The sequence below is a fragment of the Nocardia sp. NPDC102475 genome (assembly GCF_055584605.1).
The window spans coordinates 1-57671 of the sequence record NZ_JBVJLS010000007.1; the positions used below are offsets into that span (position 1 = coordinate 1).

At 67.8% G+C, this 57671-nt stretch carries 46 protein-coding genes, 1 tRNA gene and 1 pseudogene (1 of these 48 running past the window's edge); 24 read left to right on the forward strand and 24 right to left on the reverse strand.

The genetic code is table 11. The annotated features are described in order from the left end of the window. On the reverse strand, positions 1–365 hold a 365-nt coding region (locus tag ACZ60G_RS14540), incomplete at its 3' end, for an SDR family NAD(P)-dependent oxidoreductase (protein ID WP_465810579.1). Between the two features lie 502 nt (positions 366–867). On the opposite strand from ACZ60G_RS14540, the gene ACZ60G_RS14545 reads away from it, so the two are divergent. Next, positions 868–1635: a pirin family protein gene (locus ACZ60G_RS14545; protein ID WP_465810581.1), complete on the forward strand. Its 768-nt coding sequence runs from the start codon at positions 868–870 to the stop codon at positions 1633–1635. Between the two features lie 85 nt (positions 1636–1720). Here ACZ60G_RS14545 and ppgK read toward each other — a convergent pair whose 3' ends face one another. After that, positions 1721–2557 (reverse strand): polyphosphate--glucose phosphotransferase, encoded by an 837-nt coding sequence (ppgK, locus tag ACZ60G_RS14550; RefSeq protein WP_465810583.1) that lies wholly within the window; start codon positions 2555–2557, stop codon positions 1721–1723. A 381-nt stretch (positions 2558–2938) separates the two neighbouring features. Between ppgK and ACZ60G_RS14555 the strand changes: the two genes are divergently transcribed. Genes ACZ60G_RS14555 through ACZ60G_RS14570 form a run of 4 tightly spaced genes read left to right on the forward strand, consistent with a single transcriptional unit; the run spans position 2939 to position 5011 of the window. Beyond that, on the forward strand, positions 2939–3124 hold the full coding sequence (locus tag ACZ60G_RS14555) for a sigma factor (protein ID WP_465810585.1): 186 nt from the start codon (positions 2939–2941) through the stop codon (positions 3122–3124). Further along, positions 3121–3717, forward strand: coding sequence for an FAD-dependent oxidoreductase (locus ACZ60G_RS14560; protein WP_465810587.1), 597 nt, complete (start codon positions 3121–3123; stop codon positions 3715–3717). Before ACZ60G_RS14555 ends, ACZ60G_RS14560 begins: the two co-directional genes overlap by 4 nt. Beyond that, positions 3714–4568, forward strand: coding sequence for an FAD-dependent monooxygenase (locus tag ACZ60G_RS14565; protein WP_465810589.1), 855 nt, complete (start codon positions 3714–3716; stop codon positions 4566–4568). The genes ACZ60G_RS14560 and ACZ60G_RS14565 overlap by 4 nt, the downstream gene beginning before the upstream one ends. Positions 4569–4597: 29 nt before the next feature. Beyond that, the gene (locus ACZ60G_RS14570) at positions 4598–5011 is read left to right on the forward strand and encodes a hypothetical protein (RefSeq protein WP_465810591.1); all 414 of its coding nucleotides are present in this window, start codon (positions 4598–4600) and stop codon (positions 5009–5011) included. A gap of 106 nt (positions 5012–5117) precedes the next feature. Here the strand turns inward: ACZ60G_RS14570 and ACZ60G_RS14575 are convergent, their stop codons facing one another. Further along, positions 5118–5396, reverse strand: a complete 279-nt coding sequence (locus tag ACZ60G_RS14575) for a recombinase family protein (protein ID WP_465810908.1) — start codon at positions 5394–5396, stop codon at positions 5118–5120. A gap of 291 nt (positions 5397–5687) precedes the next feature. On the opposite strand from ACZ60G_RS14575, the gene ACZ60G_RS14580 reads away from it, so the two are divergent. The 8 genes from ACZ60G_RS14580 to ACZ60G_RS14615 all read left to right on the forward strand — a co-directional run bounded on the left by ACZ60G_RS14580 (position 5688) and on the right by ACZ60G_RS14615 (position 15970). After that, entirely contained in the window at positions 5688–8618 is a 2931-nt protein-coding gene (locus tag ACZ60G_RS14580; RefSeq protein ID WP_465810593.1) for a helix-turn-helix transcriptional regulator, read from the forward strand. Between the two features lies 1 nt (position 8619). Continuing rightward, positions 8620–11556, forward strand: a complete 2937-nt coding sequence (locus tag ACZ60G_RS14585; RefSeq protein WP_465810595.1) for a helix-turn-helix transcriptional regulator — start codon at positions 8620–8622, stop codon at positions 11554–11556. 228 nt (positions 11557–11784) lie between these two features. Next, on the forward strand, positions 11785–12075 hold the full coding sequence (locus ACZ60G_RS14590) for a hypothetical protein (protein WP_465810597.1): 291 nt from the start codon (positions 11785–11787) through the stop codon (positions 12073–12075). 17 nt (positions 12076–12092) lie between these two features. Beyond that, positions 12093–12791 (forward strand): maleate cis-trans isomerase family protein, encoded by a 699-nt coding sequence (locus ACZ60G_RS14595; RefSeq protein ID WP_465810598.1) that lies wholly within the window; start codon positions 12093–12095, stop codon positions 12789–12791. Next, entirely contained in the window at positions 12788–13936 is a 1149-nt protein-coding gene (locus tag ACZ60G_RS14600) for an FAD-dependent oxidoreductase (RefSeq protein WP_465810600.1), read from the forward strand. Before ACZ60G_RS14595 ends, ACZ60G_RS14600 begins: the two co-directional genes overlap by 4 nt. A gap of 1 nt (position 13937) precedes the next feature. Further along, positions 13938–14729 carry an aspartate/glutamate racemase family protein gene (locus tag ACZ60G_RS14605; protein ID WP_465810602.1) on the forward strand — a complete coding sequence of 264 codons (792 nt, stop codon included), beginning with the start codon at positions 13938–13940 and terminating at the stop codon, positions 14727–14729. Continuing rightward, the gene (hemB, locus tag ACZ60G_RS14610; RefSeq protein WP_465810604.1) at positions 14726–15703 is read left to right on the forward strand and encodes a porphobilinogen synthase; all 978 of its coding nucleotides are present in this window, start codon (positions 14726–14728) and stop codon (positions 15701–15703) included. The genes ACZ60G_RS14605 and hemB overlap by 4 nt, the downstream gene beginning before the upstream one ends. A 78-nt stretch (positions 15704–15781) precedes the next feature. Further along, positions 15782–15970: a hypothetical protein gene (locus tag ACZ60G_RS14615; protein ID WP_465810606.1), complete on the forward strand. Its 189-nt coding sequence runs from the start codon at positions 15782–15784 to the stop codon at positions 15968–15970. A 260-nt stretch (positions 15971–16230) separates the two neighbouring features. Here the strand turns inward: ACZ60G_RS14615 and ACZ60G_RS14620 are convergent, their stop codons facing one another. Then, positions 16231–16605, reverse strand: a complete 375-nt coding sequence (locus ACZ60G_RS14620; RefSeq protein ID WP_465810608.1) for a cupin domain-containing protein — start codon at positions 16603–16605, stop codon at positions 16231–16233. Positions 16606–16684: 79 nt separating this feature from the next. On the opposite strand from ACZ60G_RS14620, the gene ACZ60G_RS14625 reads away from it, so the two are divergent. From ACZ60G_RS14625 to ACZ60G_RS14635, 3 genes are all read left to right on the forward strand, one after another. Further along, positions 16685–17155, forward strand: a complete 471-nt coding sequence (locus ACZ60G_RS14625; protein WP_465810609.1) for a MarR family winged helix-turn-helix transcriptional regulator — start codon at positions 16685–16687, stop codon at positions 17153–17155. 538 nt (positions 17156–17693) lie between these two features. Continuing rightward, a complete protein-coding gene (locus ACZ60G_RS14630; RefSeq protein ID WP_465810611.1) occupies positions 17694–18326 on the forward strand; it encodes a transglycosylase SLT domain-containing protein in 633 nt (210 codons plus the stop codon). Between the two features lie 95 nt (positions 18327–18421). After that, positions 18422–18733 (forward strand): hypothetical protein, encoded by a 312-nt coding sequence (locus ACZ60G_RS14635; protein WP_465810612.1) that lies wholly within the window; start codon positions 18422–18424, stop codon positions 18731–18733. 1 nt (position 18734) lies between these two features. Here the strand turns inward: ACZ60G_RS14635 and ACZ60G_RS14640 are convergent, their stop codons facing one another. Continuing rightward, the gene (locus tag ACZ60G_RS14640) at positions 18735–19199 is read right to left on the reverse strand and encodes a MarR family winged helix-turn-helix transcriptional regulator (protein WP_465810613.1); all 465 of its coding nucleotides are present in this window, start codon (positions 19197–19199) and stop codon (positions 18735–18737) included. A 58-nt stretch (positions 19200–19257) separates the two neighbouring features. Between ACZ60G_RS14640 and ACZ60G_RS14645 the strand changes: the two genes are divergently transcribed. Then, positions 19258–20235, forward strand: a complete 978-nt coding sequence (locus ACZ60G_RS14645) for a pirin family protein (RefSeq protein ID WP_465810615.1) — start codon at positions 19258–19260, stop codon at positions 20233–20235. A gap of 135 nt (positions 20236–20370) precedes the next feature. Continuing rightward, entirely contained in the window at positions 20371–20667 is a 297-nt protein-coding gene (locus ACZ60G_RS14650) for an excalibur calcium-binding domain-containing protein (protein ID WP_062993065.1), read from the forward strand. A gap of 60 nt (positions 20668–20727) precedes the next feature. Here the strand turns inward: ACZ60G_RS14650 and ACZ60G_RS14655 are convergent, their stop codons facing one another. Further along, the gene (locus tag ACZ60G_RS14655; RefSeq protein ID WP_433756712.1) at positions 20728–20949 is read right to left on the reverse strand and encodes a DUF3618 domain-containing protein; all 222 of its coding nucleotides are present in this window, start codon (positions 20947–20949) and stop codon (positions 20728–20730) included. A 110-nt stretch (positions 20950–21059) separates the two neighbouring features. Between ACZ60G_RS14655 and bcp the strand changes: the two genes are divergently transcribed. Beyond that, entirely contained in the window at positions 21060–21533 is a 474-nt protein-coding gene (gene bcp, locus ACZ60G_RS14660; RefSeq protein WP_063047786.1) for a thioredoxin-dependent thiol peroxidase, read from the forward strand. Between the two features lie 107 nt (positions 21534–21640). On the opposite strand, the gene ACZ60G_RS14665 is transcribed toward bcp, so the two are convergent. Further along, positions 21641–22912, reverse strand: a complete 1272-nt coding sequence (locus tag ACZ60G_RS14665; RefSeq protein ID WP_465810617.1) for a DUF7159 family protein — start codon at positions 22910–22912, stop codon at positions 21641–21643. 299 nt (positions 22913–23211) lie between these two features. Here ACZ60G_RS14665 and ACZ60G_RS14670 point away from each other — a divergent pair, with 299 nt between their 5' ends. Beyond that, a complete protein-coding gene (locus ACZ60G_RS14670; RefSeq protein ID WP_245721387.1) occupies positions 23212–23832 on the forward strand; it encodes a TetR/AcrR family transcriptional regulator in 621 nt (206 codons plus the stop codon). Between the two features lie 66 nt (positions 23833–23898). Here the strand turns inward: ACZ60G_RS14670 and acpS are convergent, their stop codons facing one another. Further along, positions 23899–24333 carry a holo-ACP synthase AcpS gene (gene acpS, locus ACZ60G_RS14675; protein ID WP_040687506.1) on the reverse strand — a complete coding sequence of 145 codons (435 nt, stop codon included), beginning with the start codon at positions 24331–24333 and terminating at the stop codon, positions 23899–23901. Between the two features lie 91 nt (positions 24334–24424). Then, complete coding sequence (locus ACZ60G_RS14680) at positions 24425–33769, reverse strand: fatty acid synthase subunit beta domain-containing protein (protein ID WP_465810619.1); 9345 nt, start codon at positions 33767–33769, stop codon at positions 24425–24427. Between the two features lie 385 nt (positions 33770–34154). Between ACZ60G_RS14680 and ACZ60G_RS14685 the strand changes: the two genes are divergently transcribed. Continuing rightward, positions 34155–34236 (forward strand) — tRNA-Leu (locus tag ACZ60G_RS14685). A 653-nt stretch (positions 34237–34889) separates the two neighbouring features. On the opposite strand, the gene ACZ60G_RS14690 is transcribed toward ACZ60G_RS14685, so the two are convergent. Next, the gene (locus ACZ60G_RS14690) at positions 34890–35030 is read right to left on the reverse strand and encodes a hypothetical protein (protein WP_465810621.1); all 141 of its coding nucleotides are present in this window, start codon (positions 35028–35030) and stop codon (positions 34890–34892) included. Here ACZ60G_RS14690 and ACZ60G_RS14695 point away from each other — a divergent pair. Continuing rightward, entirely contained in the window at positions 35017–35409 is a 393-nt protein-coding gene (locus tag ACZ60G_RS14695) for a hypothetical protein (RefSeq protein WP_465810623.1), read from the forward strand. The two genes, ACZ60G_RS14690 and ACZ60G_RS14695, sit on opposite strands and share 14 nt — an antisense overlap. A gap of 108 nt (positions 35410–35517) precedes the next feature. Here ACZ60G_RS14695 and ACZ60G_RS14700 read toward each other — a convergent pair whose 3' ends face one another. Both ACZ60G_RS14700 and ACZ60G_RS14705 read right to left on the reverse strand, forming a co-directional pair. Then, the gene (locus ACZ60G_RS14700; protein ID WP_465810625.1) at positions 35518–35646 is read right to left on the reverse strand and encodes an FAD-dependent monooxygenase; all 129 of its coding nucleotides are present in this window, start codon (positions 35644–35646) and stop codon (positions 35518–35520) included. 92 nt (positions 35647–35738) lie between these two features. Next, positions 35739–36695 (reverse strand): LysR family transcriptional regulator, encoded by a 957-nt coding sequence (locus tag ACZ60G_RS14705; protein WP_465810909.1) that lies wholly within the window; start codon positions 36693–36695, stop codon positions 35739–35741. A gap of 99 nt (positions 36696–36794) precedes the next feature. Here ACZ60G_RS14705 and ACZ60G_RS14710 point away from each other — a divergent pair, with 99 nt between their 5' ends. Continuing rightward, positions 36795–38297 carry a CoA transferase gene (locus ACZ60G_RS14710; RefSeq protein ID WP_465810627.1) on the forward strand — a complete coding sequence of 501 codons (1503 nt, stop codon included), beginning with the start codon at positions 36795–36797 and terminating at the stop codon, positions 38295–38297. Here ACZ60G_RS14710 and ACZ60G_RS14715 read toward each other — a convergent pair. Together ACZ60G_RS14715 and ACZ60G_RS14720 are read right to left on the reverse strand one after the other, a co-directional pair. Further along, the gene (locus tag ACZ60G_RS14715) at positions 38284–39495 is read right to left on the reverse strand and encodes a cytochrome P450 (protein WP_465810628.1); all 1212 of its coding nucleotides are present in this window, start codon (positions 39493–39495) and stop codon (positions 38284–38286) included. The genes ACZ60G_RS14710 and ACZ60G_RS14715 overlap by 14 nt on opposite strands. A 411-nt stretch (positions 39496–39906) precedes the next feature. After that, a complete protein-coding gene (locus ACZ60G_RS14720) occupies positions 39907–40719 on the reverse strand; it encodes a TetR/AcrR family transcriptional regulator (protein WP_465810630.1) in 813 nt (270 codons plus the stop codon). Positions 40720–40856: 137 nt separating this feature from the next. On the opposite strand from ACZ60G_RS14720, the gene ACZ60G_RS14725 reads away from it, so the two are divergent. Continuing rightward, positions 40857–42320, forward strand: a complete 1464-nt coding sequence (locus ACZ60G_RS14725; protein WP_465810632.1) for an MFS transporter — start codon at positions 40857–40859, stop codon at positions 42318–42320. Positions 42321–42380: 60 nt separating this feature from the next. On the opposite strand, the gene ACZ60G_RS14730 is transcribed toward ACZ60G_RS14725, so the two are convergent. The 10 genes and pseudogenes from ACZ60G_RS14730 to ACZ60G_RS14775 all read right to left on the reverse strand — a co-directional run. Continuing rightward, a complete protein-coding gene (locus tag ACZ60G_RS14730) occupies positions 42381–45368 on the reverse strand; it encodes a helix-turn-helix transcriptional regulator (protein ID WP_465810634.1) in 2988 nt (995 codons plus the stop codon). 217 nt (positions 45369–45585) lie between these two features. Then, positions 45586–45966, reverse strand: a complete 381-nt coding sequence (locus tag ACZ60G_RS14735) for a VOC family protein (RefSeq protein ID WP_465810636.1) — start codon at positions 45964–45966, stop codon at positions 45586–45588. Beyond that, the gene (locus ACZ60G_RS14740; RefSeq protein ID WP_465810638.1) at positions 45963–47897 is read right to left on the reverse strand and encodes an FAD/NAD(P)-binding protein; all 1935 of its coding nucleotides are present in this window, start codon (positions 47895–47897) and stop codon (positions 45963–45965) included. Before ACZ60G_RS14740 ends, ACZ60G_RS14735 begins: the two co-directional genes overlap by 4 nt. Positions 47898–47914: 17 nt before the next feature. Next, positions 47915–50053 (reverse strand): dipeptide ABC transporter ATP-binding protein, encoded by a 2139-nt coding sequence (locus ACZ60G_RS14745; protein WP_465810640.1) that lies wholly within the window; start codon positions 50051–50053, stop codon positions 47915–47917. Continuing rightward, entirely contained in the window at positions 50050–50910 is an 861-nt protein-coding gene (locus tag ACZ60G_RS14750) for an ABC transporter permease (protein ID WP_465810642.1), read from the reverse strand. Before ACZ60G_RS14750 ends, ACZ60G_RS14745 begins: the two co-directional genes overlap by 4 nt. Positions 50911–50912: 2 nt before the next feature. Continuing rightward, a complete protein-coding gene (locus tag ACZ60G_RS14755; protein ID WP_465810644.1) occupies positions 50913–51893 on the reverse strand; it encodes an ABC transporter permease in 981 nt (326 codons plus the stop codon). Positions 51894–51895: 2 nt separating this feature from the next. Continuing rightward, on the reverse strand, positions 51896–53365 hold the full coding sequence (locus tag ACZ60G_RS14760) for an ABC transporter substrate-binding protein (RefSeq protein WP_465810646.1): 1470 nt from the start codon (positions 53363–53365) through the stop codon (positions 51896–51898). 236 nt (positions 53366–53601) lie between these two features. Continuing rightward, entirely contained in the window at positions 53602–54489 is an 888-nt protein-coding gene (locus tag ACZ60G_RS14765; protein WP_465810648.1) for an SDR family NAD(P)-dependent oxidoreductase, read from the reverse strand. 152 nt (positions 54490–54641) lie between these two features. Continuing rightward, positions 54642–55583: a hypothetical protein gene (locus ACZ60G_RS14770; RefSeq protein ID WP_465810650.1), complete on the reverse strand. Its 942-nt coding sequence runs from the start codon at positions 55581–55583 to the stop codon at positions 54642–54644. Continuing rightward, positions 55583–57671 (reverse strand): annotated as a pseudogene (locus ACZ60G_RS14775) (type I polyketide synthase) (its annotated part continues 1928 nt past the right edge of the window); the annotation flags it as partial. The gene ACZ60G_RS14770 and the pseudogene ACZ60G_RS14775, both read right to left, overlap by 1 nt.

Below are 57671 nucleotides of genomic sequence, written 5' to 3' on the forward strand. Positions count from 1 at the left end.
GCCCGGGTCGGCCGCACCGTCCCCATCACATTGAGATCCCAGGATGCCTGCCACTGGTCGTCGGTAACGCGCGCGATTCCACCCGGTTGCACGGTAACCGCGCCGACGTTGTTCACCAGTACATCGATGCCACCGCGGTCTGCCGCAGCCGCGATCAGGTCATCCGCACCGCCGGGTTGCGACAAATCGGCGGATACAAAGGTCACTTTCCCGACCTCCTCCAGCGTCCCGAGACCGGGCCCTCGGCTGCGTGATCCGGCCACGACGTGGGCGCCGGCGTCCACCAGCGCCTGGGTGATCGCGAGCCCGATACCTTTGCTGGCGCCGGTAACCACGGCGGTCTTGCCCGACAGATGTAGATCCATGCTGTTACTCCCGTCGCTAGCTCGGTTTGTGACCCCGAACACGCTACGCCCGGCTCAGCGCTGTGCCGTTGAAGATGGTGTGCCGAGCATCCTCACGAGGCCGCACCTCACGAGCATTATGAGAACAGTTCCGAGTGTTCGGCTATGTACCCGCCCAACCGTGGATGGCGGCTGTCCCGTGATCTTCTCGACGTCGTCGGTGGCTCGGTCGTAGCGTCCGGCGCGGTGCAGCAGCGCCATGGTGGCCCGCCCTCACCCACAAGTACATCGACGACCTGCACCTGCTGAAGCTCTGCTGACCCGAGCCAGAGCAGGTTCTCGGTTCCGGCCTGGAATTCGATCGGGAGGGGCTGCAGGGCTGGTCCTCTCGTAGCCGATCCAGTCCTGTTCTCGCCCACATGATCGATGGCGGAATGGTTTCGCTCCGACGCGCGTTAGTTTCCATGGAAACCAAATTGCCGGTCGGCGATCAGGCCGCACCGATCTTGGAGGAGGGCACCTCATGAACACCATCGACTTGACTCCCACCGTCGACATCCGCCGCGCCGAGGACCGGTTCAAGTCCGACTTCGGCTGGCTGGATTCCAAGCACTCGTTCTCCTTCGGCCACCATTTCGACCAGGCCAACACTCATCATGGGCTGCTGCTGGTCAACAACGACGACATCGTCGATCCCGGTACGGGGTTCGACACACATCCACACCGTGACATGGAGATCGTCACGTGGGTACTGGAGGGCTCGCTGGTCCACCAGGACTCCACCGGCCACAACGGCGTGATCTACCCCGGCCTGGCCCAGCGCATGAGCGCCGGCACCGGCATCCTGCACTCGGAGAAGAACGACTCTTGGCGGCTCAGCGGCGACGTCCACCAGGACCCGGTGCACTTCGTGCAGATGTGGGTGGCGCCCGACGAGGCTGGTATCACCCCCGGTTACGAGCAGCTGGAGATCGAGGCGGAACTGCTGTCCGGTGGTCTGCTGCCGGTTGCCTCGGGTATGCGCAAACATGATGGCCACGCCGCGATCCGGATCCGGAACTCGCACGCGGCCCTGTACGCCGCGCGGCTCGCCCCAGGACAGTCGGTGCACCTGCCCGACGCGCCGTTCCTGCACATGTTCGTGGCCCGCGGCGCGGTGACGCTGGAGGGTACTGGCCCGCTGCATACCGGCGACGCGGTGCGCTTGACCGCCACCGGCGGCCAGCAGGTCACCGCGAGCGAGCCCGCCGAGATCCTGGTCTGGGAAATGCACGCCACCGTCCAGTTCTGACCTTCGGTACCCATCCACCGTCAGGGGCAAGGATGTGACTTTCTCGGGTTCAACATCCGCCGCCACCACGGCCGGGCCCCGCTGATCAGCGAAGACGACCGCTGCCGCCGAGCGGGCTGGTTGCGCACGTTGGATCGGCACACGCAGCCACTGCTGCCCCTACGATCCCCGCAGTGTTCTGCAACGCGGCGGCCACCACCGGCGTGCGGTTCTTCAGCAACGGAATCCATTTGTCGCCCTTGCGACTGACCCCGCCACCGGCGATGAACAGGTCGGGCGAGATCGCGTTTTCGATGGCGACCAGCACCTTCGTCACCTCCGGGGCCCACCGCTTATAGCTCCAGGCGTGCCTTTCCTTGACCGACGCCGCGCCCCGACGCTCGGCCTCCATTCCGCCGACCTCGATGTGACCGAATTCAGTGTTGGGCAACAACACACCGTTATGGATCACCGCCGAACCGATGCCGGTGCCGAACGTCAACAGCACAATGACGCCGTCGTTGTCCTTGCCGGCACCGAACTCGACTTCGGCCAATCCCGCCGCGTCGGCGTCGTTGAGCAGGGTCACCGGCTGTCCGCCGAGTTCGGCGCTGATCACCTCCTGGGCGTTCACTCCGATCCAAGACTTGTCGAGGTGCGCGGCGGTACGGGCTACGCCGCCGCTGACCACACCCGGATAGGTGACGCCAAGCGGCGCCTCCCACTGAAAGTGCTTCACCACCTCGCGGATCGTGTCGGCGAGAGTCTCCGGAGTAGCCGGCCGCGGGGTCGGGAGTTTGAAGCGGTCGCCGATCAGCTGCCCGGTGCCGAGATCGACGACGCCGCCCTTCACGCCGGTACCGCCCACGTCGATGCCGAAGCCCCAGCGATGCGGCCTAGCCTGGCTCGGCTTTTCGGTGACCGAAGCGGTGGTATCGCCCATGGACGCTCCAGTACGTGGCGGCGGCCCGAGGTCAGCTCCCTCCGCAGATTCCGGGCTGGTCGTTACCGTGGGTTTCATCGAGTCCCCTGGTCACGAATCGGATATCGAGGCCGAGATTTCGGCGGGCTGCCCGTATTCCATCGAAAAAGGGCGCAAAGGGTTCAAGAATCTATTCTCCCCCCGGGCCGGTATTCCTGCTACCTGCAAAAGCGGCCGGTCCAATTGCAGTTCGACAGCCGACGGCGAGAACATCAAGTTCTACCGAGGCCATCGGGGTCGACGTGTGCTGCGTCGGCGTGCACGGTGGCCTCGGGGTCGAGATCGGCGGTGAGGTGCGTAAAGCTGGCGTATGACTGGCTGCGCCCCTGTCATGCTTGCTGTATGGCGGCAGGGACGGTCGAAATGTTCGAGCGGCATCGGGCACGATTGCCCGGTCTGGCGTATCGAATGCTCGGTTCGGCGGCTGACGCCGAAGACATCGTCCAAGAGGCGTTCCCGCGGTTGATCGAGCCGATGGCCTGCCACGGAATCGCCGCGGTCGAGAAGCAGTCGTGGACACGCCTGTGAATTCTGCAGATGTCATCGTGGTGGGTGGTGGCCCCACCGGCATGACGGCCGCCGGTGATCTCGCTCGCGCCGGACGGTCGGTGAACGTGCTGGAGCGATGGCCGCAGATCAACCCAGCCAGCCGGGCATTCGCGACCATGGCTCGCACCCTGGAAGTCCTCGACGCCCGCGGTCTGGCCGAGGATCTACTCGCACAGGGCGGCACCACACCGGCGGTGAACCTGTTCGCGGGCGCGAAGGTCGATCTGACTCACCTGCCCTCGCGGTACCGCTACGCGCTGATCACGCCGCAGACCAATGTCGACCAGGCCCTGGCCCGCTATGCCGAAGCACAGGGAGCAAATATCCATCGCGGTGTCGAGGTCGTCGGCCTAGTGCAGGACCGCGACGGTGTCACGGTGACGACCCACCACAAGGACGCACCGGTGGACACCGAGACAACCCGTTGGCGCGCAACGTATCTGGTGGCCGCCGACGGTGCCCACAGCACCATCCGAACCCTGCTCGGGGTGGAATTCGCGGGCAAGTCGGTGTTGTCCTCGGTGGTGCTGGCCGATGTGCTGCTCACCAATGGACCAGCCGGTGTGGCTTGACGCTCTGCGACACCCGCGACTGCTTCGGATTCCTCGTCCCCTACGGCGACGGTTCCGGCTCCCGCTGGTACCGGTCGATGACCTGGGATCGCCGCAACCAGCTGCCGGACTCCGAGCCGGTGGACGAGCGCGAGGTGGTGGACGTGCTCACACGGGCGATGGGACGTGATGTCGGCGTGGCCGAGATCAGCTGGCGTTCCCGCTTCCACTGCGATGAGCGCCAGATCCACGAATACCGTTCCGGACGTGTGTTTTTCGCAGGCGACGCCGCACACATACACTCTCCGATGGGCGGGCAGGGCATGAACACCGGCATCCAGGATGCCGCCGATCTCGCTTGGAAGCTGGACACCGTCCTCGGCGGCGCGAACGACGCGGTGCTCGACTCCTACCACGCCGAACGCCACCCTATCGGCCGCCGCGTCCTGCGGCAGAGCGGCGCGATGATGCGCGCGGTCACGGTGAAACCGCGCGTCGCGCGCTGGATGCGGGACCGAATTGCCCCGAAAGTGCTTGGCTTCGGCCCGATCTCGGACGCGATCGCGGGCAGCTTCGCCGGAGTTACCCTGCGCTACCCGTCCGGCCGCGGCCAGTCCCCGCTGGTCGGAACCCGCGCCACGGAGACTCCCCTGCGGGGAGACCGGCTCACCGTGCTACAGCGCACACCCGGCTTCGTCGTCATCCGGGAACGCGGCGCCGCCCCCGTCGCAACGAATCTCATCCAAGCCGAACGCACCGACACCGGCCCCGCCCTGCTGGTGCGTCCCGACGGCTACATCGCCTGGGCCGGACGCACCGCCGCCGACCACGGCTGGCGCGACACCCTAGCCTTCTGGACCCAAAAGAGTTGAACCCCAACCCCGTCGAAAGGAGCATTCCCATGACCGTGACCGCGATCCAGATCGGCCTGCACCCCGACGTCATCGATTACACCTCCCCCGACTTCACTCAATTCCCCGGTCTGACCAAGGACGTCCTATCCAAGGCCAACGACGACAATGTCGCCGGACTGCGCGCCGCCGGCTACGAGGTCGACAACTGCCTCATCGACCTCGGTGACGCCGGTGCCGAAAAGGCCCGAAAGTGGCTTGCGGCCAAGCACTATGACGCCGTGCTCATCGGTGCCGGTATCCGCCGGGTCGCCAGCAACACGGTGCTCTTCGAAGCGATCGTCAACGCCGCTCACACCCTGCAACCCGGCTGCCGATTTGTCTTCAACTACTCCGCCACCTCGACCCCCGACGACATCCGCCGCTGGTACTCCACACCGGACGACACCACCCCGACCCACTGACCTCCACAGCCGCGATATCCCGTGATGGCCCAGCTCAGTGAGCGCCCCTCGATGGTCATCGGCGCCGGTCCGGTGTCGATGACCATCGAGTGATGTGCCGGGTGGGTTATCGCTCGGCGAGCGCGGTCGCCGAGCGAGCGCCGCTTGCCGTGTTCGTCGTACATCTGCCGGCCCAGTTGGACCTGGCGGGGGCCGAGTTTGGGTTTCTGGCCGTCGGGCGTCCGCGGGCGCGGGCGGCGGCGAGCCCGCCGCGAGTGCGCTCGGACATCAGCGCGTGCTCGAATTCGGCTATCGCGCCGAGGATTTGGAAGAACATGCGGCCGACGGCGCTCTGTTCGCATCCGGCCGCAGCAAGTGCGTCGTGCTGGGCTTTCGGGGTGCTGATCGCGGGTGGAGACCCGCCCGTAGCCGATGTGCATGGCTCGGGAGTGTATTGCGAACCCCGACAGACAGATTGACGTTGGCTCGTACACGGGAACCTTTACCCGGCAGCTGATCGTGCAGCAGTCTCCCGTGAAAATCATGCTGGATAGCTTGCGACCGGTGGCTCATTTGTAGCCTTTCCGAATGGGTGCGTCGGTTTGCGGCCCGCAGCGTGCTGCCCCTGTTTAAAATGCGGCGGAAACATCCCGGTCGAGGCCTTGGCGAGACCGCAAGTCAGGTGTGCGGAGGTGGCATGTCGGTCCCGAGAGCCGGGGGCGTGACGCAAGGTCTGGTCGGCCGTGTCGAGGAGATGCGAACGTTGACCGAGTCGCTCGCGGCGGTGCGTTCGGGCGGAACTGCCGCGGTATCGGTGACAGGTGAACCCGGGATCGGCAAGACCCGGCTGATCCAGGAAGTGTGTGCCGAGGCAGCAACGATGGGCTTCGGAGTCCTGCACGGTCGCGGGTCCGAACTGGAACGCGAGATTCCCTACGCCGCCGTAGTCGATGCGCTGGATCGAATGCTGGGTTCGCTACGTCGGTTCGAGTTGCGGATGCTATCCGACGAGGGACGATCCGAACTGGGCAGGCTGCTGCCGTCGCTGGGCGACTGGGCAGGTCCCTTGGCGACGCCCTTGCAGGTGGAGCGGCACCGCTGCCACCGGGCCGTGCGGTTGGCGTTGGATCTGCTCGCCGTCCGGCGGCCGCTGCTACTGGTTCTGGACGATGTTCATTGGGCCGACCATGCTTCGATCGAGGTGATCGCGTATTTGCTGCGGAACGCGGTGCCTCGGATGATGGTGTTGCTGGCCCACCGACCGCGCCAGACACCGACGATATTCGCGACGGCGCTGGCACGCGCTACGGCCGACGGCACTCTCACGACGATCGGGCTCGGGCCACTATCGCATGCGCAGGTAGCCGAGCTATTGCGCGATCACGTGGCCGGGCCTGAGCTCGACGCACTGCATCGTGAGTGTGGGGGCAATCCGTTCTATCTGCAGGAGCTCGCCCGGGTCTCCTATCGGGGTAGGCAGGGACTTGCGCTCATGCGCACCGCCACCAGCGACCGGTCCGGCATCCCCGCCACCGTTCTTGCGGCGCTCGAGCACGAGGTGCGCGCGTTGTCGCCCGCGGCGCAGAACCTGCTCCGTTCGGCCGCCGTCGCCGGGGAACCGTTCGATCTCGACCTGGCCGCCGAGATCGCCGAACTCGACGCGGCCGAGGTGCATTCGGCCGTGGATGAATTGATTCGCGCGGACCTCGTCCGTGATTCCGATGCCCCTGGCCGACTGGTCTTCCGTCATCCGATTGTCCGCTACGCGATCTACGACGGCGCCAGGTACAGCTGGCGCAGGCTGGCGCATGGGCGGGCTGCCGCGGCGCAGGCCACCAGGCGTGCGGGACTGTCGGTGCGGGCCCACCATCTGGAACAGTGCGCCGACGTCGGCGACGAGGAGGCGATCACCCTATTTGCCGAGGCAGGAAGGGCGGCGGCGGCGCGTGCTCCGGTGGCCGCCGCGCGGTGGTTCGAGGCGGCCCTGCGACTGCTTCCCGACGAGCCGAGCGAGCGACGGGTGTCGCTGTCGCTCGATCTCGCCGAGGCGCTGACCACGACCGGCCGGCTCCGCGACGGCGGTGCGGTGCTGCGTCGCGCGCTTGACCTGCTGCCCGCCGCCGCGCGGGACCGCCGCCGGATCACGGCCATGATCGTCCGGATCGAGCAGGGCCTCGGCAACGCGTCGGAAGCCAGACGGTTGTTGTCCGCGGCGCTGGCACAGACCGGCCCAGACGGTGCGGAATGCGCCGAACTGCAACTATTGCTTGCAAAGAACCACATGATGATGCGGGATTGGGTCGAGGCAGCGCGGACGGCGGCAGATGTCCGCGCGATAGCGCGACGCAACAACAACGACCGGCGGTTGTCCCTCGTCGCCACCGCAACCAGTGCATACCTGGGCCTGATGCCTGCGAAGTCGCTTGCCGGCGCGCTCGCCGACCTCGACGAAGCCGCCCCTGCTCTCGATGCGCTCAGCGACGACGATGTCGCGCCCGGGCTGTTGGACGCGTTGACCAAGGTGGTTCACACGGAGGTGTGCTTCGAACGGTGGGACGCCGTGGTCGAGCACGCCGATCGAGGCATTCGACTGAGCCGCGCCACCGGTCACGGCACGCAGCTGGTGGAGATCATGCACTTGCGGGTGGTCGCGCTCATTGTGCTCGGTCGACTGGACGACGCCCTGCGCACGATCGATTCCGCCACCGAGACGGCGCTGTTGCTCGGCAACGAGCCCATCGTGGCGCTGAGTGAGGCCGATCGCTGCTGGGTGCTCGGGCTGCTCGGCCGAACCGAGGCCGCGCTTGCCGCGGGTGCGCGCGGCGTGGCTGCGTGTGAGCACACCCCGCACGCCCCGAGCGCGTGGTTCGCTCGAATGCTCTACGGCTCCGTGCTCATCGATGCCGGTCAGTACCGACGTGGCCGCCACGAGATCATCGCGGCCGGTGGCGGTGTCGAGCTCAGCGGGATCTTCCCGGTCAGCCGACCCCGTTACCACCGGTACCTCGTCGACGCGGAATTGGCCCTGGGGCGCATCGACGCGGCCGAGGATTCGACCCGCCGGATCGAGAAGATCGCGCAGACGGTGCCGATGCTGCACACCCGCGTCGGCGATGCACACTATGCCCGTGCACGAGTGTTGCTCGCCTGCGGGGAGGTGCGGGCGGCAATGCGTAGCGCCGAATACGCCGTGGCCGAATACGAGTCGAGCCGCTCTCATCTCGATGTGGCTCAGGCCCGTCTCGTGCTCGGCGAGGCGCTCCTGGACGCCGATGTTGCCGCCGCCAGGCGCGAATTCGATTCCGCCTATACGGTATTCGATTCCTGCGGGGCAGCCCGCCTGGCCGACCGTGCGCGGCTGGCCTTGCAGCAAGTGGGTCGGAGCCGACCAGGAAAATGGCGTCGGTCGCATGCCGCTGTCGGCGCGCTCGGCGATCTCACCGAACGCCAGGCCGACATCGTCAACAGGGTCGCGCTCGGCAAGACGAACCGACAGATCGCCGCGGAGCTGCGCCTGAGCGAGAAAACCGTCGAGGCCCACCTCGCCCGTCTGTTCGCCAAGACCGGCGTCTCGTCGCGGGCGGAGCTAGCCGCCCTCGCCACGAGCAGGACCAATACCCGGAGTTGACGTGTCGGTGGCACCACCGGAGGACGACGCCCACGAACTGGTCGGGCGGATCGGGGAGATGCATACCCTGAGCGAGGCTCTCGCCGCGGCCAAGCGTGGCGAAAGCGTGACGGTCATGGTGACCGGTGAGCCAGGCATCGGCAAGACCCGCCTCCTCGAGGAAGTATGCGAACAGGCGGTGCGGCAGGGATTCGAGGTCGGCCGCGGTCGCGGGACCGAACTGGAACGGGAGATCCCGCATGGCGCGCTGATCGAGGCATTGAACAAGCCGCTTGGTCTCGTGCGACACGAGGATCTCGATGCACTCGGTGCCGATGTACGGTCCGAGCTCGGCATGCTGTTGCCAACCCTCGCGGATGGGGCGGCGCCGTTGACGACGCGACTCGAGGTCGAACGGCATCGGCTGCATCGGGCGGTGCGCATGGCACTGGACCGGGTGGCAGCTCGACGGCCGTTGCTGGTCGCAATCGACGACGTCCACTGGGCGGACCACGCGTCGATCGAGTTGATCGCGCATCTCATCCGACACCGGGGGCCACGGGTGATGCTGGTCATGACCCAGCGCCCGCACCAGACGCCCGATGCCCAGGCGGTGGTGCTGGCTCGGGCGGCACGGGACGGTGCGCTGGTCTCGCTTGAACTGGGGCCACTGACCCCGGGGGAGGCCGCCGACTTGCTGCGTGACCGTACTGATATGGCCGATCTGTACCGCGAATGCGGCGGCAATCCATTTTATCTGCAGGAGCTTGCGCGGGCATCGGTTCGGTTCGAGGCACCTGCTACGCAGCAGATGGCCCCTCCCGGGTCGGCCGACGTTCCGGCGGCCGTCCGGGCCGCGCTGGAGCAGGAGCTGCGGGCGCTGTCCTCGACCTCCCGACAGCTATTGCAGGCCGGGGCCATCGCCGGAGAGCCGTTCGAGCTGAAGCTCGCGGCGGAGATCGCCGAACTCGACGAAGCGATGGCATGGCCTGCGGTGGACGAGTCGCTCGAGTCGGGCCTGGTCCGCGACTCGGGGATCCCCGGGCACCTGGTTTTTCGCCACCCGATCGTTCGTCGCGCCATCTACGATCAGGCCGGACCGCAATGGCAGCGTTCGGCGCATCGGCGAGCGGAGGTGGCGCTGGCGCGGCGCGGCGCGGCCCTCGGGGTGCGCGCGCATCACGTGGCACAGTGTGCCGACATCGGGGACGAACCGGCGATCGCTCTGCTCATCGACGCAGGCGCGGAGGCCGCACCCCGTGCCCCGATGACCGCCGCGCAGTGGTTCCGCGCCGCGCTGACATTGCTGCCCGGCGGCGCCGCGGAGGAACGGCGACCGTCGCTGTCGCTGGCTCTCGCGGAAGCGTTGGCTGCCGCGGGTCGACTCGGCGAGAGCGGCACGGTACTACGGCAGGCGCTGGATCTGCTTCCGTCCGATGCCGTGGCGGCCCGCGGCCGGTTCACGGCATTGATCGCGCGGATCGAACAGGAACTCGGCAATGCCGTGGAAGCCCGACGACTCCTCACCGCGGCCCTGGCGGATGCCGCCTCCGGCACCGTGGAGACAGCGGCGCTGCAGCTCGTACTTGCCAAAAACCATGTGATGATGGGTGACTGGGTCGAGGCAGCGCGCACGGCGACCGATGCCCGAGTCGTGGCGCGTCGGAACAACGACCGGCGGTTGTATCTCATCGCGACCGCCACCAGCGCGTACCTGGGACAGATGCAGTGTGGTGCCCCGCTCATCGAGGCGTTGGCCGACCTCGACGAAGCCGCCGCGGCGCTCGACGCGCTCACCGACAGCGAAGTCGCACCAACGTTGCTGGATGGGCTGACCAATGTGGTCTACGCAGAGGTCTGCTTCGAGCGATGGGATTCGGCGATCGAGCACGGAGACCGCGGAATCCGACTGTGCCGCAGCACCGGTCACGGAACTCACCTGGCTGAGATCATGCACCTGCAGTCGGTCGCGCTGATGATGCGCGGCCGACTCGGCGAAGCGCTACGCACGATCGACGCCGCCGTCGAGACGGCGCTGCTGTTGGACAATGATCCGCTGGTGGCCTTGACCGGCGCGACCCGTTGCTGGGTGCTCGGTTTGCTCGGCCGCACCAACGACGCACTGGCCGCCGGAATACACAGCATCGAGCTGGGCGGCCGTACGCCGCAGGCCATCTACGCCTGGCACGCTCAATTGGTCTACGGCTCAACGCTTGTCGACGCGGGGCAGTGGCGGCGTGGTCGCCGGGAGATCGTCACGGCCGGTGGCGACGCTGCGCTGAGCGAGGTCTATCCCAGCATCCTTCCGCACTTCTACCGATTTCTGGTCGATGCCGAGCTGGCCCTTGGACGTCTCGACGCCGCCGAGGAAACCACTTCTCGCATCGAGGCCATCGCCGACGCGACCCCCGAGCTGCACATGCGCATCGGCGACGCTCACTTTGCGCGCAGTGGAGTGCTGCTGGCCCGAAACGAGGTATCCGCCGCGCTGCGCAGTGCGCAGCGCGCCGTCGCCGAGTACGAAACGAGTGGAACCCGGGTGGACGCGGCCCGGGCGCGTCTGCTGGCGGGTAAGGCGCTGGTCGGCGCAGGCGAGATGACCGCGGCAGGGCGCGAGTTCGACGCCGCGCTCGCCACCTTCGAGCTCTGCGGCGCGGCCGGTCTTGCCGAACGTGCGCGCCGGGCGATGCGGAAAATGGACCGAAGCGGGACGGGTCGATCGAGTCGGTCGCATGCTGCTGTCGGCGAACTCGGTGATCTGACCGCGCGGCAAATCGAGATCGTCCGCCGGGTGGCGTCGGGGCACACGAATCGTCGGATATCCGAGGAACTGTTCCTGAGCGAGAAGTCGGTCGAAGCCCATCTCACCCGCCTGTTTGCCAAGCTCGGCGTCTCGTCTCGCGCCGAACTGGCCGCCATCGTCGCCGGTGTCCGGCATCGGCCGCGACTCGACCGGTAACCGATTTGAGGGGTTTCCCTACTACCTTCGCTGTCCGACGGTATCCGAAACTTGTTGTGGCAGTGGCGTCGAACGTCTGACCGACGAAATCTCGGCGAGCTGCGGAAGCCGAGACCGGAGGACGTGCGCTGTGAAACCCATCCATGCTGACCTCTGGTGTACGGCGTCGCGGCCGGACCGCCGATGAGCGCGGCATTGTCAGGTCCTGTCGTCGTACGGAGCGCCCAGATGGAGCCGATCGAGACCAATGCCGACGACCGGCCGGCGAACCGTCGCACCACGGAGACGTTGTCGTTGCTGCGGAACTGGGTTGGGGCCGTGTGTGAGGCGGAGCTGCGTCGCCTGGACTCCCGTGCACCCAGGCTCGACGCCGACGCACGCGCCGAAGTGGCCCACGCCATCCAGCGGGTGGTCGATGGCCTCCTCGGCGACCTCGGATCGCGGGTGGCCCGCGATGCCGGACTCGTCGACGCGCTTCGGACCTTTTTCGTATTCGACCGCCCGGGAGGCAAACCGTGACCAGAGTGGGTGTGGTAGTGCCACCGGCCAATCCGGCGGTGGAGCCGGAGTTCGCGCGCCTGCTCGACGCGCGGGCGGATCTGCATGTCACCCGCTTTCCGGTACGGCCAGGCCGCCCGCTGGCGGAGCGTTTGGACGCCTACAACGACGCGTTGCCCGACATGATCCGTTCGTTCGGCGATCTGTCGCTCGACGCTCTGGTCATCGCGTGCAGTGGCTCGCGTTATCTGCTCGGCCCGGCCGACGATCGTCGCCAGTGCGCCGAGCTGAGCGCAGAGTTCGGCCTGCCAGTCGCCTCCGCCACCGAAGCCATCAGGTGCGCGCTGGCACACCTCGGCGTCGACGAAGTCGCCTTGGTCTCGCCCTACCAGCCGTGGCTGACCGCATGCGCCGAGCGGTTCTGGGCGGCGGCGGGCATCCGAATCGCCCAAGTGGTCGCGGTGCAGGCCGGGACGCGTTTCGCTCCCTACGAGGTGACAACGGACGAGCTTGTTGCGCAGCTCGAGCAGGCCGCGCCGCCACGGGACACGGCGCTGCTGCTGACCGGCACCGGCATGCGCACGCTGCGCGCGATCGACCTGCTGACCTCGCGTGCTGAGCGGATCGTTCTGACCGCCAACCTGTGCAGCGTCTGGTGGGCACTGAACAGCGCGGGCCTGCCCGCCTGCTGGGGACGCACCGCGCCCCAGACGCCGGCCGAGTCGGTCGCGACATGAGCCCCGAGGTGATTGTCGCGGGCGCCGGGCCAGTCGGTTTGGTTGCGGCCCTCACCCTGGCCAGGGCCGGGGTGTCGGTGACGGTGCTGGAACGAGAGCCACGGCCCGCGACACGTTCGCGCGCCGCCACCTTTCATCCGGCCACACTCGAACTGCTCGACGAGCAGGGCGTGGCCGCGGCCCTGGTGGCGCGCGGCGTCGTCGTGAACCGCCTACAGTGGCGCGACCTGTCCGGAGCGGTACTTGCCGAGATGGCGATGGCCACCTTGAGTGAGCTGACCAGGTATCCCTTTCGACTGCACGTGGACCAGTCGGAGCTCGTCGCGCTGCTGCTCGCCGCCCTCGAAGCGCATACGGCGGTCGATGTCCGATTCGGCGCCGCGGTGCAAACGGTCACCGACACAGGCGCATCCGTGCGTGTCCGCGCCGCGGGCGCCTGGTGCCGGGCCAGGTACCTCATCGCTGCGGACGGCGCGCACAGCACCGTCCGGGCCTCGCTCGCTGCGGCATTGCCGCTGTCCGTCTATCCGACGCACGCGTTGCGGATCTTCACCCGCGCACCACTGGACGAACTGCTTCCGGGCTTGGCGTCGGTGACCTATGTGCGTGACCCGATTCAGTCGTGCAGCTTGTTGCGGTTGCCCGACCACTGGCGGCTCATTCTCCGGCTCGCCCCCGACGAGCCCGTGCCGCGGTGCGTGGCCGGGCTGGAACTGAACACCTTGGACATCTTCGATATGCACCGCTACAGCTTGGCGCGTGGCGTACTCGACGCTTTCCGCCACGGCCGGGTGTTGTTCGCGGGCGACGCCGCCCACGTCACCTCCACCGCAGGCGGTCTCAATATGAACGCCGGTATCCACGATGCGGTCGATCTCGGCCGGACACTCGCCGGCGTGCTGGCGGGACAGGCCGCACCGGACGCGCTGGCGGAGTGGTCGCGGCGACGCCGCGCGGTCCTGGTCGATCATGTCGTCCCGGCCAGTGAGGCCAGGGTCGCCGGCGTTCAGGACGGCGACAGCGCGCGGCTCCGCGCCGCTGTCGCCGAGCTCACAGCCATCGCCGCCGATCGCGAGGCCACCAGGAACTACCTCGTGAACGCCGCCATGCTCGACACCGCCCCGCTACCGATAAGGGAAAACTGACATGCGAATTCGGTTCCAGAAACATGCCGTCGAGGGGCGTTCGCAGCTGCTCGACAAGCTCTACGCGGACCATCTGGCAAAGGTCTCAGAGCCCACCACCGAGGTCGAGATTCATACCCTGCCGCCGCTGCTCTACTCGACCGAGCTACCCGAGGACTTGGTCGGGTACGGGACGATCGGGCTGCTTTTCGCAGACTATTTCGCGCGCACCGCCGTCGTCGCCGAACGCGACGGCTGTGCGGCTTGGATCAGCGGCGCCGGCCAGGACCCGGGGCTGGTCGCCGCACGGGTGCGCGCCACTATTCCCGTCGTCGGGTACGGCGATGTCACTTGGCAGACCGCCAGACAGGAGCGTCATCGGCTCGGCCTGATCGGCTTCATTCCACATCTGGTCGAGCCGATTACCGACAACATCGCCGCCGCGGGCGCCACGTTGGCCTCTTATCAGTTGATCGAGGATGGCGCGGCCGTCATCTCTCGTGCGCTGGCCGGCGACTTCGAACCATTCGTACGGGCCTACACCGTCGCCGCCGAGCGGGCGGCGGCCGCAGGCGCGCAGTGGTTGGTGCCCGCAGAAGGCATACCCAACGAGCTCCTCGTCCACTTGGAGATCCAGGAGCTGTGCGGAGTGCCGGTCATCGACCCCGGCGGATTGGCGATCAAGACCGCCGAGCACCTGGTAGGACTCCGCGCTCTCGGCATCACGGCCAAGGCCATGACCGGATACTGGCATCGGCGGCCATCCCCGGACCTCCTGGCGCACATCGAGCAGATCTTGGAGTTCAGGGCATGAGCTTCCCCGCCGACCGCCCGCGGCGACTGCGCCGCACCGCCGCGCTGCGAGCGCTGGTAGCCGAGCATCGGCTACACCCGTCGGACCTCGTTCAGCCCATGTTCGTGCGCGAGGGCATCGACGAGCCGAGGCCGATCCCAGCCATGCCCGGCCAGGTCCAGCACACGCGCGAGAGTCTGCGCAAGGCGGCTGCGGCGGCCGCGCAGGCAGGCGTCGGCGGCATCATGATCTTCGGTGTGCCCGAGCACAGGCACCCGGACGGACGTGGCGCGTGGGATGAGCGCGGCATCGCGCAGCTCGCGATCCGCGACGTCGCGGCCGAGGTGGGCGACACGACCGTGGTGATCGGTGATGTCAATCTCGACGAATACACCGATCACGGCCAGGTCGGGCTCCTCGACGATGACGGTGACGTGGATAACGACGCCACGCTCGACGCCTACGCCCGAGTCGCGTTGGCGCAGGCCTGCGCCGGAGCCCACCTGGTGGCGCCGAGTGGAATGATGGACGGTCAGGTCGCCGCCATCCGTGCCGGACTCGACGCCGCCGGACACGAGCGCGTCGCCATTCTCGCGTATGCCGCTAAATACGACTCCGCCTTCTACGGTCCGTTCCGCACGGCTGTCGAATCCTCGTTCACCGGAGCCAGATCCACTCATCAACAGGACCCCGCCAACCTCCGGGAGGCGATGCGCGAGGTACTGCTCGACGTCGAGGAGGGCGCCGACCTGGTCATGGTCAAACCCGCAGGCCTCTATCTCGACGTGGTGCGCCGAGTGGCCGACGCCGTGAACGTGCCGGTTGCCGCCTACCAGGTGTCGGGGGAGTACGCCGCGATCGAGACGGCAGCGCAGCACGGGATGGTGCAGCGCGAGCGGGCCATCGAGGAGAGCCTCATCGCGATCCGCCGGGCCGGGGCGCGGATCGTCCTCACCTACTGGGCCACCGAGTTCGCTCAGCGACTGCGTGCGTAGTCGACGACCCACACACCCACTTCGGTCGCTGTCGACGTCGCGATCGGTGAGCTGATCCTCGGCACCGCAGGCGTCGTCGTGACCGCACCGAGGCGGTGTTCCGAGGTCGGTGTACGCGTCGGCGCCGATGACGGTCGAGGCGTCACCGGCCAGACTCAGGGTTCGGGCTCGCTGATAGCGGCAGTGGGCCGAATCGAATGCCGCGGCAGTGGCGAGCAGGCGCGCTGGGTCATGGTCGAGCAGGGCGATGGCCCGCTCCTGGTCTGAGAGCCGCCGAGCTCGTACTGGCAGGGTCAGGATTGGTCGATCTACGCCACGTTCTACCTCGGTCCGGGCTTCCTCCAACAGGGCTGAAATCGCCTGACCCGGGGCGTTGGGATTGGAATAGGACCGCACAAACCGCACAGCAGCAAAATCCCCCCGTCGGAGGCAGAACCGCCGACGGGGGATTTTTTTCATTTCATCAATCCGGTTGCGCACGGCCATCGAAGCGGTAACGCCGGGTGTGCTGTTCGTCACCTATGCCATCAGGCGACCCATGGCGGGTTGATGACCGTTCCATCGGACAGCTCACCCCGGAATCCGACCGGGACTGTCACGACGAGCACGGCCGGCTCCGCGGCCGAATTCGTCAGGGAGATCATCGAATTCGCAGGCGCCACCGCGGCGTCACCGGCCACCAGCGCCTCCGCCTGCCCATCGATCGTGATCGTCACCGCTCCCTGGATCACCACGAATGCCTCCTCGCGCAACACCTTGTGCGGCACGCCTTCTGTCTCGGCCGACACCTGGATCTGCCAGACGCAGAGTTCGGCGCTGCCGGTGCCGGGACGGATGTAGGAGGTGAATCGGGTGCCGTGCATTTCGTGGACTTCGGCATCGGCGGCGCGGGTTACTGGCATGTCTCTTAAATCCTTCATTTGGTCAAGCAGCTTGACTATATAGTCAAGCAGCTTGCCTATCTGTGTCAAGATGTCAGTCATGTCGAATCTGAAACCCGCTTCGACGCTGCGACCCGGCCAGGATCTCGCGCTGCTGTTGCTCGCCGCGGGTGCGGCTGCCACCGACGCCATTCACGCCGGGGTGGTCGCAGCCGGGTTCGCCGATGTGCGGCCGACGCATGGGTTCGCATTCGCGCGGCTGTCACCGAACGGAGCGACGGTCGGCGAGTTGGCCGAACATCTGGGAGTGACCAAACAGGCGGCCAGTCAGTTGGTGGACGAACTCGTGCGCAAGGGTTACGCCGAGCGCAACGCGCATCCGCACGACGCGCGTGCACGGTTGATCACACTGACCGCGAAGGGGTGGGCCTGCACGCGCGCGGCCGATGCCGCCGCGGCCGAATTCGCCGACCAGTGGGCGTCCGTTTTGGGCGATTCAACGGTGGCCCAATTGCGTAACACTTTGACCCGCGTGGTGACCCCCGGAAGGGTCCGGCCGGCCTCTTGGTGACCAAATCGAGACAAAGTGGCCTGCGTTACCCTGAAATTTCCGTGACCTGCATCACATTAGGTTTGACAGCAAACTCCCAGCATGTAGGGGGTTTCGAGAAGCCCGACCTGGGCTTTCCAAGATCGGCAACCCCTGCCATTCACCGCTCGTTCATGTTGCGTTAACCGACCGTGACCAAGCTGATATCAGGTCACGAACAGACCTACAGTTTGGTTACACCGTGGAGCAATCCACACACAGTCGGAAAACGACCGCAACGGCAGATGGGTTTCACCCGCCGCGGTCGCTGGAGATATCAGCGGCATCACAGCCCGTGACCGCAATCTCCCCGCTCGACAGCGGCACCCGCCGGGAACCGACCCCGGGTGGCTTACACCGCGTCGCGCGCCAGGGCTCGCCTGGCCTTCACAACAAAACCCGAAAACAGCATACGGAACCGATTCAGGCGGGCTTCCCACCGGGTGCCCCGTCGGAGATCCGCGCTGCCTCAACCGGGCCGGATCCCCTCTCTGGACACGATCAAGGAACTGATTTCGAAATGCTCGACAAACGCCTCACCTCTTTCCGCCGCCTATCGCTGCGTGACAGTGTCACCCTCGCCGTGGCCGCGGCCGGTATTATCGCCGTCGGCACCTCCTCCGTAGTCGCGCTGGCCGACGACAGCGTTCCGTCGCGCATTGCTATGGTCGCCGAGGAGCAGCCCGCCCCCGCTGCCGCCCCCGCTGCCGCGCCGGCGGTCGATGCGGCGGCCACGCCGGTCGATGCCCCGCTCGTCCCCGGTCTGCCCGCGCTGCCGGAACTGCCGCAGGTCCCCGGCCTGCCCCTGCCGCCGCCCCCGGCCCCGGTCTACGAGGACAACCTCGACGGCTGGATCCACCACGCCCTCGACATCATGACGGCGAACGGCATCCCGGGTAGCTACAACGGCATCTACCGCAACATCATGCGCGAATCGGGCGGCAACCCCCAGGCCATCAACCTCTGGGACTCCAATGCCGCCGCCGGCATCCCGTCCAAGGGTCTGCTCCAGGTGATCGACCCGACCTTCAACGCCTACCACGTCGAAGGCACCGCCTGGGACATCTGGGACCCGGTCGCCAACATCACCGCGGCCTGCAACTACGCGGCCCACCGCTACGGCTCGATGGATAACGTCAACTCGGCGTACTGATCCACGACTTCGCGAACAATGCCTCCCCGCCCGATGGCGGGGAGGCATTGTCGTAGGGTCGACCAGGACCGACCACCACCGATGCGGATTCCGCCATGACCGATTACGCCCACTCCGACCATGCGTCGAAGAGTCGCGCCGAGAAGGCGCGCCGCCTCGCCACCTTTATCTGGGATCGCGCCATCACCGGAACGGAACTGCTGGATATGCCTGCGGCGGTCCGCCGGAAGCTGGCGCGCGCGGCCGAGACGAATCCGCCGAGCACCGACGAGACGTGGACGACTGTGGCAAAGCTGCTCGACGAAAAGGACACCTGGGCCGCTCGGCATCCGAATCATCCTGCGGCACAGCGCAATAACAGCGACGAGAAGCTGCTGTGGGTGAAGCCGCCGATCACCCCGTGGTGATTCAGTAACCGAGCTCGGACTCGGTCTCGGCCTCGACGACCACCTTGTCGGCCAGCGAGCGCAGCGCCCGCACCTCGGCGGGCGTCATCGGATCGATGAAGATCCGGCGCACCAGTTCGACATGGTTCGGGGCCGCCTTCTCGAGCACCTTGCGTCCCTCCGGTGTGAGTTCGACCAGAATCCCCCTGGCGTCGTCCTCGGCCGGGCGACGGTCGACGAGTCCGCGAGCGGCCATGCGCGCCAAGTGTTTCGAGAGCCTGCTCTTCTCCCAGCAGACCTCGGCGGCCAATTCCTTGGCGCGCAGACAGCCGCCGGGCGCGGCAGACAACGGCACCAGGAGCTCGTAGTCGGCGGTGGACAGGCCGTCCTGGGCCAGACCGGCCGATAGCGCCGCATCCAGGCGCTGGCGCAGCCGGATGAAGGCCTGCCAGGTCTGCTGCTCGTCATCGCTCAACCAACGCACCACGGGAATGATCCTAGCCAGCGATTGGTTGACATGGACACCAACTATTCAGGAGGTGCCCATGCCGGCCATCACCGTCCCCGACATCATGGTGCTGCCGCGACTCCCTCGACCCACGGATTCGACGCGGGAACGCAAGGTGAGCAGCATCAGCACCGCACATCAGCAGCGCGAAGGCGCGGGCTTCGAGGTGCGCAGGCCGTTTCCGAGCATGGATCTTCGCTCGGCAGATCCATTCATCCTGCTCGACCAGATGGGTCCGGTCGCCTACGAGCCGTACGAGGCCAAGGGTGCGCCGTGGCATCCGCATCGCGGCTTCGAGACCGTCACCTACGTCATGGACGGCACCATGGTGCATCACGATTCCAATGGCGGCGGCGGCGTCATCAGCGAAGGCGATACCCAGTGGATGACGGCCGGTTCCGGCATCCTGCACGATGAACTGCCCGCCGAGGAATTGGTCATCGCGGGCGGCTGGTTCCACGGCATCCAACTGTGGGTCAATCTGCCGCGCGCGCAGAAAATGGCCGCACCGCGCTATCAAGATCTGCGCGGCAGTGAATTGACGCTGGTCAGTTCGCACGACGGCGGCGCACTGGTGCGCATTATCGCGGGCGAGATGGGCGGCTTCGAGGGGCCGGGTTCGACCTACACCCCGATCGCCTACGCACACGCCTCCATCACCCCGAGCGGCCAGCTGGAAACCCCATGGCCGCAACGGTTTACCGCGATGGCATACGTACTGTCCGGCAGCGGAACAGTGGGCGCAGAGCGCCGACCGATCGGCGACGGCCAACTCGCGGTATTCGGCCCAGGCGACTCGATCACCGTCACCGCGGACGCATTGCAACACAACCGAACCGGCGACCTGGAGGTGCTGCTGCTCGGCGGCCTGCCGATCAAAGAGCCTGTGGTGCAATACGGTCCGTTCGTCATGAACACCCGCGCCGAAATCATCCACGCCATAGAGGACTACCAGGCCGGACGCATGGGTAATATCCCGGCCGAACATCTGGCTGGCAGGCGTTTGGGTGAATAGCGGAAGAATGGGCGTTGTCCCCTAATGCCCCTATTGTTTTGCTGCGCGGTTGACAAGTACGCGGCCCGTCACAACAGTGGATGCGGCGTCTCCCCCTGGACGCTACTCCACCGCAGCACACAAACAGAGGAATATATGAACGTTCGCCGGCTCACCGTCAGCGTTGCCGCCGCGGCACTCGCCTTCCTAGCGGCGCCCGCAGCCCTGGCCGATGTCCCCACCGGTTCCGCGGGAACGGGCTCATCCGCCATCGATACCGGATCGGCCGCGACCGGTTCGGCAGGCATGTCCCAGACCGGCTCGGCCGGTGGCGCATTCGCAAACTGCGACGAGGCCCGCGCGGCGGGTCGGGCACCGCTGTTCCGCGGAGAACCGGGCTACGGCCCGCACTTGGATCCGGACGGCGACGGTTTCGCCTGCCCGACGGTCTGATAGTCCTGAACGTAGAACACCCGGTGTGGCCAGCCACACCGGGTGTTCTACGTTTTCGGCTCAGCGGAAGATCTTGACCAGCACCAACCCGACGACCACCGCGGCCGCGCCGATCAGGCTGTACTTCACCTTCGGCTGGTTGAGCTTCGCCAGCACTATGTGCTTGGTGTCATCGGCGATGCGCTGCGGATCGGCCCGTACGGCGATTTCGTCGAGCGTGCTCGCGAGCCGTGTCCGTGCGGCCTCGATCTCCCGTTCGATCCGCTCGGTATCCCTAGCCACGTATATCCTCCTGTATTCAATATGCCGCGAACCGCGCTGCCGACGAGTCTAACCAGCCGGGCTGCGTCGGTGCGGCCGCATTGTCGGGCCGTTCGATTACCGTGCAAGAGGTGACCGACAACCAACGACTCTCCCCCGGCGATGCCGCCCCCGATTTCACTCTGCCCGACGCCGACGGCAAGGACGTGTCGCTGTCCGGCTACCGCGGCCGCAAGGTGATCGTCTACTTCTACCCCGCCGCGAGCACCCCCGGCTGCACCAAACAGGCCTGCGATTTCCGCGACAACCTCGCCGACCTCGAGGGGGCGGGCATCGAGGTCATCGGCATCTCGCCCGATAAGCCCGCCAAATTGGCCAAGTTCCGCGACAACGAAAAGCTCACCTTCCCGCTTCTGTCGGATCCGGACAAATCCGTCCTTACCGCATGGGGTGCGTTCGGCGAGAAGACCATGTACGGCAAGACCGTCACCGGTGTTATCCGCTCCACATTCCTGGTCGACGAAAAAGGCGAAATCGAAGTGGCGCAATACAACGTCCGCGCCACCGGCCACGTAGCCAAACTCCGTCGCGACCTGTCGGTGTAGACCGAACCGCAGATCGGCTTGCGCCCAACGGGATTCGTCCAGCTCGAAGGCGCATGAAACGAAAGGTCCGGAGCCACTGGGGCACCGGACCTCTCGAAGATTTTCTCCTAGGTGGGCTGCAACTGCTGGGCCGCCCATTGCACGAGCAGGCGGACGTGGTTGTCCCACCAGTGGTAGAACTCGGGGGTGAAGGCCGCCGGCGGCGGAGCCTCACCCGGAAAGAGCATGGCGTCGTTCGGAGCACCGACTTTGGTGGTCTGCCCCGGGGTTCCGGTGCCCGGGAGCTGCTGAGGCGATCCGGCCGCCTCGTTTCCGTGCTCGTGTGCATCCGGAGCAGCCAATGGCAGAGCGCCCCAGTGTTCGTTGTACTGCGGAAGGTTGTTCAGATCGAAGTCGGTGACCGTCGAGCCGGCGGTGTTTCCGGCGGCCGCGGGTTGCCTGGCCTCCGGATGATCGAACGGGCTGATATTCGGCTGCACCGAGGAGCCCGCGGTGGAGCCGCTCGCCGATCCGGTATCACCGTCGACAACGCGGGCGTCCGCGGTGACCCGCGCGTCCGCGACGACGGCCCCCGTACGCGTTGTCACATACAAACCGCCCGCGACCAGTCCGCCCGCCAGCACACTGGCCGCTGCGAACATAGCCGTGTGACCGCGCGTACTTCGCACCCGCTCGACCGGCTCATTACTCACACCGGTCACGTCGCTCATCGCGAACAGCGCGGCACCGACCGCCGAGGCGGAGGTCGCGATCTTGCACGGCAGCACCGGCGCGCCGAAGCCGTCCATCGCCGTGGCCACCACCGCGCCGTCCGCGGCCGAGCCGATCAGCACCACCGCATCCGGCCGAACCATTGCCGCTTCGAACTGGTCCCACGCATCCGACACCGCGACGTCGAGCGCCTCGGCGGTCGCACTGCCGGAATGACTCGTCGCGGCCAGCACCCGACTGCGCTTGCGGTCGATCAGCGTGAACGCCTGATGCCCCGGGACCACTTCGCAGATGAGCAGATCGTCGAATTCATCGACCCAGGTCATGACCCCGGCCACACTCAGATGTGCCGACTTGGCCGATACCAGCGAGGCGGTATGCCACGGGCCGGACGCCAATTTGGTGACGATGGCACGCCGCTCGGCGGCATCGCGGTAGGTGACCGCCGCACCCACGATATCCCGCTCGGACTCCAGCTCCGCCGCTAGTGTGTCCATCGCCGTCTGGACCGCAACCGCCAGGTCCGCCTTCGAATCGCCTCGAGTTTTCACCACCCGCTGCAGCAGCAGCCGCTCGGATAGCTTCTCGCCGCCGTCGGCGAGGGCTACCGCGTGAACGGCACCGCGTTCGGTGGAAACGCCTAGAGATACCACGGATCGAGCTCCCACTGATCACGCCTTCCCAGTGCAATTGCCGAGCTCACGAGCTTGCCGAAACCCCTGAGCCCCTTGGATTCCCCGGCACGAAACGTGCGTTGAGATGCACGCACGCTCGGTTATGTGTTCGGTGCCATCTCGGGCTTGGATGGGTGATGAAATGTGACAGTCCTTAACACGCAGATACGGTGCGCGTGTCGCAGATGTGTCGATACCGCTAGCCTTGATACGTGGATGTACGCACGGAGGCCAGGTCGAAGCAGCGACGTCTGGACCCTGCGTTGGACCTGCAGGACGACCCGCAGGAGCTCATGCCGCGGCGCAGGCCGACTCAGGAACGCAGTAAGCGCAAGTTCGATGCCCTGTTGCAGGCGTCCCGGGAATTGCTCGTCGAGGTCGGGTTCGAATCGTTCACCTGTGAAGAGGTGGCGGCACGGGCGGAAGTGCCGATCGGCACGCTGTATCAGTTCTTCGCCAACAAATATGTCATCGTCTGCGAGCTGAATCGCCAAGACCTGGTTGCGGTTTCCCAGGAACTCGCCGATTTCCACGGCGAAATCCCATCATTGGACTGGTTGCGGCATATGAACCAGTTCGTCGACCATCTGGCGAATCTGTGGATGACCGACCCGTCCCGGCGCGAGGTGTGGCTGGCAATGCAGTCCACCCCGTCCACCCGAGCCACCGGCGCGATCCACGAAAAGGAGTTCGCCGAGGTCGTCTCGCAAATGCTGCGTCCGCTGACCCCGCGCACCCCCCGCGCGCGCCGCACCATGATGGCCGAAGTCCTGGTGCACGTCGTCTACTCGATGCTGAACTTCTCCGTGCAAGACGACCAGAGCAACACCGAAGCGGTCTCCGAACTCAAACGGCTGATGGTGGCATACCTAATGGTTGCTGAAAAGGAATCCCGAACCGGCGGCCAGCGCTAACCTTCAGCAATCCGCGTTCGAGCCGGGCATCCTGTGTACGGGGTGCCCGGTTCGAACATCGGTCGGCTACTGCGCCTCGCGACCTTCGATCAGGTCGGCGAGTTCGCCCGGATCCTCGAGCACGACCATGGCGGCGGCGGTGTCGCCGTCGTGCGTCAGGGACAGGTGAACCCTTGCGCGGGGCAGGAATTCGGCGGCCAAGCCGTGCAGTTTGATGCTCGGGCGACCCCATGCGTCGTTGACCACCTCGATGAGGGGGTAAGGGTTGTCGCCGATCTGCGGGCGGCGCGCGAAACGCGAAGACGCCCAAGCCTTCAACACTGCCTCTTTGGCCGCCCAGCGCGCCGCGTAACTGCGCGCCGGGTCGGTGCCCTTGCTCTGACAGTAGCGCCGCTCACCGGCGGTGAAACTCTCCCGGAGCATAGTGGTTCCGGACCGTTGCAACTGTTCGGCGAACTCGGAGATGGTCACCAAGTCCAAGCCGATACCCAGGATGGTCAATGCGTCGCCGCTCCTCAGCCTTCGAGCTCAATGAAAAGTCAGAATGCGGCCGCCGTAGCGACCGCACTCTGCACGGTAATGGCCGAAGCCGCTATGCCATAGAGCCACCGGCATCGAGTTGCCCGAGAATCACTGCCCCGGTGCCACAACCCGCGCCGTCGGCCCGGTAGGTGCCGTTGCCGGACAGCCGCGCCTCCGGCGAGAGCAGCACGTCCGCCTCCAGCTGCCGCTTCTGCTCCGACGGTGTGCCGTCGGCACCGAGGCGCCGATCAGCCGGCCGCTCGTACAGCGGGGCGCCACCGCACATGGCCTCGGTGAACCGCTGCCGTCCGGCGAGCTGACGCTGCTGTGCCCGGCGCTGGTACTCCTCGCGCCGACCCGGCTCGATCGCCTGGATGAACGCCTCCGGATGCACCACCGCGAGCAGACCCGAGACGTGGCCGAAGCCGAGCGAGGTCAGCAGACCGGCCTTGAGCGGGAACCGCTCACCGAACCGCAGCGGTTCGCGCGCCCAGACCAGATGCGGGTAGGCCCGCATCTTGTCGTCGACGCAGTCCAGGCTCCGATTCGGCGGCACCACACCGTTTTCCAGCACCTGGCACAGGCCGATGAGCTGGAAGGCGGCCGCGCCGCCCTTGGCGTGTCCGGTCAGGCTCTTCTGCGAAACCACGAACAGCGGCGCGCCTTCGGAGCGTCCGACGGCCGTGGCCAACCGCTCGTGCAGTTCCGACTCGTTCGGATCGTTGGCCGCGGTCGAGGTGTCGTGCTTGGAGATGACCGCGATATCGTCCGGCGCCACACCGAGTTTGCGCAGTTCGGCGGCGAATTTGGATTCGCGACCGCCACGCCCCGCACCGAGCGCGCCCAGGCCGGGCGCCGGGATGGAGGTGTGCACACCGTCGGCGAAGGACTGCGCGAAGGCGACCACACCGAGCACCGGCAGGCCCATTTCCACCGCCACGTCGCCGCGCGCCAGCAGGACGGTGCCGCCACCCTGCGATTCCACGAAGCCGCCGCGACGGCGGTCGTTGGCGCGGGAGAAGTACCGGTCGCTGATGCCCTTGGCGCTCATGGCCGCCGAATCCGCGGTGGCCGACATATCACCGAAGCCGACGATGCCCTCGATACCGAGATCGTCGAAGCCACCGGCGACCACCAAATCGGCCTTGCCCAAACGGATCTTGTCGACGCCCTCCTCGACCGACACCGCAGCAGTCGCGCAGGCCGCCACCGGATGCACCATCGCACCGTAGCTGCCGACGTAGGACTGCACCACATGCGCGAGCGCGACGTTCGGCAGCGCCTCCTGCAGGATGTCGTTCGGGCGCGACTCACCGAGCAGGTTGTCGATGTAGAGCGAGCGCATCGAGGACATGCCGCCCATCCCCGTGCCCTGGGTGTTGGCGACCAGGCTCGGGTGCACCCAGCTCATCAGCTCGGCCGGGCTGAACCCGGAGCTGATGAACGCGTCGACGGTGCAGACGATATTCCACAGCGCGACCCGGTCCACCGAGGCCGCCATATCGGCGGAGATGCCCCAGATAGTGGGATCCCAGCCGGTCGGGATCTGACCGCCGACGGTGCGCGACAGCTTGGCCTTGCGCGGTACCCGAATCTCGGTGCCCGCCTTGCGGATCACCTGCCAGTCACCGGAATCGGCGACCGGGGTGATCACCGTGTGCTCCGGATCCGCGGCGTAGAAGGCGCGCGCTTCGGCTTCGCCGCCGACCGTGAAGGTCAGATCCTGATCCAGGAAGACCGAGGTCATCAGCGGTGCGGCATTGTCGATCATGGCGCCGTCGTCCTCGTAGCGGCGCACACCGCAACGCGCGACGACCGCGTCGTGATACTTCTCGGCCAGCTCGTGTTCGGGGACATAGTCACCGGATTCGGCGTCGTACCAGCCGGGCTTGGGCTCGTTCTCCCAAGCGACCAAGCCAGTCGTCCAGGCGAGTTCGAGCACACCAGCGGCCGACAGCTCGTCGGAGACCTCCATCTCGAACCGGGTGCGCGCCGAACCGTACGGGCCGAGCTCACCGGCACCGACGATAACGACCATATCGGCGAGATCGGCGGTCACCGAACCCCATTCGGGCACCGGCAGTGCCGAGCTCATGGTCGGCGGTGCGGGCAGCGCCGAAATCGTCCCCGCCGCAACGGCTTCCTCGGGCTCGGCCGCGACGGCCTCCTGGGCCTGCTTGGCCAGTGCGGGCAGATCGAGCTTGACCCTGGCGAGTCCGCCGGTCAGGTCGATCTGCTGCGGTCCGGTGGCGGTCACCTGACGGGCCCGCGAGGTGCACCACTTGAGCAGCTCATCGGCCATCTCGGCGGTGGACCAGGTGTGCACACCGGCCTGCTCGACCGCGGTCACCATCGGATCGTTGTGGCCCATGAGCCCGGTGCCGCGCACCCAGCCGATGAGGGCGTGTACCAGGGTGACGCGGCTCGACCACGACTTCTCGGCCCGCCACTTGCCGACCACCGCGTCGAGTGCGGCCTTGGACTCACCGTAGGCGCCGTCGCCGCCGAACATGCCGCGGTTGGGCGAACCCGGAAGCACCACATGCAGTTTCGCGTCGACATCGTGATCGATGCCGATCTTGGACAGCCCACCGATCAGCCGCTCGACCGACCAGAGCAGCACCCGCATCTCCATTTCGGCGCGGGCGCCGGCGTCGGCGAGATCACCGGCGACCCGCGGCGCCGCGAACGGCAGCAGCAGGGTCGGGGTCATCGCGTCCTTGATCTTGACCTTCGCACCGCCCGCATTGTCGACCTGCTCGCTGCCGACCCAGTCGATCAGCGCGTCGATGTCCTGGTAGGAAGCCATATTCGCCGGGACGACCCACAGCGCGGCACCGTGGCGCGCGTTCTCGCGGTAGAGCTTGCGGTAGAAGCCGAGCCGCTCGTCGTTGAGGCTCGAGGTGGTGACCACCACCGTAGCGCCGCCGCCGAGCAGTCGACCGGTGGCCGCCGCCGCGATGGAACCCTTACTGGCACCGGTGATCACGGCGACATCCGAGGACCACAGGCCGGACTCTTCGGTGTTCAGCGCCGCCTCGGCGATGCGCTCGTACAGGCCCGCGAGTACCGAGCGGGCCTCGTGCTTGGCCTTCTCACGCCACCAGTTCGCCTGTGCCGCAACGGCTTCACCGGCACCCAGGAAGCCGTCCACCGACTCCTCGCCGGAGCCGATGTCATCGAGCCAGAGCTTGGCCAGATCCTCGCGTGCGGTCGCCCAGCGGTCGTCGATCAGCACGGCTTTGCGGCCGTCGAAGGCAGGCGCGACCAAACGCGGCCAGTCCGAACCCAATTCGGCCGAGACGAGATCGACCAGGGTGTCATCCGAGGCCTCCGGCGCGGAGGCCTGCTCGGTCAGGCCGAGCTGTTCGAGCACCACGCGGGCGGCCGTAGCCAGCACGCCGTCGCGACCGGTGATCTGTTCGGTGAACTCACCCAGCGCCGCGGCGTCCACGGTGGCGCCGCCACCGCCGCCCGCGCTCGGCAGCGATACCGCGACACCGCGACGGGCCGCGACGGCCTGCACGGCGGCGTCGATGGCCGCATCGACCGAGGCGGCGTCGCTCACACTCGCGACCAGCCCGCCGAGATCGCCACCGCGCACGCTGACACCCTCGCGGGTGCCGAGTGAAACCTCGGCGGTGACATGGTTGGCCCAGCCGTCGCCCAGCTCCCAGACCTTCTTGACCCGCTCGGCGATCGCGGCGGGCCGCTTACCGGACGGACCGAAGACCTTGCGCAGGTGATCGCCGATGGCATCGGAGAGCACCGAACCAAAAGGCTTGTAGGTACGGGCAAGTCGCTCGACGGTGGCCGAGAGCGCACCCATATCCGCGTCGGCGGCACCGTCGATCGCACCGAGCGACAGCTCCGAGCCGAGGTCGACGAGCAGCTGATTGCGCCGCGACGAGACACCGTCGCAGAGGCCCTCGATGGTGTCGACCGGGCCGATCTGATCCAGCCGCAGCTTGGTCCACAGCGCGATCAGTACGCGGGTGGCGTCGGCGGCGGTGAACGCGATGTCATCCGGACGCGGACCGCCCGAGCTCGCGACCACCGGGGCGGCCGCCGCGACCGGCGCTGCGGCCGAGACGGTTTCGACCGGCTCGTGGGCGGGCTCGTCGACCGGCGCGGGATCGGTATCGGTCGAGTAGACGACCGCGGCCTCGCGCTCGATATTCAGCACCTCGACGGTGACCGTGCCGAAGGCGGGCAGCTTCAACGTCTGGCTGGCCAGGTTCGCCACGGTCGGCGTTGCGCCCAAACCGATTTCGACGAAACGCTGTACCCCGAGCCCACCGTCGGCGGCATCGGCGAACAGCAGATCCTGGGTCTCGATCCAGCGCACCGGGCTGGCGAACTGCCAGGCCAGCAGCTCGATCAGCACCACGCGGCACAGTTCGGTCGGGCGTGCGGTCCAGTTGTCGAAGTCGGCGAGCACGGTGGCCAGCGGCTCCGAGGGCACCAGATCGGCGATCTCCTGGATGAACGCGCGCTCCAGCGAGAACGGCTTGGGCACCAGGTTCGGAATGTAGCGTCCGACCAGGATTTCCGGGTGCAGGTCCGCGGGCAGCAGCTGTTCGAGCTTCTGCCGGAACTCCGGCACACCCTCGCGCAGCACGGTGGAGTGGAACGGCACATCGATGCCCGGGACCAGGATGAAGGCCCGCTTGCCGCCGAATTCGGCACGGCGGCGGTCGATTTCGGTCTCCAGCGCATCGAGGCCCTTGACCGTGCCCGCGATCGCGTACTGCGAACCGCGCAGGTTCAGGTTGACGACCTCGAGGAATTCCCCGACGCTCTCGCCCACACCCTTGACGAAGTCGATGACCTCGTCATCGGGCAGACCGATCTGCGACGGCCGGATGGCGGCCATCCGGTAGTCGCTGCGACCCTGCGCATCCCGGGGCACCAGCTCGTGCATGGCGGAACCGCGCTGGAAGACGACCTCCAGCACCGCCTCCAGCGGCAGCACACCGGCGACGGCCGCGAGCGCGTTGTACTCACCGACCGAATGTCCGGCCAGCATGGCGCCCTCGACGTAGGCACCTGCCTCGCGCAACTCGGCGACCTGGGCCACACCGAGCACCGCCATGGCGACCTGGGTGAACTGGGTCAGATGCAGCACGCCGTCCGGGTGCCGGTGTTCGACACCGCGCGCCTTGAGGTAGGTCGGGTTGTCCCGCACCACGGCCAGGATCGAAAAGCCGAGTGCCGCACGGGTGTGCTTATCGGCGCGCTCCCAGATCTCCTTGGCGGCCTTGGAGCGGGCGCGGGCGTCCAGGCCCATGCCCTTGCGCTGAATGCCCTGGCCCGGGAAGGCGTAGACGGTCTTCAGGGCGGCGGTGCGACCGGTCGCGGTCATCACCAGATCGCCGTCGGCACGGCAGGAGACCTCGACGATCTCGCTACCCGCGTCGACCGCGATCCGCTCGACCCGCACGTCGATCTCCGCGCCCGGGCGGACCATGCCGAGGAAGCGGGTGGTCCACGCCGTCAAAGTCCTTGCCGGAGTGGAACTTTCGGGATCCACCGCGGACACCGCGTGCTGCGCGGCGGCCGAGAGCCACATGCCGTGCACGATCGGGCTGCCGAGACCGGCCAGCTTGGCGGCCGAATCACTGGTGTGGATCGGGTTGTAGTCACCGGAGACCGAGGCGAAGGCACGCATGGTGCGCGGCGCCAGCATGGTGACGTCACGACGGCGGCGACGCGGGGTGTCGGTGGCGGCATCGGAGACCACACCCGCCGCGCGCGGTGGATCGGTCAGCTCGCCCGCGCCGTTGCGGCCGCGGATGGCGAAGCGTTCGGTCAGCGTCGCCAGCGGCACCACGTCGAGGCCCTGATCCCGCATCTCGCCGACGGACACCCGCACCTCGACGACGCGTCCCAGGTCGGTGTCGACAACGTCACCCGATTCGGCGCGGACAACGAGAATGCTGGTGTCGTGCGGCAGGTCGCGCTCGAGTGCGATCTGGTGATCGAGGTGGACCAGATCCAGCATGCCTTCGATGACACTGTCGCCGTCGGCGCTGCGCGCGGCGCCGAGCACCGCGAAGACGGCGGGCCAGCACGCACCGACGAGCACATCGGGCACGCTGCGCCCGAGCGTGCTCAGTGCGCCGGGCAGGCCCGAACCGGTGACGCCCGCGTGATCGGCGATGAGGTCCGGGGTCCAGGCGACATTGAGGTGTGCGACCTTGCCCTTCACCTCCGGCAGCGCCTGGCCCGCGGCGACCGCGAGCAGTGCGGACATGGCGGTGTCGGCATCGGTTTCGGTGATGACCGGCGCGCCGCCGTTGTAGAGAGAGGTCGGCACGGTGATGCGCAGGCGGATCCGCACAGCGTCACCGCCGAACAGCGGCACCGTGAGCTCGACGTAGGCGTGATCGGCATCCGGGCCGGTGGTTTCGGTAATCGTCGCACCGGTCGGCGGATGGACGGCGCCCTTGTCGTCGACAGTCCATTTGGCGAGGTCGCCGAGGCGGTGGATCGGGTTGACCGTGGTGCGGCCGGACCATTCGACATCCGGCGCGGCCAGCACCGCGTCGACCGGTCCCTCGGTGACGCCGGCGGAGCGGCGCGCGTCGACCGCGACCGGCGACACACCGGCGCGAACCAGCGCGTACGCCGTGTCCTGCTCGAAGCGATCGAGCAATTCACCGACGGGCTCGTCGACGCGGGTGATACCGGCGACCGAGACCGTGCCCGGAATGACACAGACCTGATCGGCCGAATAACGCGGATCATGGGCCTGCCACAGCGAATCCGAACGCCACCAGCGGCGCACGTCACCGTCCACCACGGGCACGAAGTTGACCGGCTTACCCGGGGTCTTGCACAGGCTGACGAAGAACGGCACATCCGCCGGGTGCAGCAGGGTCTGCTCGGCCGCCGGGTACTGCTGCTTCAGCGTGCACAGCGCCTCGACCGGGTTCTCGAAGACCGCGTCGGATTCGAACAGCGTCGGGATCTCGCCGCGGTCGGCCGGATGCAGCCGGGATTCGGTGCGGCGCATCATCTCCGCGAACCGGTCCCGCCAGGTGATGTCGAGCCAGACCGAACGGGTGGCGTCCAGGATGGCGTCGCCCAGGTCGCTGCCGCAGTCGAAGTCCTTGGGGCGGTCCAGGCCGACGGCCAGCTCGACGTAGCGTTCCAGCCACTCGAGGTAGGTCATGGTCGTGACATCGCCGAAGTACGGCTTGGCGGTGGCATTCAGCGCGGCGATGATCTCGTCGCGACGCTCGGCGACCGCGTCGGCGTCACCGGCGACCTCGTCGAGCAGGCGGCCGGTGCGCGAGGCCGCATTGTCGATCTCGTGGATATCGGCGCCCAATTGGCTACGCCCGGAAGCCATTCCGCCGGTCGCGGTGCCCGCGCCGACCCAGTCCGGGGTACCGGGGGTGTCGACGAGCAGCTGCTTGACCTCGGGTGCGGTGGTGGCCTCGAGCGTCGCCATGGCGGCGGTGCCGACCAGTACGCCATCGAGGGGCATCACCGGATAGCCGTGCGGCACAGCCCATTCACCGGTCAGGTATTCGGTCGCACGCTCCGGGGTACCGATGCCGCCGCCGACGCAGACCACCACATTGTCGCGGTTACGCAGCTCGGCGTAGGTCTCCAGCAGCAGGTCGTCCAGGTCCTCCCAGGAGTGGTGTCCGCCGGCCCGGCCGCCCTCGATGTGCATGATCACCGGGTAGTCCGGCACCTCGTCGGCGATGCGCAGCACCGCGCGGATCTGGGCGACGGTGCCCGGCTTGAACGCCACATGCGTGATACCGACCTCGGTCAGCTCCGCGATCAGCGCGACGGCCTCTTCCAGCTCCGGAATGCCCGCGGTGACGACGACACCGTCGAACGGCGCACCCGCCGTACGGGCCTTCTGCACCAGGCGCTTACCGCCGAGCTGCAGCTTCCACAGGTACGGGTCGAGGAACAGCGAGTTGAACTGCACCGCGCGGCCCGGGTGCAGCAGCGTCTTCAGCTCGGCAACCCGGTCGGCGAAGATCTGCTCGGTGACCTGACCACCACCGGCCAGCTCCGCCCAGTGGCCCGCATTCGCCGCCGCCGCAACGATTTTCGCGTCGACGGTGGTCGGGGTCATACCCGCGAGCAGGATCGGCGAACGACCCGTCAGCTTGGTGAACGAGGTCTCGACCACGACGCGTCCGCTCGGCAGACGCACCGGACGCGGCGCGAAGGCCGACCACGGCTGAGCCACCTCGGGCGAGGCGCCGGGAGTCAGCAGGCTGCGCTGACCCGCGCGGGTCGCGGCCGCGAGGATGCCGACCCCGGTGCCCTTGAGTGAGCCGCTGGTGAGCCGGCTGAGCAGATCGCCGGGGCCCAGATCGAGAATCCACTGCGCGCCCGCGGCGACGACGCCGTCGACCTCCTCGACCCAGTCGATCGGGTCGACGAGGATCTCCTTGGCCAGCGAACCCGCAAGCTCCGCATCCAGACCACACTGGGAGGCCCAGCCGCTCACGATGTCGACCGTGTCGGCGAGCGCGGGGTGATGGAAGGCGACATCGACGGCCAGGTCCTCGAAGACCGGCGCGAACACCGCGCCACCGCGCGACTTCGCATCGCGCTCGCGAGTCTGCTCGTCATGGATCTGGGCGCAACGCTGACGCACCCGCTCCAACTGGGTCGGCGTACCGGAAAGCACCACACGCCGCCGACCGTTGCGAATCGAAACCACCGCGGCCGCGGCGGGGTCCACGCCCGCGGACACCTCGGCCACCACCGTGCGCAGATGTTCGGGATCGACATTCGATACCGCGACCATCGACGAACGCTCGCCCACCGGCATGAGGCCGCGCCGGCGGGCAACCAAACCCGCTGCGGCGCCGATCATTTGGGCGATGGCGAGCAGTTCGGCGTCACGCTGTCCACCGGCCTGCACCGAGGTCGCGGCGAGGCGCCCCTGCGAGTGACCGACAACCGCGACCGGCGCGTGCTCGTTGGCATCCAGACCCTGCAGCCGCAGCGCGCGCACGGCGGCCACCTGCGTCAGGAATACACCCGGCATCGACACTACGGCCGAGCGGAGCACCTGCTCCGAAGGCGCGGCGGAAACCTCCGCCTCGTCACCGTCGGCGAGCTCGTTCTCGAGCATCCAGCCGATCGGGTCGAAACCGACCGGTCGCACTACAAGTAGTTGTGCCGCAACGGGTTCCAGCAGCGTCGCCGCTTCATTGACCAATGCGGTCAGCTCGGGCTCCAGTGCGGCATCGCGCCCGATCTCCTCCAACTCACCGAGCCAACGCGCACCCTGCCCACCGAAGGCCAGCGCGTAGGGCGTTCCGCCCAGCAGTCGATCCAGCAGCGGGGCCCTCGACCCCCCTTGCTGTGGCGCCCCAACCACTTTCGGGCTCTGTCCGGTTCCGGCCGCAGTGCTCTCATTGATCGTCAAGACGCTTCGACTTCCTTCTCTGGCGACATGCCGTCGAGACACGCCGCTCCCTCCGGTGCGCAGGTGTTCCTCACCAATGAGCCCTGATGACTGCAAGGATTCCAGAAAATCATGAGGAAATCCTCACGTTTGCTCTCAGGATCGCCGCTTACCGCCAGGTATTTCCGTACTCTCGTACCAGAATACTCAGAAACATGACCCTCCCTCATGTTCAAAGCCGCTGGTCCACCCGGTTACCAACACGTACGAAACATGAGCACTCCTCACGTTGACCGTTATCGAATCGTTATAATGCCAGGTGGGGTTACTGGCGAGTACGACATGCCGGGGCTGCGCTTCGCGATGTCGGTCAAGCCCGGTAGAGTTTGGACGGTCGTACCATCAAGCGCGAGTGGCGAAATTGGCAGACGCGCCAGATTTAGGTTCTGGTGTCCACGGACGTAGGGGTTCAAGTCCCCTCTCGCGCATTACTCGAGCACCGATTTGCGTCAAATATGACGCAAATCGGTGCTCGACCACCTCCTCGCACACGTTCTCCCCTTGCTCGAGCCGTCGGACGTGGCCGAGGTGGGACAGCAACGCCACTCGCAGCACACATTTCCGTCACTCGTCACACCTCTGCGTGCGCGAGTAGAAGTTCGCTCACCCCTTTGACACTCGGCAACGGCACAACTGAGACGGACGCGTGCGCGAGCGATCCCTCGCACACGTGCCGCCCAGCTCACTCGAGACGATCCGATGTTTGCTGACGCTCCGGCAGCCATCACGGCCGGGCCACACGCCCCACGGCTGGGCGGACCAGCCCCCACGGAGGCCGACGTCGGTGAGGGCCGCCGCGAACTGGCCGAACCGAGGAAGTCACCGGCATGGCGAATCCGCACTGCGCCAAGTCATCCGCCGTCGCGGCACAGCGAGCTAACGGATCAGTTCGTCCAGACGCTCCCACAGATTGATGTTCTTGACGGCATTCTTGCTAGCGCGTGAGCCCACCGCCGGTCGGCGGGAGCCAGTCCTCCGTGCCTGCTCAGTTGACCCGCTGCCCACCCGTCTCGGCGGCATCATGGTGGCCGGACGGCCGAATCTGTTCGACGACCTCAACACCAGGAAACTGCCTGGGTTTTCACAGGGCACCGAGGTAGGTCATCACCACCAGAACGAACGCGGTGGTGGCGGTGAAGCTGATGCCACCACCGTCGCGGATCGCGTCGGTGATGTGCCCGCCACCGAAGTAAGCGAGCAGACCGGCGATGATGCCGATCAAGCTGGCGACGATGATCAGCAATGCCTTGGGGCTGGCGCTCGTGATTCGCGCACTGATTCGACTCCGCGACAAGCGGCGGCCAATCACGCTCGCAGTCACCCCTGGTGAGCCGCACGGTGACGCCGTGCGCACCGGCCTCGGATCCGGACACCGTGGCCGCGCGTACCACTCGGACGCCGAGTTGTTCGGCCCGGGCGAGCAGGATGCGTTCGATCCCTGCCTGCGGAATCAGCATCAATGCCCGTTCCGCACCGGCGAAGTCGGGATCGGTGCGGTCCACGCGGCCGGGTTCAAGGGTGGAGATCCCCGCGAAATGCCCACCGAGATGGCGGGTCCGGCTGCGCATGGTGTCCAGATCGGGTTCCTATTCGCCGGGTAGCCGGCGCAGTGGTGCCATCCGCACCAGCATCCGGTCCCAGGCCTGCTGTAATTCCGGGTACAGGCCGCGGCGCCGGAACGCCTCGACCGTCATGGCGTTGATGGCGAGTTATTTGATCGTGGTGTCTGGCTCGGGCAGCCGCTCCAGCACGACCACCGACGCACCTTGCAATCGCGCCTCGCAGGCCAGCATCAGTCCGGCCGGACCCGCACCGGCCACGATAACATCCCAGCTCACCGGGGGCTCCTCGTCCTGCGATCGGTTGCGTCACAGAGGATGCAACCCGGATCCCGCACCGCCGAACACCCCTGTACCGGCCGCGGGCACCACTATCGGACGATTCGGCGACCGCCGGACGGGTGCGGTGCCGGGCGCGAGTGCTGGGCGGACCGGATCCGCTCGGCGGCCAGTCGGCGCAGTGTCGCGACCGGGCCGACGAGTGCGCCGCCGGGCCGCAGCCGGTCCTCGCGCCACGCGGCGACCGTGGTGATCGAGCCGTCGATTCCCTCCAGGGGCAGAACGTGCACCCGTTCGTCGGCGAAGACCTTCCCGGCTCCGGTGCAGCGCCCCGCGATGGTGAACGCCTGACCGCTGGCCACCACGTGCGCGATACCGTCCGGGCTCAGCGCCCCGGCCGCGGCGCACCGGCGCGCACCGCGGCGCCGAATCGCCTCCTCCACTGATTCCAGCGGGGTCGGCCCGGCACCGAAACCCAGGGGAACATAAGGGAGATGGGCGAGTTCGTCGAGCCGGACCGAGGTGCGCTCGTCGAATCCGATACCCGCGGCGACCACGGCCCCGATCGGCTGGCATTCCAGGCGCGCACGACCGACTCCCGGCGCGGCGGCCGGTTCGATGACCAGTGCCACATCCACCGCACCGGTCTGCAGTGCGTGCATCAGCCGCGCGCTCTCGGCCGGATGCAGGCGGACCGCGATATCGGGATGGGCGGACAGGGCGGACAGCACCGCGGTCCGCACCGCTGCCGACACTTCGGGCGCGATCCCGAGGGTGAGGGTGTGCGGGCACGCGCCGGTGGCCTCGCGCACGAGTGCCGGTACCGCGTCGACCCGCCGCATGATCTCGCGTGCTGCGGGCAGCAGGCTCGTACCGGCGGCGGTGAGCTCGATATGGTGATGTCCGCGGATGAACAAGTCGCGGCCGAGTTCACGCTCGAGATCGCGGATCCGCCGGCTCAGCGGCGACGGCGACAGATGCAGGCGAGCTGCCGCACGGGTGAAACTGAGCTCCTCGGCGACGGCGATGAAGTAGCGCAGGTGCAGCATCTCCACCTGTCCACCTTACGGTCATCCGACCGTTGCGGTCATGTGCACCTGTCCGGATCGGTCGTGGTCAGGGGCAACGGCCGGTCCTACCGTCGAGACATGATGCCCACGGAAGTTTCGCTGACCGACCGGCTGCTCGGCGCGGTGTCGAGCCCGGCCACCGACGACGATTTCGACCTGCACGCCGAATTCGGCGACGTCCTCGCCGGCATCGGGATGCGCCCGGCCGACACTGGCGGCAGGGTCGAGTTCATCGGAGCGGATCCGATCGTGCCGAGCACCTTGCGACTCGGCGCGGCGGGGGCGATCGGCCTCGCCACCAAATCCGCCGCGGTGGCGAAACTGTCACGGATGCGCGGCGGTGCGGACCAGGACATCGCCGTGGACCTGCGCACCGCGGTGCACCGGCTGGCCCCGTTCCGCGGCCGCTGGGAACGGCTCAACGGCTACGCTCCCGCCGCGCCGGTGAACGCTTCTCCCGCATTCGGTTTCGAGTTCTACCGCACGGCCGACGACCGCTGGGTGATGCCGCTGAATCCGTACCCGGGAATCAAGGTCGCCGCACAACGACTGCTCGGTGTGCCCGATGACGTGGACGCGGTGGCCGCGGCGATACGGCGCAGACGGGCACGGGATCTCGAGGACGACGGGGCCCACGCCGGGGTGGTGCTGCCGATGTTGCGCACCCTCGCGGAACTGACGGCCGAGCCGCATTTCCGCGACGGGCTCGCCGATATGCCCTTGATCGAGATCACCCGGGTCGCTGACAGTGCACCGGAACCGTTGCCCGCCACCGCGGATCAGCCGCTCGACGGCGTGCGTGCGCTCGGGATGGGGCACGTGATCGCCGGCGCCGGTACCGGGCGCGCACTCGCCCTACACGGCGCCGATGTCCTGAACCTCTGGCGGCCGGGCGATTTCGAGCACGACGTGACGTACATGACCGCGAATGTCGGGATCCGCTCCAGTACCGTCGATCCCTTCGACGCCGACGGTGCCCGGCTGGTGCGGGCTCTGCTCGCCGGCGCCGACGTGTTCTTCGCCAACCGGCGGCCCGGATATCTCGGCCGGATCGGGCTGACCGCGGAGCAGGCCGCCCAGGTGCGGCCCGGCATCGTCCACGCCACGATCTCCCTGAACGGTGAGCGCGGGCCGTGGGCCGACCGGGTGGGATTCGATCAGTCGGCGGGCTGCCTGACCGGTGCCATGCTGCTGGAGGGCACGCCCGACCGGCCCGCACTGTCACCGATCACGGTGGTCAACGACTATATCGTCGCCTGGCTGCTGACCGCGGGCATCGTGGAGGCGCTGGCCCGGCGCGCGGTGGAAGGCGGTAGTTATCGGGTCCACGTCGGCCTCACGCGGGTCGCGCTGTGGATTCTCGGGATGGGGTATTTCGACCGGGACTACGCCGCCGAGATCGCCGGAACCGGTGACCGGCACAGCTGCCGGACCCCGGAGATGTTCACCGCGGATACGCCGCTGGGCCACTATCGCGGTCTCACCGACCAGGTGTCGATGTCGGCCACGCCCGGGCGGTACCGCACGGCGCTGATGCCGCGCGGCGCCGCCCGGCCGGGCTGGCTGGTCAGGCCGCGATGATGCGAACCGGCATGGCGGTGATGCCGGTGAACTGGTACGACCGCAATCGCGGTGTGGGTCCGGTGATCTCGATGCGATCCACCTTCCGCGCCAGGGTCTCGAACATGATCTCGATCTCGGTCACGGCCAGATGTTTGCCGATGCAGAAATGCGGCCCGCCACCACCGAATCCGAGGTGCGGATTGGGATCGCGGCCGATATCGAAGGTCTCGGGATCGGCGAACACAGTTTCGTCGCGATTGGCCGACACCAGATGAGCCATCACCTTGTCACCAGCACGGATCGTCTGCCCGCCGACCTCGGTATCGACCAGCGCGGTGCGCCGGAACACCTTGGTCGGCGAGACCCAGCGCACGATCTCCTCGGCAGCGGTGCGGGCCAGTTCCGGATCCTGTTGCAACCGCGCCCACTGATCCGGGAACTGCGCGAAGGCCTCGACACCACCGGCGATCGAGTAGCGGGTGGTCTCGTTGCCCGCCACGGTCATCAGGATGAAGAACGCCTGGAATTCCTCGTCGGTCAGCTGATTTCCCTTGTCGTCAGGGCTGACCATCTTGGTCACGGTGTCGTCCAGCGGGCAGCGCCGGCGCTGGGCGCCCAGCTCGGCGGCATAGCCGGACATGCCGATCACCGCATCCCGGGTCGCCTCCGCGCCGCCGTGCTCGTGATCGGTCTGCCCGGCGATGGCACGTGACCATTCGAAGATCAGATGACGATCCGAGCGCGGGATACCCATCAGTTCGGCGATCACGATCAGCGGCAGCTCGGCGGCCAAGGTGGGGATCAGATCGAATTCGCCCTGGGCCAGGGCATTGTCGACGATCGCCGCGCACTCCTGCGCGATCCGGGGCCGCAGGCGATCCACCGCGCGGGGGGTGAAGCCGCGATTGACCAGACCTCGGATGCGGCTGTGCCGGGGCGGGTCCTGGTGGATCATCATGCGCCGCTGCACATCGATGGCGACCTCGTCGAATTCCTGCGGCTGCGAACCCTTGCGCTCGGAGGAGAACAGTTCCGGATGACGGGCCACATGGACGATATCGGCGTGGCGGGTGAGGGCCCAATGTCCCTCGGGCACTTCGGGATCGCGGTGATGGTAGACCGGAGCCTGCTGGCGCAGCACCGCGAAATCGGCGTACGGCGGACCGTCCAGATAGCGCTCCTGATCGAAGACATCGATGGTGTCGAGGCTGGTCAAGGGAATGGCTCCTTCACGGTCGGCCGTTTCGGCGACTCGCCGCGATCATGCACGGGATCTGTTGCGGGCGAGCATGTTTGCGCACCGGAAAGCCTAGGAAGGCAGGGGCGGGACCGGCACCCCTATCCGGGGCGGGGCGGTCCCCTAACGTGCGGCGGCGGGGCCTGGAGGTTTAGGGGTTCGTCCCGGGACCTGACGTGGATCGCACGGCGGGCAGGCAGGGTTGTCGCCCGGAGGCAGGCAGATCGCAGACCACAAGATCGTTGCCGGCCACAATTTCGACAACTCCAGTTGTCGATACGGCGGACCCGCCGACGAGTCACCGCCGTGAGGCTCCGAGCGACAACTCAGGTTGTCATCTGCGGACATCAGCGCTTCGTCGGCATCTCCGCTGCATCCAGCCGCTCCGCGCTACCGGGGATCCCCGCCCTGCGGCCACCGCTTACGCGCCGCCTGCCGGGTGATTCCCACCAGGCGACCGACGTCGCCGTACGACGCACCGGCGGCCAGTGCCGCATGAGCACAGTCGTCGACCCGCGCGGCCGCGGCCCGCCGTGCCGCATCCGCCTCGGCCAGCGCATCGAGGGCCGAACCGGCTGCCGTGGTCGCGGATTCGGTGCCCGGCTCCCCCATCACCAACGGCCGCAGGCACGGACCGAGCAGTTCGACCAGGCGTTCGGCCGGCGCGTCGGCCACGCCGGGCAGATGCACCATGTATCGGGCGATCAGTACGCCCAGTACCAGCGTGCCGATCAGCACCGACCGCCGCTCAGCATCGGGGCCGACCAACACCCGGGTCCACGGACTGGTCTCCGGATTCATGATGGCGCAGCGCACGGCATGAGCCGCATCGGGATGGGTGAGCATCGAGCGCAGCACCGGCATGGTCCGGTCCTCCTTGCGGTCCACATCCGCCATGGCGTGCCGGAGCAACCGTTCACCCAATTCCTCGGGCGGACCCTCGAGTGCGTCGTCGAGTGTCTCCGGAATGCCCGCGACCTCGTCGAATAGCGCGCTCTTGGTACCGAAGTGCTGCATCACGAGCGCCGGGTCGACCTCGGCGCGCTGCGCGATGGCGCGGATGGTGGTCTCGATGTAGCCGCGCTCAGCGAACAACTCGCGCGCCGCGTCCAGAATCAGCTGCCTGGTCTGGCGGCGACGCTCGGCACGGCTGGCCGGAGCCGCGGTTTCCCGGACCGGCGCCTCCATTTCGTGAACCGGCATGACAACCTCACTCAACATGTGTAGACGAAAATGCTCTGCAGCTCTATGCTGAACTGAGTCTACAAGCGTGGAGCCGATGCGCAGCGCCGCGGGGTCGCTCTCCGCCTTCTTCCCCAACCTTCCCGAACGGACTGTTGATGACCAGCCGAGATATCCAGCCCGACACCAGAATTCCCGCCGCAGACGCGCCGCCGGACCCCGCCACCACCGCCCGCAATCGCAGGCTGTCGATCGCGCTGGGCGTCATCGTGACCTGTCAGCTCATGGTCGCGGTGGACAGCAACGTCGTCAATATCGCGCTGCCGGAGATCCAATCCGGGCTCCGGATGTCCGCGCAATCGCTGGCCTGGGTGTTCAGCGCCTATTCGCTGGCCTACGGCGGACTGCTGCTGCTGGGCGGGCGGGCCAGTGACATCCTCGGCCGGCGCCGCATGTTCTCCTGGGGCCTGCGCCTGCTGGTCCTGGCCTCGATCCTGGGCGGTATCGCGCCGAACGGCGCTCTGCTGATCGCCGCGCGGGCACTGCAGGGCGTCGGTTTCGCCTTCGCCGGACCGGCCGCGCTGTCGATGATCGCGGCAACCTTTCCCGAGGGACCGCAGCGCACCCGGGCACTGGGTGTGTTCTCGATGGTCACCGGGCTCGGGATAACCCTCGGCCTCATCGTCGGCGGTGTACTCACCACGTTCAGCTGGCGTCTGGTGTTCTTCATCAATGTGCCGATCGGCCTGGTGACCATCCTGCTGGCGCGGCGCTATCTCGACGAAACCGAGCGCCACCGCGGCACTTTCGATCTCCTCGGAGCGATCGTGTCCACGCTGGGCATGGTCGGCATCGTCTACGGTCTGACCAATGTGACCAACGGCTGGACCACTGCCGCGACCGTGGTCCCGTTCGTCGTGGGGGTGGTGCTGGTGGCCGGATTCGTCTTCATCGAACGCCACGCCGAGCAACCGATCATGCCGTTGCGGTTGCTCGGCAACCGGATCCGGGCCGGGGCTTATCTGACGTTCGTGCTGTTGATGGCGACCATGGCCGGTACCTACATCCTGCTGTCGCTCTACATCCAGGACGCGCTCGGCTTCAGCCCGCTGGTGGCCGGTCTCGCCTTCCTGCCCATGGCGGTCGTGCAGTTCGCGGTCGCGAAGTGGGCGTCGAAACTCATCGCCCGGTTCGGACGTAAACAGGTCCTGGTGACCGGCGTGATCCTGATGCTGGCCGAAGCGGTCTGGCTGACCACCACCACCGGTTCGAGCAACTACTTCACCGGAGTTCTCGCGCCGTTCGTCCTGCTGGGCGCCGGTCTGAGCCTGGCCTTCGTCACCTTGAACATGACCGTGCTCGGCGGACTGGAACCGCGGGACATGGGTGCGGCGTCCGGTCTGCTGCAGGCCACCCAGCAGATCGGCCTGTCGCTGGGCGTCGGCATCCTGACCACGATCTACCAGGCCGCCCGCACCGATCGCGAACACACCGGCGCCACCGCACACGACGCGTTGGCGCACGGACTGTCCATGGCGGTCATCGCGGCGGTCGCCTTCGCGGCGGCAGCGCTGTTGATCAGCCTGTTCGTGATCAAGGAACCGAAGCAACCGGCGGCCTGACACCGTGAGCCTCCGCCGCGGCCTCCCCCGCCCGACCGCAGCGGAGGCCGTGGCGCTCTCTCATGCCGCGCCGCGGCGGCCCAGATCCTGTCCGCCGGCCCGGGGCCGCAATTCGACCCCCACACCACGTGGGGTGAATCCGCCGTGCAGATAGGCCGCCAGATCGCCGCGGCCCTTGACCCGCAGCTTCCGGTACACCCGGGTCAGATGCTGTTCGACCGTACTGACCGTGATGTACAGCTCCGCGGCGATCTCCCTGTTCGTGCGACCACCGGCCGCGAGCATTACCACGCGCCGCTCGGCCGCGCTCAGGACGTCACTGTCACCGTCCTCAGGACCGGCCGCCCGCACCGGAAGAATCGATTCGATGGGCCGGCGGCCGATATCGAGCCGGTGCAGCAGCGGTTCCAGGGACAGTTCCTCGGCCAGCCGGGTCGCACGCTGGGCCGTTTGCCGGGCGTGGCGGGGCTCGCCGAGCCGCACCTGCGCATCGCCCAGATCGGCGAGCGCATACGCCAATTCCATTCGGTCCAGCGAGTTCTCCAGGGATTCGATGGCCCGCAGCAGGATATCGCGGCGCGCGCCGTCGTCGCGTTCGGTCGCCGCGACGGTGCGCAGCGCGATCCCGTACGCCCGGGGTTGGCCCGGATTCGTGCGGGCGAGCTGTTCGGCGGCCAACTCGGTGGCCTGGCGTTCCCGGCCCAGACGCAGCAGCACCGCCGCCGCGTCGGCCCGCCACGGCAGGAAAGTGGGCTGGTCGATGCCCCATTCGCCCATCAGCTTGCCGCAGGTCGACAGATCGTCCAGTGCCGCCCGCAGCCGATCGCCCACCAGCAGCCGCCGGCCCCGGGCATAGAGGAACTGCACGCCGTAGCGGGTATCGAAAACGGCGTCGGGCAACTGGATCAGGCAATCGCCGGCGGTCTGCCAGTCGCCCAGGGCGGTCGCGGCGATCAGCACCCGCGAGACGACGGTGCCCAGCGCCACCCCCCACGCCTGCCGTGGAACCAGATCCAGTGCCGCCAGTCCGTCGCGCCGGGCCGCGGCCATATCGCCGCGCCGGATGGCGATCTCGGCGCGCGTGCCGGTCAGCAGCGCCTGCCAGGTCACGGCCTCCTGTGCGACCGATTCGCGCACCAGCGAATCACACCAGCGCTCGGCGAGATCGACTCGATCGGCGTGTACCAGGGCCAGCAGCGCGGACACGATCGACCGCAGCGACGAACCCGACAACCGAGTGGTCTGCAACAACCATTCCGCCGTCGGGACGGTGTGCTCGGTGGGGCCGATCTCGAGGACGTCGGCCAGCAGCCCGGGACCGCGCACCGACCGGTTGGCGATGATGCGCACCCGGGCGCCGCTTGACGGTTCGCCGAAGCGGCCGCTACCGGCCAGCAGGCCGGGGTGGGTCGACCGCATCCAGGTCCGGATCGAGGTGAGATCGGCCGCGCAGCGATCGTCGAGTGCGGCGTCGGTCTGTTCGATGCGCTCAAGAATCTCGGTCGTCGCGCCCCCACGCCCTTGCCACAGCAGCGGATTCAGCAGACCGACCATCTCCTCGACGGGCACCCGGCCCGCGCGCACCGCCTCGAGAACGGTCGCCACCGATTCGGTGGTGTTGTCCGGATTGCCGCGGGAGTCCACGTGAATGCGCAGAATCGCCAGCGCCACTTGCCCTTCCGCGGTTGTCACCATGGGCTCGGCGGTGCGCAGGCATTTGGCCGCGAACTTGGAATCATCACGCTGTAACGCCTCGCGCGCCGCGGCCAGCAGGATCTCGAGCGCCCAGGGTTCGTGCACGGCTCCGGCCGCGACTAGATGGACCGCGATGCGATCGGGCCGGCGGTCGTCGTCGTAGAGCAGTCCGGCGACGCGGCGATGCAGTTCGGCGCGTTCGGCGATACCGAGTTCGCCCAGGACGGCAGCCCGCGCCGCGGGATGACGGTAGCGTTCCCCGTCCAGGATGCCCGCCTCGGTGAGCGCCAGCACGATTGCCGCGGCGGTGGCCTCGTCCTCGCCGATCAGCTGGGGCAGCAGTGCGAACGATCCCGATTCCGCCAGCACCGCCAGGTAGCGGGCGGCACGCAGGAATCGGCGGCAGCCGCGATGCACGCACGCCAGCGCGGCCTTGGCGAACTCGTCACCGGCGACCGGATCGGAAAGTCGTTGTGCCAGTGCGAGTCCGGCCGATCCGTTGTCCTCGGTCAGGGCGCGCAGCAGGAACGGGCTGCCGCCGGTGAGGCGGCGCCAGGACTGCGCCAGACCCGGCCCCACCGGTACGCCGATGCGCTCGGCCAGCGTCTCCCGGACACCGTCGACGGTCAGCGGGCCAGTGCGGAGTAGGTGGAACCGGGGCCTGCGGAGCAATTCGGTGATCGGCACCGCGCGCTTGTCACCGGCGAACGTCGGGAGATCGGTGCGGGTTCCGATGATCATGACCCGCGACGACCGGAGGCGGCCGCTGAAATACAACAGCGACTGGAGTGAGGCCAGATCCGCGTACTGGAGGTCGTCGACGATGATGGCGACCGGTGCCTGTGCCGACAACCGCAGCACTATCGCCCACAGTTCCTGATTCGCGTGATTGCGAAGAACCTGCGCGTCCCGGTCACCGGCCACGCCGGTGAGCCGGGATGCGCTGTCGGACAGCAACTGCCGGATGCGCACATAATCGTCGTGGTCGCGCAGGCCCGCGAACAGTTGCTGAAGAATTCCGAATGCCTGATCGCACTCTCGGGGCGAACCGACGGCCTCGAGGATTGTGGTGCCCTCCGCGGACAACTGTTCCGCGAATATCTGGAGCAATTCCGTCTTGCCGCTCCCGACGGGACCGGCAATCAGCGATATCCCACCCTTACCGGCAATACATTGGTGATGGATCCGCTCCAGAGTGACAAGCTGTGATCGACGTTCGACAAACAACGGGGCGCCCTCATCTCGCTCTTGGCGACCACGCGCCGGGGATCGAGGAACCTCATCGTTCTGCCCCGGGGCACCGCGGTACGGGGCCCGGCGGGGCAGCCCCGTATCTTTCAGACCGAAGGGCACGGCATTGACGGAAATGCGGCACCGTGCCGTACTTCTCGGCTGAGAGTGAATTGCGGTCGGCCGAATCGAAGCATTACCGTACTGCTATCGTAACCGACCGCCCAACCGCGTGCAGTCCGCCGTTGCGGGGCAACGGTCGGTTCATATCCGGAATACAGGGGGTTTTCCGCTTTTCCGATTCCGTTCACACTGAGCGGAAAAGGGTGCGCCCGAAATCTCAGCCGAACACCTGCCGATCCAGGCCGGGGTGGAACTGGACGTACTCGAATTCGACACCGTCGGAGTGGCGGATCAGGGAACTGCGTCCGGCCGGTCCGTCGAACGGTGCCACCGTGATCTGCGCACCGGCCCGCTCGAGCAGGGTCAGCGTGGCGTCGAGATCCGCGACGATCACCGGGCCGACCGTGCCCCGGTAGCGGGCCAGCGCCTCCTCGGTTCCGGCCACCACGCAGAAATCGCCGATCAGCGCGATATCGAAGCGGCCGAAGGTAACCTCGAAATCGGGGTCGCGGCCGACGAGTTCGCGCAGCACCCCGACGGTGTCCTTCAGATCCTCGGTCAGGACGCGGGCGTAGGTCTTACGAGGCTGGTGGGTCATGGCTCTCCTATCGTCGCGGCCGGTCGGATCGGCCGTTCGGCACCGACCAGCCGCAGCACTTGGCGTGCGACACTGTCGTTTTCGCGGAAGCCGAGCGCATTGGTGCGCGGTCTGCTGAACGCGCCCGCGATGCGCAGGCTGGTGTGCGGCCCCAGGGCGAAGCGCCGCGGGTGCGCGACTCCGCCGGAATCGAAGAGCTGTCCATCAATTCCGGAGGTGTGGATGCGGCCGGTGCTGAGGATCGACGACTCGCCGACGAGTCGCTCCGCCCCCAGTCGGCCGCGATCGTGCAGGGCGCGCACGATCGGGTTGGTCGTGCGGGTGACATCCGGTGGCGGCAGCCGGGCATCGACCAGCGTCGTCGCGGTGACCGAGCCGGGGACCTTGCGGCTGCCGCCCAGGAACAGGCCCCCCTGCTCGTCGGTGTCGACCCACATCTCGGGTCCCAGGAACGTGACGATCCCGGCGCGTTCGAGGGCCAGCAATTCCTCGAGCCGCGCCCGGGGCGGCCCACTACCGATATAGCTGAAGAAGCCGAACCACCACCCGTCCACATCGAACAGTTGCGATTCCGGATCGAGTTTTCCGGTGGCGACGGCGGTGGGTAGTTGCCGGAACACCGAGAGCATCGCGGTGACCGCACCGAGGTCGGCGCTGAACGTGCTGTCCCCACCGCGGTCGAGCACCCGGGCGATGTGCTCGCGGACCCGTGCGGCCAGTGCGGGCGCGTCGGCGGCGGTCACCGCGGCCAGCGGGCGATCCAGTTCCTCCGGGTCGAACCGGTCCTCGGCGGCGGGAACGGATTTGGCCACCAATGTGCGCAATTGCTCACTGTCCCAGTCGAGTTCGCGGTAGCGCTCGGCGAATTCGGCGAACTCCATCCGCACCCGCTCGGGATGAGCGGTGAACAATTCGGTGTAGTAGCCCCAGCCGAGTTCCTTCGCGATCAGCGGCCACAGGTCCGTCCGGAACCGGATCGGGCCGGGCCGGGCGGCCAGTGCGGCGATCTCGGCCGGACCGAAGAATCGCGGCAATTCCGCTGCGGCACCGAGTAATCCGTAACCGGGTTTGGGCCGGTACGGGACCCCGCGACGGGATCCGATGTACAGGGTCGGCTCGGCGCCGGAGGGCCGGTAGACCAGGGCACCGTCGGCGTCGGTCGCGTAGCTGCCGCCGCGGCCCTCGGTCAGCAGCGTCAGCAGATCGATGAAGGCGAGGCCGAATCCCCGCACCAGCACCGGTTCACCGGGTGCGATCGGCGACAGGTCGGTATCGGCGGTATAGCCGGGCGGGAAGTAGGTGTGGCCGTGCCGACGCGCGAAATCGCCGAGCGCACTGCCGGATTCGTCGGTCTCACCGTCGAGGTGGCCGACGGTCAGCACGACCACATCGGCCCGCAGCGGCCGCGGCTCGTCGCGCAGCCACACCAGCTGATCCTCGCCGGATTCGGTCAGGTCGACCGCCTCGGTACCGTGTACCCGAACCTCGACCGACTCCGGCCGGGTGTCGAGTATCCGGCGGTAGCACCAAGACAGATAGGCGCTCTGCATGCGCCGGGTGTGGAAGGTCGCGGGCGTGGCGCGGTCCAGTTCATCACGCAGTCCCGGATCGAGTTCGACGCTGAGCGTGCCGTCGCGCACGTGTTCGATCCACTCGGCGAGGGTGGGGCCGGGTCTCGGCGGACCCTCGCAGCGCACACTGTCGTCGGTGAACATGGTGACGTCGGCGGCCTTGGAATTCATCAACAGCAGCGGCGACTGGTCGTGACGCCACACGCGTCCTGGGCCCGGTGGAAACGGATCGATCAGGTGGACCACAAGATTCCGGTCGCCCAGCAATTCCGGCGCACCGGCGCAGATCCGTTCCAGCACGCCGATGCCCTTGGGCCCGGCACCGACGATGGCGACGGTCCGCGAGGCGGATTCATTCATGCGCAGCCTCCGCAGGATCAGCTCGGCACCGGCGCCACCGGCCGATCGGATATCTGCCGATCGTCCGAACGCACCGCGGTCGCAGCGAGCAGCTGCCTGGTATACGGGTCTCGGGGATGGGCGAATACGCGGGTCGCCTCGCCGTCCTCCACGATCCGGCCGTCCTTCATCACGAGGATCCGGTCGCTGAGATGGTGGATGACGCCCAGGTCGTGGGAGATGAACAGCATGGCGACGCCGAGTTCGTGCTGCAGGGCGGTGAGCAGATCGAGGATCTGCGCCTGCACCGAAACGTCCAGTGCCGAAACCGGTTCGTCGCAGACGAGGATCTCCGGGCCCGGCGCCAGCGCGCGGGCGATACCCACCCGCTGCCGCTGACCGCCGGACAGTTCGCGTGGGCGGCGGTCGAGTGCGGTCGCTGCGAGGCCGACCTGATCGAGGAGCTCGAGGGCGCGGGTCCGGCGGGCCGAACCGCGCGGGACGCCGCCGCGCGCGATGGCGGCGCCGAGGATCCCGGCGACGGTGAGCCGGGGATCGAAGGAGCCCAGCGCATCCTGATAGATCGCCTGGATCCGGTGCCGGTGCGGACGGCGACGGCGTTCGCGCAGCTCACTCCATGCCAGGCCGTCGAAGTGGACGGTGCCGGTGTCAGGTCCGGTCAGGCCGAGCACGATCCGTCCCGTCGTGGTCTTGCCGGAACCCGATTCACCGACGACGCCGAGCACCTCCCCCGAGCGGAGGTGGAACGACACCTCACGCACGGCGTGGTGACGGCCCCCGCCCGGGACGCGGTACGACTTGCCGATGGAGTCGACCTCTAGCAAGACATGGCCGGTGTCGGTGGCGGGCGCGGCCGAGGGGATGCGCAGCGGTGCGGTGGCCACGGCATCGGGATGCCAGCAGCGGACATCGTGAACCGGTCCGTCGTGGAGGTCGTGACGACCGCGCGCGTCATGGCCGTCGCGTACCTCACGACCGTCGTGGGCACCGTGACTGTCGTGGGCGGAATAGGCACCCAGAGCGGGCAGTTCGCGCACACACTGCTCGTCGGCGTGCGGACAGCGGGCCGCGTACGGGCAACCATCGGACTGCGGCGCGGCAACGGCCCGAGGCCGACTGCTACTGCCCTCCGACAAGGTGCTGTCCGGGCTGCTCGACTGACCGCTGCCCCGACCATTCGGCGCACTGCCGTTCCGGCTGCCCAGCAGGGAGCTGCCTTGACCATTCGACACGCTTGTGTCGCTGCTGCCCGACGGGAGGCTGCTCCCGGTCTCCGACGGGGAGCCACTTCGGCTGTCCGACAGATAAAATCCTCGGCTGTCGCCCGTGGGCACTGCGGCCAGCAGGGCACGTGTGTACGGGTGCCGCGGATCACTCAGAATACGTTGGGCCGGACCGTATTCCACGATGCGGCCGCCGAACATCACCGCGACCCGGTCCGCCAGCCGGGACACGACGGTCAGATCGTGACTGATCAGCAGGATCGACATCCCGCCCGCGCGCAGTTCGCGCAGCAGGTCCAGGACCTGGGCGGCGACGGTGGCGTCCAGGGCGGTGGTCGGCTCGTCGGCGAGCAGTAGATCCGGGCCCGCGGCGATGGCCGAGGCGATCAGCGCGCGCTGACGCAATCCCCCCGAGAGCTCGTGCGGATACTGGCGCGCGCGCCGTTCGGGTTCGGGCACACCCACATCGGTGAGCAGTGACAACACCATGTCGTCGACGGAACCGCGCCGGGTCGCGGTGTGGATGCGCAGCGGCTCGGCGATCTCGGCGCCGGTGCGGCGCAACGGATCCAGCGCGACCATCGCGTCCTGCAGTACCAGTGCGATGCGCCGCCCGCGCAGGGTGCGCCAGCCAGGCTCGTCGAGGGCGAGCAGATCGGTGTTCTCGAAATCGAGCCGGCGGGCGGTGACGGTCGCGTCGTCACCGGTCAGCCCCATCAGGGTGCGCGCGGTGACGCTCTTGCCGGAACCGGATTCGCCGATGACGGCGAGACATTCGCCCGGATGTACCTCGAACGACACATCCCGCACCGCATGGACCCGGCCTGGGCCCGACCCGAACACGACATCGAGTCCATCGACGATCAGCTGCGGCTCGGCCGAAAGTGTCTCGGCCGCAGGCTCGCTCACGTCCTGCTGGTTTGTGACGCTCATGCCACACCTCGCCCGGTGAAGCGGGTGCGCACCGCGCGACCCACGACGTTGACCGCAATGACGGTGCAGGTCACCGCGATTCCGGGAAAGACGCCGACCCACCACGCGGCCGCCAGGATGCTCTTGCCCTCCGACAGCATCGCGCCCCACTCCGGCGTCGGCGGCTGCAGGCCCAGCCCCAGGAAACTCAGTGCCGACGAATACAGCATCGATGTGCCGAATCCGAGCGGCGCCATGACCAGCAGCGGTCCGAGCGCGTTGGGAACGACGTGCCGGACGATCACCACCGCTCGCGGAATGCCCAGGCCGGTAGCCGATTCCACGTAGCCGGACCGGCGCACCAGCAGTGCCTCCGAGCGCACCAGCCGCGCGTACAACGGCAGGAAGGCGATCGCCACGGCCACCGCCACATTGCCGGTGCCCGGTCCGAGCGCCGCGATGACCAGCAGGGCGAGCAGCAGCGGCGGCAGCGCCAGCAGCACATCCGCGCCGTGCATGAGGACCTGATCGGCGAATCGGCCGCCGAGTGCCGCGAGCAGTCCGGTCAGGGTGCCGATGGCGACGGCCAGCGCGGTCGCCGTCACCGCCAGCAGGATCGCGGGCCGGGTGCCGTAGAGCACCCGCGTGAACACGTCGCGGCCCAGTTGATCGGTGCCGAACCAGTGCGCGCCGCCTGGGGCGACGAGTGCCTGCTTCATATCGGTCGCGGTCGGCGAGAAGTCGGTCAACAGGCCCGGCGCGATCGCCACGACGACGGTCAGGCCCAGCACCGCGGCGGCCGTCACGACGGCCGGTCGGGGCATCCGGAGCCGGGACTCGAGCGCCGTCTCCGGCACGGCGATGTCAGGGGCGGTCACGGTCAGTCTCCGTTCGTGCGGATACGCGGATCGAGGGCGAGTTGCAGCAGATCGACGAGGGTGGAGATCACCACGAACACCACCGCGGACAGCAGGATGACGCCCATGACGACCGGCATGTCCCGGCTCGTGACCGCCTGCAGCACAAGCGATCCGATACCCGGCCGCCCGAAGACCGTCTCCACCGGGACGACACCGCCGAGCAGGGTTCCGGTCAGCCAGCCTGTGAGGGTCAGCAGTGGCGCCGCCGCATGCCGCAGGGCGTGTCGCAACCGGACCGCCGACATGCTCGCCCCGCGCGCTCGCGCGGTGACGATGAACGGCTGGGTCAGGGCCGCCTCCAGCCCCTCGCGCAATACCTGCGACAGCACCCCCGCGATGGACAGTGCGAGCGTGATCGCCGGCAGCACCAGCGCTGCCGGAGTCTGCGCGCCCGCGACGGGGAACACCCGCAGCTGGAACGAGAACTGCGTCAGCAGCAGGATTCCCACCCAGTACTGCGGCGCCGAGGTGACGACGAGTTCGGCGGTGGAGACTCCGGCGCGCAGCCGGGGCCGCCGCCCGGCGGTCGCGACGGCGGCGGCGATCGCGATCGCCAGCGCCAGCACGAGTGCCGTGACGGCCAGTTCCGCGGTGGGGGCGAGCTGATTCGCGATCAGCGTCGTCACCGACTGCTGCAGCTGATAGGAGGTGCCGAGCTGTCCGTGCAGGACCATGTTCAGATACGACAGGTACTGCTCGAGCACCGGCCGGTCGAAGCCGTAGTCGGCCCGCACCTGCGCCCGCAGTCCGGGTGAGGCGGTCATACTCGGGCCGAGCAGCCAGTCCACGGGATCACCCGGCAGCATCTGCAGGGCGATGAAGCCGAGGGTGGCGGCACCGAAGACCACCGCGACAGCGGCCAGCAGGCGTTTGCCCACCGCCGTCAGCACCCGGATGACGGCGCCCCCGACCACGACGTCGGGCATGCTGAGTACTTGCACGGTCAGGCCTTCCAGACGTCGTAGAACTGCAGCCAGCCGTTCGGATCGAATTTCTGCCCGTGTACGCGCTGCGAGGATCCGTCGATCGCGGCCAGGACGTAGAGCGGGACCATCGCACCGGTCCGCAGCACCCGCTCCTGGGTGTCGCGGTAGACCTGATCGCGGATGTGCTGGTCGGTGGTGGCCGCGCCGGTCGCGGTCCAGTCGTCGATCTGCGGATCGCGCAGATGTGAGACGTTCTGCCCGGCGGGCGGGATGTTGGCGCTGTGGAAGAACAACCGGAGCAGATCGGCTTCCGAGCGCGCCCAGCTCACCGAGAACAGCTGGAAGCCGCCGTTTGCGACCCGGGCGTTGTATTCGCCGGCGGTCAGATGCGGATGTTGTACCTCCACACCGATTTTCGCCAGATCCGCCTGGACCGCCTGATCCAGCAGGTTGCGCTGGTCACGGGTGCTCGCCTCGGGTAGCGCAGGCCAGAACAGGCTGAGCCGCTGACCGTTCTTGGTCCGGAATCCCGCGCTGTCGCGACCGGTCCAGCCCGCTTCGTCCAGCAGCCGGCCCGCGGCCTGCGGATCGTAGTTCCAGGAGTTCTCCACCGCGCGGGCGTAGGACGCGGTGGTGGGCGACAGCGGTCCCCAGGCCCGCTTGTACTGGCCGAAGTAGACGGTCTGCACATCCTGGGCCACATCGACGCCCTGCTGGATCGCCCGGCGGACCCGCTCGTCGTCCAGTGGTGCGGCGGCGGTGTTCAGGTGGATGCCGTAGGTCAGGCCCGGCTGATCCACCCGGGTCACCGTCAGATTCGACGCCGCCTCGACGGTCCGCACCTGGATCGGCGGGATCGCCTTAGCGATATCGACCTGGCCGCTGGTGAGCGCGCCGACCCTGGTGGCGTCCTCTGGCAGGATCCGGAAGATCAGCGAATCCAGATAGGCCGGGCCCTGGTGCGCGGCCCCCTCGGGCGCCCACCGGTAATTCGGATTGCGGGTCATCACCGCACTCTGGCCCTTGGTGTATTCGGTGAAAACGAATGGGCCGGAACCGACATCGACCGGTCCGCCCGCGCACAATTTGTCCGCGCTGGTGGCGAGGGCCTGTGGCGAGTAGAAACCCAGATACGGTGTGCTCGCCGCCTGCAGGAACGGCGCGAACGACGCCGAGAAATTGATCCGGACGGTGTAGTCATCGAGTACGTCGGTGCCGGTGTACGGTCCGAGCAGATTCTTGGCGTATTGGGATTTGGTGGCCGGTGCCATGATGTGATCGAAATTCGCTTTCACGGCCGCCGCGGTGAACGGCGCGCCATCGGTAAATGTCACATCCTTGCGCAGTGTGAAGGTATAGCTGCGCAAATCGTCGGCGATGGTCCACGCGGTCGCCAGCCAGGGGCGGAATTTGTGGTCGGGATCTTCGGAAACAAGGGAATCGACGACATTGCGCTGAATTTCCGCGGCGACATCGGCAGAGGTCACGTGAATATCGAAACAGCCTGGGGCATCGTTGATTCCGAAGGTCAGCGTACCTCCGGAAACCGGCGCCGTCGGCGCCGTCCCGGAGGTACCGGACCCGGCACATCCGGCAATGGACAAGGCGGAGACAATGGAAAGGAGCACCAGCCGAAACGGCGAAATCGAGCGCACATATCGGACATTAACAACGAAATTCTTCGCCGGTTACCCCAGAAATGCCGCCCGCTTCGCCGGGGAAGCTAGGGGTTGACACCCGTATCCGCCGGGACCAACCACTGCCGCGTGATCGCCTGCACCGCCGACCCGTCGACGTCGGCGAGTTTGTCCGCCACGAAATTCCGGGAGAAGTCCGAGGTCTGGATGCGGAACGGAGGTGCGGGGTCGCTCAGCGCGTACACCACGTACTCGGCGACCTCGGCGGAGGTCTGCACCGCGCCGGCGATCATGCCGGGCAGGTAGGCCAGATAGTTCGCGTAGGCGGCCTTGTAGGGTCCGGCATCGGCCGCCGCCCGCAATGCCCCTCGGTCGATGGGCATGTTGTCGCCGAAAGAGGATGCGATCGGTCCCGGCTGCACGACCGATACCGTCACTCCGACTTCGGCCGCCACCGCGGCCAAGGCCTCCATATATGTTTCGGTCGCGGCCTTTCCGGCGCAGTACGCCTCGTTGAACGGCTGCCCGACCGCACCGTAGGCGCTGCCCACGGTGATCAGGCGGCCGCCGGTGGCCCGCAGGTGCGGCAGTGCCGCCCGGCTCACCGCGAGGACACCGAAGAAGTTGACCTCCATGCCGTAGCGAATCTGGTCCAGGTTCAGCAGTTCGAGGGTGCCGATACTGCCGACCCCGGCATTGTTCACCACCGCGTCCAGCCGGCCGTGGGTGTCGAGCACACCGGAGATCGCCTCCTCGATACTGTCCGGTTCGGTGACGTCGAGGCGGCGGATGTCGAGTTTCGCCCCGGCCGCGCGGGCCGCCTCGCGCAGGGCGTCGGTCCGGTCGAGATTGCGCGCGGTGGCGACGACGGTGAAGCCGGCCTGTGCGGCCGCGACCGCGGCGGCGAGGCCGGCGCCGGAGGAGGTGCCGGTGATCAGCACGGTTTTCGTTGCGGGGGTTGCGTTTTCGCTCATGGTTCGGACGCTAACAACCGGTTCGCGCGCATATCACCCCTAAGCAGCGCGGTGCACTACCGGTACCGCAGGCCGGAAATAGGGGTGGACCGCACTTGACCGCCCAGGCTCGCCCGGTGTAGCTGGACAGGCGCCCGACGTACTGCCGGAAATCAGGATCCGGCAGCCGAGCGTCGACCTCGGGCGAGGTGCGGCAGCACCGTTTCGGCGAGGTATTGCGCATCGGGTGCACCGCACGGCCGGAATCTGATGCCGTCGAATCCCGCGTCCAGCCACTCGTCGCAACGCGCGAGCAGATCCGCGGCCGTGCCGACCACCACTGCCGCATCCGAGCGCAGCGGTGTTCCGGCCCGGTGGTCGAGTTCGGCCATGCGCCGTGCCGCGGCGCCGCGAGTATTGTCGATACACACCGTCACATCGGCGAATTTCCGCAACGGACAACGCCGTTCGGATTCCAGGGCACGCATTTCCGCCAGGACAGCCCGGGTGTGCTCCGGTGTCCGGGGTGTAAGTGCCACGTCATCGCAGGTATCGGCCGCGAGCCGGTAGGGAATCGCCATGTGCGCCAGGGCCCACAGTCGCGGCCGGGTGGCGGCCTCCGCCCACACCGCGCGCACCGCGGCGAGGATCCGCGCCGCCTCCGTGAATCGGATATCCATGCCGCGCAGAACTTCCGGGTCGGTCAGATCGATATCCGGTGGTGTGGGGGCCGGCATCGGCCCGGAGCCCACGTAGCGGTTGGTCACCCGCACCTGCAGATCGAATCCGCCACCCGCACCGAGGAATTCGCGTGCGGTGTCGGCTCCGAGATCGGCGACGGTCACGGCCGGTACCGGGGTTGCCGTCGGGCCGCCGGTCCTGAGCTGTCGTGCGATCGACAGGGCATCGACCTCGACCAGGTGCCAGCCGCTGTGTCCGTGCGCGTGCGCCACGTTGTCGATACCGACGTACTGCGGTGGGTAAGCCGCGCGCTGCAGTGCCTCGGCCTGGGCGACCGTATCCTCGGCCCAGCACCGCGTCGAGTAGTCCCGGCCCACCACCGATCCCGGATGCCAGCCACCGGCCCGGAGCAGGACGACGGTCGGTGTCGCCATCAGCGCCCACCGTCCAGGGTGGCGATCCAGCCGGCGATCGCGGCGGCCGTTCCCGGGGACTCATCCTCGAGCACCGAATAGTGGTCGCCCGCGACATCGACGATGTGGTCGGCGTGCGGCCAGTCCGCCTGCCAGCCCAGATCGTCGACAGGCATGCCCGGCAACGGATCCCGGGCACGCACCAGCAGTGCCGGTACGGGAATCGGCTCCGCGGTCAGTTCTGCGGCAATGCGGAGGTAGGCGCCCATCGTGGTGAGGCGGTGCGCCGACAGCTCGAGGCCCAGCTCGTTGATGCGCCGCACCATACCGGCGATGAGTGCGGGCATCCACCACAGTTTGTCCGGCAGTGCCGGTGTCTCAAGCGGGTAGGTGTCGATCAGTGCCAGTCCGCGCGGCGACCGTCCCGCGGTGACAAGTTCGGTGGCCACCGCATGTGCGACACAGCCGCCGAGGGACCTGCCGACCAGAAAGAATTCCCGATCGCCGACGGTCTCGAGGATGGTCGTCACCTGCGCGTGCAGATAGGTGCGCAGATCCTGCGGCACCGCCGATTCGGCGCGGAAGCCCGGTGCGTCCATGGCGTAGACCGGATGGCGGTCGCCGAAAGCCCGCGCGAATCCGGCGAATTCGTGCGGTCCCGACATCGCGGTCAGTGCCGGGAAGCAGATGATCGGCGGTGCGTCACCGTCGGCGGCGAGCCGGACGGGTGCCGGTGTGGCTTCCCGGACGGCGCCGGGACCGAATCGTGGACGGGTGTGCGAGGCTGCGGTGATCAAGGTCGCGGCGGCCTCGATCTCCCCCGCCCGATTCAATTCGAGATACAGCGCGGGCAGCGAATTTACGCCCGCTGCCGCGGTGTCTTCGGTGCGGTGCGCCCGCAGGTGGCCGGCCAGTGCCGCTGGGGTGGGGTGTTCGATCGGCGCACTCGCCGCCAGCGTGATACCTGTTTGCGCATGGAGCTTCTCGGTCAACTCGACCGCGGCGAGTGAGGTCATTCCGAGTTCGGCGAACGGTGTATCGGCCTCGACCCGGTCCACCTTGTCGAGTCCGAGCACCGCGGCGGCGGAGCGACGAACCAGTGCGAGCAGATCGGCATCGGACAGCGGTTCCGGATCGGGTTGCGGTGCCCAGTGGCCAGGCGAACCAGTCGAGTCGCCGGTAGCCGAGGATGCCGGGGTCGCGGGTGAGCGCGGCGGCCCCGCGGTCTCGTTCGTGTCCACCGAAACGGTGGCCTGTTCGCGGCCCGGGGTGAGCGCGGGTCCCGGTGCTAGCCAGTATGTTTCGTGTTCGAAGGGGTAGGTGGGCAACCCCGTCGCCGCAGGTCCGGTCCCGGCGATTGCGGCCCAATCTATCGCGGTGCCCGCCAACTCCATTCGGGCGGCGGCGGCCAGTACGGTGTCGACCTCGGAGCGGTCGCGGCGCGCGGTGGCCGTCACCGTGGGTCCGGTGGCCGTGGTGGACACCGTCGCCTTCGCCGAGGGCGTGAGATTGGCATCGGGCCCGATTTCCAGCAGGTCGGTGACCCCGAGCCGGACCAGTTCGCGCACAGTGTCGTGGAACAGCACCGGCTGCCGGACCTGGTGCACCCAGTACTCCGGAGTCGCGATCGTCTCGGCGGTGGCCACCTTGGCGGTCACCGTGGACAGCAGCGGGATCCGCGGCTCATCGAATGTCAGTGCGGCGATGGCCTTTCCGAATCCGTCGAGCATCGGGTCCAGGCAGCGGGAATGGAAGGCGTGGCTGACATCGAGCCTACGTACGCGGCGGCCGTGGGCCGGCACGGTTTCGCGCACCCTCTCGACGGCATCGACCGGCCCGGATACGACGATGGCCGTGGGTCCGTTGACGGCGGCGAGGTCGGCCCCGTCGTGCCAGCCCGGCACCGCCGAATCCAGTTCCGCCACCGACATTTCCACCGCGAGCATCGCGCCCACCGGCGGCAGTTCCTGCATGCGGGCGGCACGCTCGGCCACGAGGTCGGCCGCGGTCTCCAGGGTGAGCACACCCGATGTGTGCGCGGCGGATATCTCGCCGATCGAGTGACCGCAGACGTAATCGGGACGCGCACCCCATGATTCGAGCAGCCGG

What these genes read in the sequence shown, in the direction of transcription:
- ACZ60G_RS14745 (WP_465810640.1), bottom strand. Translation starts at nt 50,053, where the DNA reads ATGAGCGTCACAAACCAGCAGGACGTGAGCGAGCCTGCGGCCGAGACA.
- ACZ60G_RS14740 (WP_465810638.1), bottom strand. Translation starts at nt 47,897, where the DNA reads ATGAATGAATCCGCCTCGCGGACCGTCGCCATCGTCGGTGCCGGGCCC.
- ACZ60G_RS14650 (WP_062993065.1), top strand. Translation starts at nt 20,371, where the DNA reads ATGAACGTTCGCCGGCTCACCGTCAGCGTTGCCGCCGCGGCACTCGCC.
- ACZ60G_RS14645 (WP_465810615.1), top strand. Translation starts at nt 19,258, where the DNA reads ATGCCGGCCATCACCGTCCCCGACATCATGGTGCTGCCGCGACTCCCT.
- ACZ60G_RS14555 (WP_465810585.1), top strand. Translation starts at nt 2,939, where the DNA reads ATGGCGGCAGGGACGGTCGAAATGTTCGAGCGGCATCGGGCACGATTG.
- ACZ60G_RS14625 (WP_465810609.1), top strand. Translation starts at nt 16,685, where the DNA reads ATGTCGAATCTGAAACCCGCTTCGACGCTGCGACCCGGCCAGGATCTC.
- ACZ60G_RS14635 (WP_465810612.1), top strand. Translation starts at nt 18,422, where the DNA reads ATGACCGATTACGCCCACTCCGACCATGCGTCGAAGAGTCGCGCCGAG.
- ACZ60G_RS14670 (WP_245721387.1), top strand. Translation starts at nt 23,212, where the DNA reads ATGCCGCGGCGCAGGCCGACTCAGGAACGCAGTAAGCGCAAGTTCGAT.
- hemB (WP_465810604.1), top strand. Translation starts at nt 14,726, where the DNA reads ATGAGCTTCCCCGCCGACCGCCCGCGGCGACTGCGCCGCACCGCCGCG.
- ACZ60G_RS14590 (WP_465810597.1), top strand. Translation starts at nt 11,785, where the DNA reads ATGGAGCCGATCGAGACCAATGCCGACGACCGGCCGGCGAACCGTCGC.
- ACZ60G_RS14710 (WP_465810627.1), top strand. Translation starts at nt 36,795, where the DNA reads ATGATGCCCACGGAAGTTTCGCTGACCGACCGGCTGCTCGGCGCGGTG.
- ACZ60G_RS14630 (WP_465810611.1), top strand. Translation starts at nt 17,694, where the DNA reads ATGCTCGACAAACGCCTCACCTCTTTCCGCCGCCTATCGCTGCGTGAC.
- ACZ60G_RS14725 (WP_465810632.1), top strand. Translation starts at nt 40,857, where the DNA reads ATGACCAGCCGAGATATCCAGCCCGACACCAGAATTCCCGCCGCAGAC.
- ACZ60G_RS14570 (WP_465810591.1), top strand. Translation starts at nt 4,598, where the DNA reads ATGACCGTGACCGCGATCCAGATCGGCCTGCACCCCGACGTCATCGAT.
- ACZ60G_RS14720 (WP_465810630.1), bottom strand. Translation starts at nt 40,719, where the DNA reads ATGCCGGTTCACGAAATGGAGGCGCCGGTCCGGGAAACCGCGGCTCCG.
- ACZ60G_RS14735 (WP_465810636.1), bottom strand. Translation starts at nt 45,966, where the DNA reads ATGACCCACCAGCCTCGTAAGACCTACGCCCGCGTCCTGACCGAGGAT.
- ACZ60G_RS14695 (WP_465810623.1), top strand. Translation starts at nt 35,017, where the DNA reads ATGATGCCGATCAAGCTGGCGACGATGATCAGCAATGCCTTGGGGCTG.
- ACZ60G_RS14705 (WP_465810909.1), bottom strand. Translation starts at nt 36,695, where the DNA reads ATGCTGCACCTGCGCTACTTCATCGCCGTCGCCGAGGAGCTCAGTTTC.
- ACZ60G_RS14770 (WP_465810650.1), bottom strand. Translation starts at nt 55,583, where the DNA reads ATGGCGACACCGACCGTCGTCCTGCTCCGGGCCGGTGGCTGGCATCCG.
- ACZ60G_RS14620 (WP_465810608.1), bottom strand. Translation starts at nt 16,605, where the DNA reads ATGCCAGTAACCCGCGCCGCCGATGCCGAAGTCCACGAAATGCACGGC.
- ACZ60G_RS14605 (WP_465810602.1), top strand. Translation starts at nt 13,938, where the DNA reads ATGCGAATTCGGTTCCAGAAACATGCCGTCGAGGGGCGTTCGCAGCTG.
- ACZ60G_RS14545 (WP_465810581.1), top strand. Translation starts at nt 868, where the DNA reads ATGAACACCATCGACTTGACTCCCACCGTCGACATCCGCCGCGCCGAG.
- ppgK (WP_465810583.1), bottom strand. Translation starts at nt 2,557, where the DNA reads ATGGGCGATACCACCGCTTCGGTCACCGAAAAGCCGAGCCAGGCTAGG.
- ACZ60G_RS14600 (WP_465810600.1), top strand. Translation starts at nt 12,788, where the DNA reads ATGAGCCCCGAGGTGATTGTCGCGGGCGCCGGGCCAGTCGGTTTGGTT.
- ACZ60G_RS14580 (WP_465810593.1), top strand. Translation starts at nt 5,688, where the DNA reads ATGTCGGTCCCGAGAGCCGGGGGCGTGACGCAAGGTCTGGTCGGCCGT.
- ACZ60G_RS14765 (WP_465810648.1), bottom strand. Translation starts at nt 54,489, where the DNA reads ATGAGCGAAAACGCAACCCCCGCAACGAAAACCGTGCTGATCACCGGC.